General features: G+C 69.5%; 62 protein-coding genes (2 of these 62 only partly in view). 51 read left to right on the forward strand and 11 right to left on the reverse strand.

Annotated elements, in window-relative coordinates:
- From rplR to B840_RS02025, 19 genes are all read left to right on the forward strand, one after another.
- Positions 1-269, forward strand: the 3' portion of a protein-coding gene (rplR, locus tag B840_RS01935) for a 50S ribosomal protein L18 (protein WP_042620727.1). 136 nt of this gene lie to the left of the window's left edge; the window shows 269 of its 405 coding nt (coding positions 137-405); its start codon lies off the left edge, out of view; the stop codon is at positions 267-269.
- 40 nt (positions 270-309) lie between these two features.
- The gene (rpsE, locus tag B840_RS01940) at positions 310-957 is read left to right on the forward strand and encodes a 30S ribosomal protein S5 (protein WP_042620728.1); all 648 of its coding nucleotides are present in this window, start codon (positions 310-312) and stop codon (positions 955-957) included.
- A gap of 3 nt (positions 958-960) precedes the next feature.
- On the forward strand, positions 961-1,146 hold the full coding sequence (gene rpmD / locus B840_RS01945) for a 50S ribosomal protein L30 (protein WP_042620729.1): 186 nt from the start codon (positions 961-963) through the stop codon (positions 1,144-1,146).
- Positions 1,147-1,152: 6 nt separating this feature from the next.
- Positions 1,153-1,602: a 50S ribosomal protein L15 gene (rplO, locus tag B840_RS01950; RefSeq protein ID WP_042620730.1), complete on the forward strand. Its 450-nt coding sequence runs from the start codon at positions 1,153-1,155 to the stop codon at positions 1,600-1,602.
- A gap of 231 nt (positions 1,603-1,833) precedes the next feature.
- Entirely contained in the window at positions 1,834-3,156 is a 1,323-nt protein-coding gene (gene secY, locus B840_RS01955) for a preprotein translocase subunit SecY (RefSeq protein ID WP_042620731.1), read from the forward strand.
- Complete coding sequence (locus B840_RS01960; RefSeq protein WP_042620732.1) at positions 3,153-3,698, forward strand: adenylate kinase; 546 nt, start codon at positions 3,153-3,155, stop codon at positions 3,696-3,698. Before secY ends, B840_RS01960 begins: the two co-directional genes overlap by 4 nt.
- Positions 3,699-3,782: 84 nt before the next feature.
- Positions 3,783-4,577, forward strand: a complete 795-nt coding sequence (gene map / locus B840_RS01965) for a type I methionyl aminopeptidase (protein WP_042620733.1) — start codon at positions 3,783-3,785, stop codon at positions 4,575-4,577.
- A 62-nt stretch (positions 4,578-4,639) separates the two neighbouring features.
- Entirely contained in the window at positions 4,640-5,353 is a 714-nt protein-coding gene (locus B840_RS01970) for a L,D-transpeptidase (RefSeq protein WP_042620734.1), read from the forward strand.
- A 188-nt stretch (positions 5,354-5,541) separates the two neighbouring features.
- Positions 5,542-5,760 (forward strand): translation initiation factor IF-1, encoded by a 219-nt coding sequence (infA, locus tag B840_RS01975; RefSeq protein WP_003854422.1) that lies wholly within the window; start codon positions 5,542-5,544, stop codon positions 5,758-5,760.
- Between the two features lie 201 nt (positions 5,761-5,961).
- Positions 5,962-6,330 (forward strand): 30S ribosomal protein S13, encoded by a 369-nt coding sequence (gene rpsM / locus B840_RS01980; RefSeq protein ID WP_042620735.1) that lies wholly within the window; start codon positions 5,962-5,964, stop codon positions 6,328-6,330.
- Between the two features lie 3 nt (positions 6,331-6,333).
- On the forward strand, positions 6,334-6,738 hold the full coding sequence (rpsK, locus tag B840_RS01985; RefSeq protein WP_042620736.1) for a 30S ribosomal protein S11: 405 nt from the start codon (positions 6,334-6,336) through the stop codon (positions 6,736-6,738).
- A 21-nt stretch (positions 6,739-6,759) separates the two neighbouring features.
- On the forward strand, positions 6,760-7,365 hold the full coding sequence (gene rpsD, locus B840_RS01990) for a 30S ribosomal protein S4 (protein ID WP_042620737.1): 606 nt from the start codon (positions 6,760-6,762) through the stop codon (positions 7,363-7,365).
- Between the two features lie 106 nt (positions 7,366-7,471).
- A complete protein-coding gene (locus B840_RS01995) occupies positions 7,472-8,497 on the forward strand; it encodes a DNA-directed RNA polymerase subunit alpha (protein ID WP_042620738.1) in 1,026 nt (341 codons plus the stop codon).
- Between the two features lie 75 nt (positions 8,498-8,572).
- A complete protein-coding gene (gene rplQ, locus B840_RS02000; protein WP_042620739.1) occupies positions 8,573-9,166 on the forward strand; it encodes a 50S ribosomal protein L17 in 594 nt (197 codons plus the stop codon).
- Between the two features lie 153 nt (positions 9,167-9,319).
- The gene (locus B840_RS02005; protein ID WP_042620740.1) at positions 9,320-9,529 is read left to right on the forward strand and encodes a YgaP family membrane protein; all 210 of its coding nucleotides are present in this window, start codon (positions 9,320-9,322) and stop codon (positions 9,527-9,529) included.
- Between the two features lie 26 nt (positions 9,530-9,555).
- Positions 9,556-10,416: a tRNA pseudouridine(38-40) synthase TruA gene (gene truA / locus B840_RS02010; protein WP_042620741.1), complete on the forward strand. Its 861-nt coding sequence runs from the start codon at positions 9,556-9,558 to the stop codon at positions 10,414-10,416.
- Positions 10,417-10,504: 88 nt separating this feature from the next.
- Positions 10,505-12,805, forward strand: a complete 2,301-nt coding sequence (locus tag B840_RS02015) for a DUF6541 family protein (RefSeq protein WP_042620742.1) — start codon at positions 10,505-10,507, stop codon at positions 12,803-12,805.
- Positions 12,806-12,861: 56 nt separating this feature from the next.
- Complete coding sequence (gene eccB, locus B840_RS02020; protein ID WP_042620743.1) at positions 12,862-14,094, forward strand: type VII secretion protein EccB; 1,233 nt, start codon at positions 12,862-12,864, stop codon at positions 14,092-14,094.
- A 61-nt stretch (positions 14,095-14,155) separates the two neighbouring features.
- Positions 14,156-14,584, forward strand: coding sequence for a TIGR02611 family protein (locus B840_RS02025; RefSeq protein ID WP_042620744.1), 429 nt, complete (start codon positions 14,156-14,158; stop codon positions 14,582-14,584).
- On the opposite strand, the gene B840_RS02030 is transcribed toward B840_RS02025, so the two are convergent.
- Both B840_RS02030 and eccD read right to left on the reverse strand, forming a co-directional pair.
- Positions 14,547-15,674 (reverse strand): S8 family serine peptidase, encoded by a 1,128-nt coding sequence (locus B840_RS02030; RefSeq protein WP_052491051.1) that lies wholly within the window; start codon positions 15,672-15,674, stop codon positions 14,547-14,549. The two genes, B840_RS02025 and B840_RS02030, sit on opposite strands and share 38 nt — an antisense overlap.
- On the reverse strand, positions 15,671-16,999 hold the full coding sequence (gene eccD / locus B840_RS02035) for a type VII secretion integral membrane protein EccD (RefSeq protein ID WP_052491052.1): 1,329 nt from the start codon (positions 16,997-16,999) through the stop codon (positions 15,671-15,673). Before eccD ends, B840_RS02030 begins: the two co-directional genes overlap by 4 nt.
- Before the next feature lie 222 nt (positions 17,000-17,221).
- Here eccD and B840_RS02040 point away from each other — a divergent pair, with 222 nt between their 5' ends.
- The 10 genes from B840_RS02040 to B840_RS02085 all read left to right on the forward strand — a co-directional run bounded on the left by B840_RS02040 (position 17,222) and on the right by B840_RS02085 (position 27,366).
- On the forward strand, positions 17,222-20,839 hold the full coding sequence (locus B840_RS02040) for a type VII secretion protein EccC (protein ID WP_042620746.1): 3,618 nt from the start codon (positions 17,222-17,224) through the stop codon (positions 20,837-20,839).
- Positions 20,836-21,825 (forward strand): type VII secretion-associated protein, encoded by a 990-nt coding sequence (locus tag B840_RS02045; protein ID WP_042620747.1) that lies wholly within the window; start codon positions 20,836-20,838, stop codon positions 21,823-21,825. The genes B840_RS02040 and B840_RS02045 overlap by 4 nt, the downstream gene beginning before the upstream one ends.
- Before the next feature lie 172 nt (positions 21,826-21,997).
- A complete protein-coding gene (locus B840_RS02050) occupies positions 21,998-22,315 on the forward strand; it encodes a WXG100 family type VII secretion target (protein ID WP_042620748.1) in 318 nt (105 codons plus the stop codon).
- A gap of 35 nt (positions 22,316-22,350) precedes the next feature.
- A complete protein-coding gene (locus tag B840_RS02055) occupies positions 22,351-22,638 on the forward strand; it encodes a WXG100 family type VII secretion target (protein ID WP_042620749.1) in 288 nt (95 codons plus the stop codon).
- Between the two features lie 341 nt (positions 22,639-22,979).
- Positions 22,980-23,423 carry a 50S ribosomal protein L13 gene (rplM, locus tag B840_RS02060; RefSeq protein ID WP_042620750.1) on the forward strand — a complete coding sequence of 148 codons (444 nt, stop codon included), beginning with the start codon at positions 22,980-22,982 and terminating at the stop codon, positions 23,421-23,423.
- Positions 23,420-23,965 carry a 30S ribosomal protein S9 gene (gene rpsI / locus B840_RS02065; RefSeq protein WP_042620751.1) on the forward strand — a complete coding sequence of 182 codons (546 nt, stop codon included), beginning with the start codon at positions 23,420-23,422 and terminating at the stop codon, positions 23,963-23,965. The genes rplM and rpsI overlap by 4 nt, the downstream gene beginning before the upstream one ends.
- Positions 23,966-24,121: 156 nt before the next feature.
- Positions 24,122-25,465 (forward strand): phosphoglucosamine mutase, encoded by a 1,344-nt coding sequence (glmM, locus tag B840_RS02070; protein ID WP_042620752.1) that lies wholly within the window; start codon positions 24,122-24,124, stop codon positions 25,463-25,465.
- 82 nt (positions 25,466-25,547) lie between these two features.
- Positions 25,548-25,817 carry a hypothetical protein gene (locus B840_RS02075; protein WP_042620753.1) on the forward strand — a complete coding sequence of 90 codons (270 nt, stop codon included), beginning with the start codon at positions 25,548-25,550 and terminating at the stop codon, positions 25,815-25,817.
- Positions 25,817-27,130, forward strand: a complete 1,314-nt coding sequence (locus B840_RS02080) for a hypothetical protein (RefSeq protein ID WP_042620754.1) — start codon at positions 25,817-25,819, stop codon at positions 27,128-27,130. The genes B840_RS02075 and B840_RS02080 overlap by 1 nt, the downstream gene beginning before the upstream one ends.
- Before the next feature lie 50 nt (positions 27,131-27,180).
- The gene (locus tag B840_RS02085) at positions 27,181-27,366 is read left to right on the forward strand and encodes a hypothetical protein (protein WP_229676549.1); all 186 of its coding nucleotides are present in this window, start codon (positions 27,181-27,183) and stop codon (positions 27,364-27,366) included.
- Here the strand turns inward: B840_RS02085 and B840_RS02090 are convergent.
- Positions 27,363-28,208, reverse strand: a complete 846-nt coding sequence (locus B840_RS02090) for a poly(ethylene terephthalate) hydrolase family protein (protein ID WP_042620755.1) — start codon at positions 28,206-28,208, stop codon at positions 27,363-27,365. The genes B840_RS02085 and B840_RS02090 overlap by 4 nt on opposite strands.
- Positions 28,209-28,363: 155 nt before the next feature.
- Here B840_RS02090 and glmS point away from each other — a divergent pair, with 155 nt between their 5' ends.
- Complete coding sequence (gene glmS / locus B840_RS02095) at positions 28,364-30,226, forward strand: glutamine--fructose-6-phosphate transaminase (isomerizing) (RefSeq protein ID WP_084602713.1); 1,863 nt, start codon at positions 28,364-28,366, stop codon at positions 30,224-30,226.
- A 2-nt stretch (positions 30,227-30,228) separates the two neighbouring features.
- Entirely contained in the window at positions 30,229-30,852 is a 624-nt protein-coding gene (locus tag B840_RS02100; protein WP_042620757.1) for a pyridoxamine 5'-phosphate oxidase family protein, read from the forward strand.
- On the opposite strand, the gene B840_RS02105 is transcribed toward B840_RS02100, so the two are convergent.
- Positions 30,849-31,724, reverse strand: coding sequence for an NAD(P)/FAD-dependent oxidoreductase (locus tag B840_RS02105; RefSeq protein WP_052491054.1), 876 nt, complete (start codon positions 31,722-31,724; stop codon positions 30,849-30,851). The two genes, B840_RS02100 and B840_RS02105, sit on opposite strands and share 4 nt — an antisense overlap.
- A gap of 229 nt (positions 31,725-31,953) precedes the next feature.
- On the opposite strand from B840_RS02105, the gene B840_RS13665 reads away from it, so the two are divergent.
- The 3 genes from B840_RS13665 to tsaE all read left to right on the forward strand — a co-directional run bounded on the left by B840_RS13665 (position 31,954) and on the right by tsaE (position 33,880).
- Positions 31,954-32,202, forward strand: coding sequence for a cytochrome P450 (locus tag B840_RS13665; RefSeq protein ID WP_052491055.1), 249 nt, complete (start codon positions 31,954-31,956; stop codon positions 32,200-32,202).
- A gap of 92 nt (positions 32,203-32,294) precedes the next feature.
- Positions 32,295-33,392: an alanine racemase gene (gene alr, locus B840_RS02115; RefSeq protein ID WP_042620758.1), complete on the forward strand. Its 1,098-nt coding sequence runs from the start codon at positions 32,295-32,297 to the stop codon at positions 33,390-33,392.
- A complete protein-coding gene (gene tsaE, locus B840_RS02120) occupies positions 33,389-33,880 on the forward strand; it encodes a tRNA (adenosine(37)-N6)-threonylcarbamoyltransferase complex ATPase subunit type 1 TsaE (protein ID WP_042620759.1) in 492 nt (163 codons plus the stop codon). Before alr ends, tsaE begins: the two co-directional genes overlap by 4 nt.
- A 106-nt stretch (positions 33,881-33,986) precedes the next feature.
- Here tsaE and B840_RS02125 read toward each other — a convergent pair whose 3' ends face one another.
- Positions 33,987-34,763 carry a hypothetical protein gene (locus B840_RS02125; protein WP_042620760.1) on the reverse strand — a complete coding sequence of 259 codons (777 nt, stop codon included), beginning with the start codon at positions 34,761-34,763 and terminating at the stop codon, positions 33,987-33,989.
- Positions 34,764-35,162: 399 nt separating this feature from the next.
- Complete coding sequence (locus B840_RS13940; protein ID WP_042620761.1) at positions 35,163-35,888, reverse strand: NUDIX hydrolase; 726 nt, start codon at positions 35,886-35,888, stop codon at positions 35,163-35,165.
- 62 nt (positions 35,889-35,950) lie between these two features.
- Here B840_RS13940 and nadB point away from each other — a divergent pair, with 62 nt between their 5' ends.
- On the forward strand, positions 35,951-37,618 hold the full coding sequence (nadB, locus tag B840_RS02135) for an L-aspartate oxidase (RefSeq protein WP_084602717.1): 1,668 nt from the start codon (positions 35,951-35,953) through the stop codon (positions 37,616-37,618).
- A 32-nt stretch (positions 37,619-37,650) separates the two neighbouring features.
- On the opposite strand, the gene B840_RS12815 is transcribed toward nadB, so the two are convergent.
- Together B840_RS12815 and B840_RS02145 are read right to left on the reverse strand one after the other, a co-directional pair.
- On the reverse strand, positions 37,651-38,157 hold the full coding sequence (locus B840_RS12815) for a hypothetical protein (protein WP_052491056.1): 507 nt from the start codon (positions 38,155-38,157) through the stop codon (positions 37,651-37,653).
- Between the two features lie 67 nt (positions 38,158-38,224).
- On the reverse strand, positions 38,225-38,875 hold the full coding sequence (locus B840_RS02145; RefSeq protein WP_052491057.1) for a beta-eliminating lyase-related protein: 651 nt from the start codon (positions 38,873-38,875) through the stop codon (positions 38,225-38,227).
- 138 nt (positions 38,876-39,013) lie between these two features.
- Here B840_RS02145 and B840_RS02150 point away from each other — a divergent pair, with 138 nt between their 5' ends.
- From B840_RS02150 to groL, 8 genes are all read left to right on the forward strand, one after another.
- Positions 39,014-40,627, forward strand: a complete 1,614-nt coding sequence (locus B840_RS02150) for an aspartate:alanine exchanger family transporter (protein WP_042622447.1) — start codon at positions 39,014-39,016, stop codon at positions 40,625-40,627.
- 72 nt (positions 40,628-40,699) lie between these two features.
- Positions 40,700-41,182: a hypothetical protein gene (locus tag B840_RS02155; protein WP_042620762.1), complete on the forward strand. Its 483-nt coding sequence runs from the start codon at positions 40,700-40,702 to the stop codon at positions 41,180-41,182.
- A gap of 21 nt (positions 41,183-41,203) precedes the next feature.
- A complete protein-coding gene (tsaB, locus tag B840_RS02160) occupies positions 41,204-41,866 on the forward strand; it encodes a tRNA (adenosine(37)-N6)-threonylcarbamoyltransferase complex dimerization subunit type 1 TsaB (protein WP_042620763.1) in 663 nt (220 codons plus the stop codon).
- Complete coding sequence (gene rimI, locus B840_RS02165) at positions 41,867-42,328, forward strand: ribosomal protein S18-alanine N-acetyltransferase (protein ID WP_042620764.1); 462 nt, start codon at positions 41,867-41,869, stop codon at positions 42,326-42,328. It abuts the gene before it with no gap.
- On the forward strand, positions 42,325-43,374 hold the full coding sequence (gene tsaD, locus B840_RS02170; RefSeq protein WP_042620765.1) for a tRNA (adenosine(37)-N6)-threonylcarbamoyltransferase complex transferase subunit TsaD: 1,050 nt from the start codon (positions 42,325-42,327) through the stop codon (positions 43,372-43,374). Before rimI ends, tsaD begins: the two co-directional genes overlap by 4 nt.
- 94 nt (positions 43,375-43,468) lie before the next feature.
- Complete coding sequence (locus B840_RS02175; protein ID WP_042620766.1) at positions 43,469-43,900, forward strand: hypothetical protein; 432 nt, start codon at positions 43,469-43,471, stop codon at positions 43,898-43,900.
- A gap of 152 nt (positions 43,901-44,052) precedes the next feature.
- Entirely contained in the window at positions 44,053-44,352 is a 300-nt protein-coding gene (gene groES, locus B840_RS02180) for a co-chaperone GroES (RefSeq protein ID WP_042620767.1), read from the forward strand.
- A 19-nt stretch (positions 44,353-44,371) separates the two neighbouring features.
- Positions 44,372-45,985 carry a chaperonin GroEL gene (gene groL / locus B840_RS02185; protein ID WP_042620768.1) on the forward strand — a complete coding sequence of 538 codons (1,614 nt, stop codon included), beginning with the start codon at positions 44,372-44,374 and terminating at the stop codon, positions 45,983-45,985.
- A 74-nt stretch (positions 45,986-46,059) separates the two neighbouring features.
- Here the strand turns inward: groL and B840_RS02190 are convergent, their stop codons facing one another.
- Positions 46,060-46,401: a WhiB family transcriptional regulator gene (locus B840_RS02190; RefSeq protein WP_042620769.1), complete on the reverse strand. Its 342-nt coding sequence runs from the start codon at positions 46,399-46,401 to the stop codon at positions 46,060-46,062.
- 323 nt (positions 46,402-46,724) lie between these two features.
- Between B840_RS02190 and B840_RS02195 the strand changes: the two genes are divergently transcribed.
- Both B840_RS02195 and B840_RS02200 read left to right on the forward strand, forming a co-directional pair.
- Positions 46,725-47,318 (forward strand): sigma-70 family RNA polymerase sigma factor, encoded by a 594-nt coding sequence (locus B840_RS02195; RefSeq protein WP_042620770.1) that lies wholly within the window; start codon positions 46,725-46,727, stop codon positions 47,316-47,318.
- Positions 47,318-48,181, forward strand: coding sequence for a hypothetical protein (locus B840_RS02200; RefSeq protein WP_052491058.1), 864 nt, complete (start codon positions 47,318-47,320; stop codon positions 48,179-48,181). The genes B840_RS02195 and B840_RS02200 overlap by 1 nt, the downstream gene beginning before the upstream one ends.
- A gap of 80 nt (positions 48,182-48,261) precedes the next feature.
- On the opposite strand, the gene B840_RS02205 is transcribed toward B840_RS02200, so the two are convergent.
- Positions 48,262-48,633 carry a DUF5319 domain-containing protein gene (locus B840_RS02205; protein WP_042620771.1) on the reverse strand — a complete coding sequence of 124 codons (372 nt, stop codon included), beginning with the start codon at positions 48,631-48,633 and terminating at the stop codon, positions 48,262-48,264.
- A 123-nt stretch (positions 48,634-48,756) separates the two neighbouring features.
- On the opposite strand from B840_RS02205, the gene guaB reads away from it, so the two are divergent.
- From guaB to B840_RS02235, 5 genes are all read left to right on the forward strand, one after another.
- Positions 48,757-50,277, forward strand: coding sequence for an IMP dehydrogenase (gene guaB / locus B840_RS02210; RefSeq protein ID WP_042620772.1), 1,521 nt, complete (start codon positions 48,757-48,759; stop codon positions 50,275-50,277).
- A 165-nt stretch (positions 50,278-50,442) separates the two neighbouring features.
- On the forward strand, positions 50,443-50,856 hold the full coding sequence (locus tag B840_RS02220; RefSeq protein ID WP_156971811.1) for a hypothetical protein: 414 nt from the start codon (positions 50,443-50,445) through the stop codon (positions 50,854-50,856).
- A gap of 35 nt (positions 50,857-50,891) precedes the next feature.
- Entirely contained in the window at positions 50,892-52,034 is a 1,143-nt protein-coding gene (locus tag B840_RS02225; protein WP_042620775.1) for a GuaB3 family IMP dehydrogenase-related protein, read from the forward strand.
- Between the two features lie 78 nt (positions 52,035-52,112).
- On the forward strand, positions 52,113-53,675 hold the full coding sequence (gene guaA / locus B840_RS02230; RefSeq protein ID WP_042620776.1) for a glutamine-hydrolyzing GMP synthase: 1,563 nt from the start codon (positions 52,113-52,115) through the stop codon (positions 53,673-53,675).
- Positions 53,676-53,828: 153 nt separating this feature from the next.
- Positions 53,829-54,275 (forward strand): imm68 putative immunity domain-containing protein, encoded by a 447-nt coding sequence (locus tag B840_RS02235; protein WP_042620777.1) that lies wholly within the window; start codon positions 53,829-53,831, stop codon positions 54,273-54,275.
- Here the strand turns inward: B840_RS02235 and B840_RS02240 are convergent.
- A complete protein-coding gene (locus B840_RS02240; protein ID WP_042620778.1) occupies positions 54,272-55,345 on the reverse strand; it encodes a PspC domain-containing protein in 1,074 nt (357 codons plus the stop codon). The genes B840_RS02235 and B840_RS02240 overlap by 4 nt on opposite strands.
- 112 nt (positions 55,346-55,457) lie before the next feature.
- Between B840_RS02240 and B840_RS02245 the strand changes: the two genes are divergently transcribed.
- A protein-coding gene (locus tag B840_RS02245; RefSeq protein WP_042620779.1) for an ATP-binding protein crosses the window boundary here: on the forward strand, positions 55,458-55,478 show its 5' portion. It continues 1,176 nt past the right edge of the window; 21 of the gene's 1,197 nt are visible here — the first part of the coding sequence; it begins with the start codon at positions 55,458-55,460; the stop codon falls past the right edge of the window.

Raw genomic sequence — 55,478 nt, forward strand, 5'->3', positions numbered from 1 at the left:
TCGTGCACCGCACCTCCCGCCACCTGCACGTTCAGGTCATCGACGACCTGGCCGGCCACACCCTGGCTGCCGCCTCCAGCATGGAGCCGGAGATCCGCTCCATCGAGGGCGACAAGAAGGCCAAGGGCGCCAAGGTCGGCGAGCTCATTGCTGAGCGCGCCAAGGCCGCAGGCATCGAGCAGGTCGTCTTCGACCGTGGAGGTTACAAGTACCACGGCCGCGTCGCCGCTCTGGCCGACGCCGCTCGTGAAGGTGGTCTGAAGTTCTAATGACCATCGCAATCAAGAACATCAACGGAAGGATCGCGTAATGCCGGGACGTGAACGGCGTGACGGCGGACGCACCGCCGACAGCAGCACCACCACCACCAACGACCGCAACGAGCGCAAGGGCGGCAACCGCCGCGAGCGCGACGATCGTCGCAACCAGCAGCAGGACGACCGCAACCAGTACATCGAGCGTGTCGTCACCATCAACCGAGTCTCCAAGGTCGTCAAGGGTGGTCGTCGCTTCAGCTTCACCGCCCTCGTGATCGTGGGCGACGGCCAGGGCATGGTCGGCGTCGGCTACGGCAAGGCCAAGGAAGTTCCGGCCGCTATCCAGAAGGGTTCGGAGGAAGCTCGCAAGAACTTCTTCCGCGTCCCGATGGTCGGTGGCACCATCACCCACCCGGTCCAGGGTGAGGCCGCAGCGGGCATCGTCATGCTCCGCCCGGCCGCTCCCGGTACCGGTGTCATCGCCGGTGGCGCAGCCCGCCCGGTGCTCGAGTGCGCCGGTGTCCAGGACATCCTGTCGAAGTCTCTCGGCTCCGACAACGCCATCAACGTCGTCCACGCCACCGTGGCCGGCCTGAAGCAGCTGGTCCGCCCCGAGGAGGTCGCCGCACGTCGCGGTAAGACCCTCGAGGAGGTCGCCCCGGCCCGTATGCTGCGCGCCCGCGCAGGTCAGGAGGCGTAACACATGGCACTCAAGGTTACCCAGGTCAAGGGACTGGCCGGCACCAAGCCGAAGCACCGCGAGAACATGAAGACCCTCGGTCTTCGCCGTATCCGCCACTCCGTGGTTCTCCAGGACACCCCCGCCGTGCGTGGCATGATCCACGCCGTGCGTCACCTGGTCACCGTCGAAGAAGTGGCAGGGGAGTAGGTAAACATGAGCGAAATCATCAAGCTCCACGATCTGCGTCCGGCTAAGGGCGCGAACAAGCCGAAGCGCCGCGTTGGTCGCGGCGAAGGCGGCAAGGGCGGCAAGACCGCCGGCCGCGGCACCAAGGGCACCCACGCCCGCAACAAGGTGTCGGCATCATTCGAGGGCGGCCAGATGCCGCTGCAGATGCGCCTCCCGAAGCTCAAGGGCTTCAAGAACCCGAACAAGGTCGTCTTCCAGGTCGTCAACGTCTCCGACCTCGAGATCGCCTTCCCGAACGGTGGCGACGTCACCGTGGCCGACATCGTCGCAGCGGGCCTCGTGCGCCCGAAGCAGCCGGTGAAGGTCCTGGGCAACGGAGACCTCGGCGTCAAGCTGAACGTCACCGCCGACAAGTTCTCCCGTTCTGCCGTCGAGAAGATCGAGGCAGCCGGCGGAACCGTCACCGAGGCCTAAACCAGGCTTCTGACCTCCGCGTCACACCTCAACCCCCGTCCACCGGTTCGCCGGCGGCCGGGGGTTGAGGTGATTCAGGGGTCCGCCGGCAACCGCGCGGCCCGCCGGAAACCTGCGGGGCGAGCCTTGAAGCGGTCGGTAACGCAGTGCACTGCTAGTATGGTCAAGTCAATCGTGTCAATTCCCGCGCCCCCGCATTTCCATGCCGGGGGAGTGAGGCCAGGAGGCTTCGTGTCCGCCATTATCCAGGCATTCAAGGACGTCGACCTGCGTAAGAAGATCATCTTCACAGTGCTGATGGTGATCCTCTATCGCGTGGGTGCGCAGATCCCGTCGCCGGGCGTCGACTATGCGTCGATCAGTGGTCGACTTCGTGAACTCACCCAGGAGCAGGGCAGCGTCTACTCGCTGATCAACCTGTTCTCGGGAGGTGCGCTGCTGCAGCTGTCGATCTTCGCCATCGGCATCATGCCGTACATCACGGCGTCGATCATCGTGCAGCTGCTCACCGTCGTCATTCCGCACTTCGAGGAGCTGAAGAAGGAGGGGCAGTCGGGGCAGGCGAAGATGACGCAGTACACCCGCTACCTCACCCTCGCCCTCGCTCTGCTGCAGGCCTCGGGCATCGTCGCCCTGGCGGACCGCCAGCAGCTGCTGGGCCAGGGCATCGAGGTCCTCAACGCGGACCGCACGCTGTGGGACCTGGTCATGCTCGTGGTGGTGATGTCCGCCGGCGCCATGCTCGTGATGTGGATCGGTGAGCTCATCACGGAGAAGGGCATCGGCAACGGCATGTCCCTGCTCATCTTCGCCGGCATCGCCACCCGCCTGCCCACCGACGGCACCAGCATCCTCCAGTCCTCCGGCGGAGTCGTCTTCGCCGTGGTGGTGGCCGCCGTCATCATCCTGGTGGTCGGCGTGGTGTTCGTGGAGCAGGGGCAGCGCCGCATCCCGGTGCAGTACGCCAAGCGGATGGTCGGGCGTCGCCAGTACGGCGGTACCTCCACCTACCTGCCGCTCAAGGTCAACCAGGCCGGCGTCATCCCGGTCATCTTCGCGTCCTCGTTGATCTACATGCCGGTTCTCATCACGGAGATCTTCAACTCCGGTTCCGTCGAGGTCGCGGACAACTGGTGGCAGCGCAACGTCATCCAGTATCTGATGACGCCGGCGTCCTGGCAGTACATCGTCCTGTACTTCATCCTCATCATCTTCTTCTCCTACTTCTACGTGTCGGTTCAGTACGATCCGCAGGAGCAGGCGGATAACATGAAGAAGTACGGCGGCTTCATCCCGGGCATCCGCCCGGGCAGGCCGACCGCGGAGTACCTCGGTTTCGTCATGAACCGTCTGCTCTTCGTCGGCGCCGCCTACCTCGGCATCATCGCCGTGCTGCCGAACATCGCGCTCGACCTGGGCGTGGGTAACACCAGCGCAGGCATGACCGCCTTCGGCGGCACGGCCATCCTGATTATGGTGTCGGTCGCCCTGACAACCGTGAAGCAGATTGAATCCCAGCTTCTCCAAAGCAACTACGAAGGACTCCTCAAATGAGACTTGTACTCCTCGGACCCCCCGGTGCAGGCAAGGGCACCCAGGCCGTCATCCTCTCCGAGAAGCTGGGCGTGCCCCACATCTCCACCGGCGACCTCTTCCGCGCGAACATCGGCGAGGGTACCCCGCTGGGTGTGGAAGCCAAGCAGTACATCGACGCCGGCAAGCTCGTGCCCACCGACGTCACCGCACGCATGGTGGAGTCCCGTCTCGGAGAGGCCGACGCAGCCGACGGTTTCCTGCTCGACGGTTTCCCCCGCACGGTGGAGCAGGCCGAGATTCTCAAGGACCTGCTCGCCGCTGAGGGACATGAGCTCGACGGCGTGCTGAACTTCCAGATCGCCGAGGACGTCGTGGTCGAGCGCATGCTCTCCCGCGGCCGCGCCGACGACAACGAGGAGACCATCCGCACCCGTCTCGGCGTCTACCGCGACGAGACCGCCCCGCTCATCGAGCACTACGGCGACAAGATCATCACCATCGAGGCTGAGGGCGAGGTCGAGGAGATCAACGACCGCGCCATGCAGGCCCTGGGCAAGTAGTCGCCCCGCCCGACCATGAGGGCCGCGCTCCGGAGGACAACCGGACCGCGGCCCTTCCCCCTTTCCCCCTCAGGAGCAGACAACATGGGATTCCGATCCAAGAAGCGCGACATCCCGGCGAAGACACCGGGTGAACTCGACGCCATGCAGGCCGCCGGCGAGATCGTCGGCCGAGCGCTGCAGGCCGTGCGGGCGGCCGCCGCCCCCGGGGTGAGCACTCTCGAGCTCGACGCCGTCGCAGAAACCGTGATCCGCGAGGCGGGGGCGGTGCCCAGCTTCCTCGGGTACCAGGGGTTCCCGGGCTCCATCTGCGCCTCGGTCAACGACGTCATCGTGCACGGCATCCCCTCGGCCGAGCAGGTGCTCGAGGACGGCGATTTCATCTCGATCGACTGCGGGGCGACCCTCGACGGATGGGTGGGGGACTCGGCGTGGTCCTTCGGGGTCGGCGAGATCGACGAGGACGTCGACAAGCTCAACCGTGCCACGGAGTGGGTGCTGGCCGAAGGGCTGAAGGCGATGGTGCCGGGCAACCGGCTCACCGATGTCTCCCACGCTTTGGAGACGGCCACCCGCCGGGCCGAGGAGAAGTTCGGGGTGAAACTGGGCATCGTCGACGGCTACGGCGGGCACGGCATCGGCCGGGCCATGCATGAGGATCCCTATCTGGCCAACGAGGGCCGCCCCGGGCGCGGGCCGCGCATCCAGGCTGGTTCAGTGCTCGCCATCGAGCCGATGCTCACGCTGGGCACCACGGATTCCGCGCTGCTCGACGACGACTGGACGGTGGTCACCCTCGACGGTTCCTATGCGGCGCACTGGGAGCACACCGTCGCGGCCACCGAGGACGGGCCCCGCATCCTCACCCCCCGGAAATGAGATCAGCCCCACATTCGTGTCTGGTTCGGTGCAGCGACAAGTCAGGGCTTATACTCCAGGGCATGCGTGCACTCTCCCGCCCTATCACCGGCCTCCTCGCGTCCCTCGCCACCGCCGCAACCCTGCTGGTTGCCCCGGCCGCGGCCCAGGCGCAGCCCGTCATCCCGCAGTCATCCTCCGACCTGCCGGCTGCCGTCGGATCCTCGGACGCCGACCTGCGCGACTCCGCGTGGAACACCCGCGGCCAGCTGCACCAGCAGACCTCGGTGCTGCACCCGCAGGCCGCCAACGCCGTGCTCGGCGCCTACGACACCGCCGTCGAGACCGTCTTCCCGGGCCTGATCGGCGAGCGCACCGAGGCTGCCCGCCCGAAGCCCGCCCCGGTGCAGGCCCCCGCGGCCGCTCCCGCCCAGGTCCCGGCCGCGAGCACTCCCTGCCCGGCGGACGCCCGGGTCTGCGTCGACATCGACGGCCGGAAGACCTGGCTGCAGCGTAACGGCCAGATCACCTACGGCCCCGTCAACCACGCACCGGGCAAGCCGGGCCAGGAGACCCCGCGCGGCACCTTCTACGTCAACCGCAAGGTCAAGGACGAGATCTCCTACGAGTTCAACAACGCGCCGATGCCCTACGCCGTGTACTTCACCTACAACGGCCACGCCTTCCACCAGGGCAACCTCGGCTACGAGTCCGCCGGCTGCGTCCGCCTCGAGCACGCCGCCGCCGTGACCTACTTCAATGAGCTGCAGATCAACGACAAGGTCTTCATCTACTAGGCCTTCATCCGGCCGCCTCCCGGGGGCGTCGGAAGCCGGGGGAGCTTTCCGACGAACCGGGAATTTTGGTTTTCCGCGCCTCCGCAGGTATCGTGGTCTTTTGGTGTATGCGCTCTAGCACATACACCTGCAGTAGACCTGTTTACCAGCAGGTGCCGTAACCAGCCGGCACCAGGAATGTGGAGGATATGGCAAAGGAAGGCGCCATCGAGGTAGAAGGCCGGATTGTCGAGCCCCTGCCGAATGCAATGTTCCGTGTCGAGCTCGACAACGGACACAAGGTTCTCGCTCACATCAGTGGCAAGATGCGCCAGCACTACATCCGTATCCTCCCCGAGGATCGCGTCGTTGTGGAGCTGTCTCCGTACGACCTGACCCGCGGACGCATCGTCTACCGCTACAAGTAAAGCAAACCGCCTCCTTACTCACCGGCCCTCGCCGCGGGGTTGCTCAACGCCGCCCCTGCGAGTGCCACACTCACCTTCGGCCACGGTGGCTGAAGCCCCACGAATCATGGTCCATCGCCCGGTCATCGGTCCGGACAAAGCACCGTCTGGTGGGGATGAGTATGGAGAAAACCACCGTAACAACCCGAAAGGTACTGCCACATGGCACGTCTTGCTGGTGTTGACCTCCCGCGCAACAAGCGCATGGAGATCGCACTCACCTACATCTACGGCATCGGCCCCGCCCGTGCCGCCAAGCTTCTCGAAGAGACCGGCATCTCTCCCGATCTTCGTACCGACAACCTGTCCGATGACCAGGTTGCCGCTCTCCGCGACGTCATCGAAAACACCTGGAAGGTCGAGGGAGACCTCCGCCGCGAGGTGCAGGCTGATATCCGTCGCAAGATTGAAATCGGCTCCTACCAGGGTCTGCGCCACCGTCGTGGCATGCCCGTCCGTGGCCAGCGTACCAAGACCAACGCGCGTACGCGTAAGGGTCCGAAGAAGACGATCGCCGGAAAGAAGAAGTAGAACATGCCCCCGAAGACTCGCTCTGGCGCACGCCGTACCGGCCGTCGCGTCGTAAAGAAGAATGTGGCTCAGGGCCACGCCTACATCAAGTCCACCTTCAACAACACCATCGTGTCCATCACCGACACCCATGGTGCCGTCATCTCCTGGGCTTCCTCCGGGCACGTCGGGTTCAAGGGCTCCCGTAAGTCCACCCCGTTCGCCGCGCAGATGGCCGCCGAGAGCGCCGCCCGCAAGGCGATGGATCACGGTATGAAGAAGGTCGACGTTTTCGTCAAGGGCCCGGGTTCGGGCCGCGAAACCGCCATCCGTTCCCTCCAGGCCGCCGGCCTCGAGGTGTCCTCCATCTCGGACGTGACTCCCCAGCCGCACAACGGCTGCCGTCCGCCGAAGCGTCGCCGCGTTTAAGAAAGGAAGAGGTAAGCAAACATGGCTCGTTATACCGGTCCTGTAACCCGTAAGTCCCGCCGCCTCCGCGTCGACCTCGTCGGCGGAGATATGGCGTTCGAGCGTCGCCCCTACCCCCCGGGGCAGGCTGGCCGCGCCCGCATCAAGGAGTCCGAGTACCTCCTGCAGCTGCAGGAGAAGCAGAAGGCTCGTTTCACCTACGGCGTGATGGAGAAGCAGTTCCGTCGCTACTACGCCGAGGCCAACCGTCGTCCGGGTAAGACCGGCGACAACCTGGTCATCATGCTGGAGTCCCGCCTGGACAACGTCATCTACCGCGCAGGCCTCGCCCGCACGCGTCGTCAGTCCCGCCAGCTGGTCTCCCACGGCCACTTCCTGGTCAACGGCAAGAGGGTCAACGTCCCCTCCTACCAGGTCTCCCAGTACGACATCATCGACGTCCGGGACAACTCCCGCTCGATGATCTGGTTCGAAGAGGCTCAGGACAGCCTCGTCGACGCGGTCGTTCCGGCCTGGCTGCAGGTCGTTCCGTCCACTCTGCGCATCCTCGTGCACCAGCTGCCCGAGCGCGCTCAGATCGACGTTCCGCTGCAGGAGCAGCTCATCGTCGAGTACTACTCGAAGTAATTCTTTCCGGGGGGTCGGCCATCCGGCCCACCGGGGAATCCTTCACCACTGCAATCCTCATTTTCTGAACGACGTCAAATAGCGGGCGTCGACAAAGGAGATCTTCATGCTCATTTCCCAGCGCCCTGTGCTCACCGAGGAGTACATCGATTCCGCTCGTTCGCGGTTCGTCATCGAGCCGCTCGAGCCGGGCTTCGGCTACACCCTCGGCAACTCGCTGCGCCGGACCCTGCTGTCGTCCATCCCGGGCGCAGCCGTCACCTCCGTCAAGATCGACGGTGTGCTCCACGAGTTCACCACGATCAACGGTGTGAAGGAGGATGTCTCTGAGATCATCCTCAACATCAAGGGTCTGGTCCTGTCCTCCGACTCCGACGAGCCGGTGGTCATGTACCTGAGCAAGGAAGGCGCGGGAGAGGTCACCGCCGGCGACATTCAGCCGCCGGCCGGCGTCGAGATCCACAACCCGGATCTCGTCATCGCCAACCTCAACGAGCATGCACGTCTGGACATCGAGTTCATCGTCGAGCGTGGCCGCGGCTACGTTCCGGCGGCCACCTCCGGCGCCGGCGGTGACATCGGCCGTATCCCGGTCGATCAGATCTACTCCCCGGTGCTCAAGGTCAGCTACAAGGTCGAGGCCACCCGTGTCGAGCAGCGCACGGACTTCGACAAGCTGATCCTCGACGTCGAGACGAAGAACTCCATCACCGCCCGCGACGCAGTCGCGTCCGCCGGTAAGACCCTCGTCGAGCTCTTCGGCCTCGCCCGTGAGCTCAACACCGCCGCAGAAGGCATTGAGATCGGACCCTCCCCGCAGGAGACCGAGTACATCGCCGCCTACGGCATGCCGATCGAGGACCTGAACTTCTCCGTCCGTTCCTACAACTGCCTGAAGCGTCAGGAGATCCACACCGTCGGTGAGCTCGCAGAGTGCACCGAATCGGATCTGCTGGACATCCGTAACTTCGGGCAGAAGTCGATCAACGAGGTGAAGATCAAGCTCGCCGGCCTGGGTCTGACCCTGAAGGACGCACCCGAGGATTTCGACCCCTCCACTCTGGAGGGCTACGACGCCGAGACCGGCGACTTCATCGACAACGACGAAGACGCAGCCGAGGATTCCGAGTAGCACGCCCAGCCGGGCGCCCGACGCAGATGTCGGGAGCCCACGCGCTCACCACATACGTACCCGAGGAGTACCAACATGCCTACCCCTAAGAAGGGCACCCGTCTCGGCGGCTCCGCGAGCAACCAGAAGAAGATCCTCTCTAACCTGGCTGCCGCGCTGTTCGAGCACGGTGCGATCAAGACCACTGACGCCAAGGCCAAGACCCTGCGTCCCTACGTGGAGAAGCTGATCACCAAGGCCAAGGACGGCTCTGTCGCCGCCCGCCGCCAGGTGCTCGCCGATGTTCCGCAGAAGGACGTCGTGGCCTACCTCTTCAATGAGCTGGCCCCGAAGTTCGAGAACCGTGCAGGTGGCTACACCCGCATCATCAAGCTCGAGAACCGCGCCGGCGACAACGCCCCGATGTCCCAGATCTCCCTCGTTCTCGAGGAGACCGTGAGCACCGAGGCCACCCGCGCCGCCCGCGCCGCCGCTTCCAAGCAGGCTGCCGAGGAGACCCCGGCCGAGGACACCCAGTCCGAGACCGAGACCGAGAACGTCGAGGTCAACGCCGAGGACACCGCCGCTGACCCGGTGGAGCCCGCCGAGGGCGACGTCGCCGCTGAGGCGCCGGCCCAGGATGGCTCTGTCGCCGAGGCAGAGGCCGAGGCCAAGGCCGAGGAGAAGTAATTCCCCTCGCGGCCTTCCGCCGCACAACGATCACCGCATCCGCCGCCCGCTCATCCAGGGGAGGAGGGTGCGGTTTTCGCATGTCCAGAAACGGCGCCCCGGCTGGTCGTAGGATGGAGAGGGCAGCATCCGACCAGTCAGAAGGAAGCACTCATGCTCCGTAACGTAGCCCCCCTCGACCGCGCCCTGCGCGGCGGCGCCGCTTTCGTCGCCGCCAACGTCGCCGCCAACCTGCCCGACTCGAAGAAACCCGTGAAGTTCGGCCTCCTGGCGCTGGCCGTCGTCCTCGGCGTGACCGCCGCCATCGGTTTCTGCCCCCTCTACCGGCTGCTCGGCATTAGCACCCGCACCGCGGGGAACTGACCTGGGGCCGGTATCCTGAACGGACCATGGATACCGACCTGCTGCGCCTGCGCCTCGACCTCGCCTATGACGGCACGGACTTCCACGGCTGGGCGCGACAGAAGCCGCAGGAGGGCGCCGCGCCGCTGCGCACCGTGCAGGAGGTCCTGGAGGATGCCCTGTCAATGGTCCTGCGTATCGATGCCGCCCTGGTCGTCGCCGGCCGCACCGACGCCGGCGTCCACGCGGCGGGGCAGGTGGCGCACCTCGACGTCCCGGCCGACCGGCTGCGGCAGCGGACCATCGACGGCGACCCCATGCGCCTGGTCCGCCGTCTCGCGCGGTTGCTCCCCGACGACGTCCGCGTCCACTCGGTCACGCTCGCTCCGGCCGGATTCGACGCGCGCTTCGCCGCGTTGCGGCGCCACTACGTCTACCGGCTGACCACCCATCCGCGCGGACCGCTGCCCACCCGGGCCCGGGACACGGCGCACTGGCCCAAGCCGGTGGATCTCCCCGCCATGCAGGCGGCCGCCGACGTGCTGGTCGGACTGCACGATTTCGCGGCCTTCTGTAAGGCTCGTCCCCACGCCACGACGATCCGTGAGCTCCAGTCCTTCACCTTCCACGACGTGTCCACGCCCACGGAGCCGCAGCTGTACGAGGCGCGCGTGACAGCCGACGCCTTCTGCTGGAACATGGTGCGCTCCCTGGTGGGGACGTGCCTGGCGGTGGGGGAGGGGCGTCGGGAAGCGGGGCTGCCCGCGCAGCTGCTCGGCGAGCACCAGCGCTCCCCGTTGATCCCCTTGGCGCCGGCGAAGGGGCTGAGCCTGGTCGGTGTGGACTACCCGGCTGACGGGGAACTCGCCGCGCGCACGGGCGTGACCCGGGGTCGGCGGGTGCTCTAGCTGCCCGGGAGTTGTAGACTCAGGCTTTGTTTGCACGGCCGCGTGCCGTGGGTTGTCGGAAAGTTCGCCGGAAGGGCTGGTGTCTGGGGTGGAGTTGTTCCCGCTGGTGCTCGTCGCGGCGCTGGTGTTCACCGTGCCGGGAGCGCTCCTGGGATGGGTGTCGGGGCTGCGGCTGCCGTGGGCGGCCGCCGGATCGGTGCCCGTGAGCTTCGGTGTCTTCGGCCTGGGGGCGTGGGTCCTCGGGCAGCTGGATATCCGCTACACGTGGGCCACGTTCATCGTCTTCTGGCTGCTGACGGTCCTGCTGGCCGCCCTGTGGCGGGGTGGTTTCCTGCTGGCCGGGCGGCGTCGGGCCCGGGCGGCGGAGGTTGCGCCGCCCGGGGATGAGCGCGGGCCGGATGAGCTGGACAACCCGCCGCCCAGGAATCGGCAGGGCGGCCTGCTCGACCCGGCGTGGCTGCTGCCGGCAGCCGGCGCCCTCACCGGCATGTGGCTGATCATCGACCGCGGCCTGAAGAGCTTCCGCGACGTCCCCAACGGGCTGGAGACGATCGTCCAGGGCTGGGACGTCCACTGGCATGCGTCGATGGTGCGCTGGTTCATGGACGAGGGCATCGCCGACCCCACCCGGCAGGGCGAGCTCCGCAACATCGAGACCGGCGCCGAGATGTATTACCCCTCGGCGTGGCACGTGGGTGCGGGCCTGGTCGGGGAGGCCGCGAACCTCAGCCCCGTCGCCGCCCTGAACCTCACCGGCATCGTGCTGCCGGGCATGCTGCTGCCGCTGTCCGTGGCGATGATCGCCTGGAAGATGGTCGGCCGGGGCGGCCTCACCGCCCAGCTGGCGGCCGGCTTCGGCGGCATCGCGGTGTTCGCCTCCCCGGTGCTCATGTGGATCGGCCACTACGTGGGGGCGTGGCCCTACCTGGCCGCGGTCTCCGCCGCCGGTGTCGTCGTCGCGCTGTTCATGCACGTGCCCTACCGGCCGGTCGCGGCCTTCGCCGCGATGACGGCTTTCCTCGGCCTGGTGCAGCTGCACCCCTCCGCGGTGACCATCGTCGTGCTGGTGCTGGCCCTGTGGTGGCTGCTGTACCTGGTGTGGGCCCCCTCGCGCCGCGCGGAGACGATCCCCGGCAAGGTGCTCGTGCGGCTGCGGGATCTCGGCTGGCTGGCGCTGGCCGGCGGCGTGGGCGGGGTCATTCTGCTGCCCCAGCTGCTCAGCGGCACCAGCGCGGGCGAGGAGGTCTCCTCCTGGACGGCGTTCGAGGACGTCACCCGCGCGCAGTCGTGGGAGAAGGCCATCGAAATGCAGACCCGACACACCGACATGTTCGCCGACGTCAACCAGACGCCGCTGCTCTGGCTCGCCGGACTCGGCGCGGTGGCGCTCATCGTCTGGCGCCGTAACCTGTGGGCCCCCATGTTCTGGTTCCTCAGCGTGGCGATGACTGCCAACGCCCTCATGCTCTTCGACCAGCCCTGGGGCGACTGGCTCAACATCGTCGGCAATCTGCACTACGCCACGCCGCACCGCCTGGTCATGCCGGTGGCGCTGTTCACCTTCGCCGCCGCGGGCGTCGGCCTGGCGGTGCTCATCCGCCTCATAAGCCTGGCCCCGGTCCGCATGAACACCACCTGGACCCGGGTGTCGGTGGCGGTGTCCGTCATCCTCGGCATCGGCGCCGGCTGGGGCACCGCCGTGTGGGCGACCCGCGACTCCGTCCTGGAGGGGGCAGAGTGGTCGATCAGCGCCCCCCTCAGCGACGACCGGATGGTCTCGCAGATCGACATCCGCGCCTTCGACTGGCTGGCGGAGCAGCCGGGCGCCTACGAGGGGAAGATCTTCGGGGAACCCGCCGACGGCCACGGCTGGATGTACGCCTACAACGGGCTGCCCTCGGTCGCGCGCCACTACCTGTGGCCCGACGTCGGACGCGGCTCCGCCACCGACCTGCTCTACTGGCACCCCAATCTCCTGGGTGTGGGCAACCACGGGGATCCGGAACAGATCAACAGCGTGGACAAGGCCGCCGAGGCGCTGGACGTGCGGTATTTCTTCGTCTCCCCGTGGAGCTTCTGGGGTTTCCAGGAACCGCGCTTCGAGATGATCGACGGGCTGTGGACCACCCCGGGCGTGACCCCCGTCTACCGCGAGGGCAACGTCGCCGTCTTCGCCGTGAACCAGGCGTTCACCGACGAGGAGCTGGCGCAGATGCGTGCGCCCGGAAATTCCCCGGAGGAGCTGCCGCCCCTGCCTCTCGACGCCGCCGGCGACCCCGTATTCCCCCGCCCCACCAAACCGGAGCAGGGCGGGGAGGGCGCGCTGGAGACCCCCGGCAACCCCGCGCTCGATCCCGCTCCGGTTGAGATCCCCGCCACCCGGCCTTAATCTGACAGCGGAATAACCGGCCCATCCAGGGCGACAGTCATCAAGGGGGAGATGGCGTGGGTTCTGCACTGCTGCCCACCACGCGGGCGCAGGTGACCGGGCACCGGTTCCTGCGCCGCCGGGTGGAGCACGGACTGGTCTTCGGCGACATCCGGATGATCCACGATCCGTTGGCCGCGCGCCGCCGGGCCATGATGTTCGGTCTGGTGGCCACGGTCCTCGTCGCGGCCGGTGCGGGTCTGCTCGCCTGGTTGCGTCCGGCGGCCGACCCCGGGGAGGCTCCCATCCTCCAGACGGGCGGCGGGGCGTTGTTCGTGCGTGTCGACGACCGCGTCCACCCCGTGGCCAACCTCGCCTCCGCCCGCCTCATCGTCGGCGAACCCCTCGACCCGGCCCGCATCGGGGACGACCTGCTGGCCGCCACCGACCGTGGTGCGCCCCTGGGCATCCACCCCGCGCCGGCCGCGCTCGGGGGCGGGGACCGGGCGGAACTGAGCTGGTCCGCCTGCCACGGGGAGGGAACGGTCACCGTGGCCGTCGGCGACCTCGTCGCACCGCTCGGCGGCCACCGCGGGGTGCTGGCCACCGCAGGGGGAGCGGACTGGCTGCTGACCACCGAGGGGCGCCGGCAGCTCCCGCACCCGGAATCGCCCGAGGGGCGCATCGTGCGCCGGGCGCTCGGCGTCACCGAGAGCACACCCCGGTGGTCCCCGCCCGCGGAGGTGCTCAACGCCGCCGCGGAACGCGATCCTCTCACTCTTCCCGGGGTGCTGCCCGAGGAGATCCTCGACACCGGCACCAGCACGTGGGCGCGCCTGCCCGCGGGGGTCGCTCCCCTCACCGCGGTGCAGGCGCAGGCGCTCGCGGACGCGGGTGTGGCGGTGCGCGCCGCACCCCGCGCGGAACTGGCCGGGCACCCCGACGCCCCCTACCACCTGCCCCTGCCGGCCCTGGCGCCGATGTGGATCGACCCGGCTGAGCAGACGGTGTGCGCCACCGGCGACGGGCAGGTGACCACACTTCGGCCCGCGGAGCACCGCCCGATCGCGCTGTCGGGTGGGGGAGTGGCCGACCAGTTCCTCGGCGGGCTGCCCGCCGCGGTCGCGGTGGACACCGGGCACGGCCGCCACGTCATCGACGCCACCGGGCTGCGCCACCCCGTCCCGCACGCGGCGGGACTGGCCGCGCTGGGCCTGACGGACCCCGCCCCCGCCCCCTGGCCGGTCATCCGCCTGCTGCCGGAGGGAGCCGAACTCACGCCGGAGGCGGCGCTGCGGGCCGCCTACTGATCAGCCCACAAGTGTGATCTTCGCTCCGGAACCAGAGAGGGGACTGGTTCGTTGTACATATATGGCTTCGATGCGACAGATGGTCTACCGCCGGGTGGACAGACTCGCGCAGACCCACGTGAAGGCCAAGGGCGGCCGCTACGGCTACCTGGTGCGCCCGCTCACCCTCGTGCTCGGCTGGTCGGTGCTCATCCTCGGACTGATCACCATCCCCCTGCCCGGCCAGGGGTGGTTGACCACCTTCCTCGGCGTGGGCATCCTTTCCTTCGAGCAGAGGTGGGCCCGCCGGTTGCTCCGCGCCGGCGTCCACCAGTACGACCGCTTCTACTTCTGGTTCAACCGGCAGTCCCAGCTCTTCCGCATCACGGTGGTAGCCATCCTCATCGCCGTCATCTGGGCGGTGTTCCTCTTCATTATCTGGGGAACGTGGAAGATGGGCAGCCTGGACTTCCTCACGCCTTACGCCCAGGGCGTCGGACTGAGCCGCTGAGTACCCCCAGCAGCAGCGCCGCCCCCAGCCCCGCCAGGATGACGGCGGCCCGGGCGGGCGCCCGATCCTCCGCCGACTCTTTCTGAGCTGCCACGATGGTCCGCTCCGCCACGGCGTAGTCGCCGGGCAGGTGGGTGAGCGCGCCGTACGGGTCCACCACCCAGTGCCCGGGCTGCGCGGCCTGACGGATGCGGTCCCGGATCTGCGCCGCCGAGTCCTGCGGGTGGCGTTCCCGCAACAGGGCGGCCACCCCGGAGACCACCGGGGCGGCGAAACTCGTCCCCTCGAAACCCGTCTCCTGCCCCCGGGCGTCGACCATGCCCGACGCCCATCCGTGCCCCGTAGGCGACAACCCCACCTCCACCCGCCCGGGCGCGGCTACCTGCCCGGCACCGGGCATGACGTAGTCGGCGACCGAGTGCGGATCGTCCGGGTGCACCGCCGCCACCGGGATCACCGTCTCCTCATGCGCGGGGTAGACCACCATCCCCGGTCGGCAGGAGGAGCCCCGGTTCCCCGCCGCCGCCACGACCACCACCCCCTCCGCCTCGGCGCGGTGGAGGGCCTCGTGGAGCGGGCGGGCGTCGAGAAGTACCGCCGGGTCGACGCAGGAGACGACGGAGGTGTTGATCACGTGCGCACCCGCGTCGAGCGCCCGGTGGATCGCGCTCGCGAGGCTCGCGAGGGTGCCCGCCGGGCCGCCGTCGACCTGCCGGTGGTGGGCGCTGGACTGGCGGACGCTCAGGATCAGGGCGCCCGGAGCGACCCCGTTGACGACGCCGGCGACAACCGTCCCGTGGCCGTCGCAGTCCAGGTGCGGGTCGGGAGAGGCGGGGCTGACCAGGTCGGCGACGGGTTCCACCGGCAGATGGGGATGGGCCGCCACCCCGGTGTCGACCACCGCGACGCGCACGCCCTCCCCCCGCGCGATCCGGTGCATACTGGGCGGAACTTCGGCCGGCGCGGGGGCCTCGACCGGCCGGGCGCAGGCCACATCCGGGGCCTGCGCCGCCGCCGGGGGCAGGATCGGGAACGCCGCTGGGAAAGCGGCGGGCAGGAGCAGGGAGGCGCAGAGCGCGGCACGCCTCACCCCAGGCCCCTGATCAGCAGGAACAAACCGGCCAGATGGGCGGCGAGGGGAAGGGAGGCGGCCAGGGCGAGGGACTCCGCGCGCTCCCACCACACCACGGCTGTCGGCTCCAGGTCCGGCACCTTCGGCGCCCACACCGGGGCTGTCAACCCCGCCGCGGCCACGGCGAGAGCCACCGCCCACTGGGCCGGATGCCCTGGTTCGGCCGCCGCCACCGCGGAGCACACGCACGCCGTCAGGCCCACCACCATCCACGACCAGGCCGTCGCAGCCTGCCGGTGGCGGGCGGCGTGGAGGAGGACCGCTCCGGCCACCGCCACGCACAGGCCCTGCGCGAAACCCCCGCCGTGGCCGCCCACGACGACGAGCGCCGGGAGCATGGCGGCGACCGATCCGATCGCCGCTCCCTCGTGCAGCTCCCGGGCACGCCGGGCGCGGGTGCCCACGTCCGGCTGAGCCTCGTCCGCCACAGACAGGTCCTGGCCCGCCGTGGGCAGCCGGGGCACCCGCAGGCCCGCGCCCCGCACCGCCAGACCCGGCAACTGCCCCATCAGCACCACACCCGCGGCCAGCACCAGCGCGGCGGAGGCGGTGCCCGGTTCCGCCGCCTGCGAGGGCAGGAAAGCCCCGGCCGCTGCCACGGCACCCGTGCCGAGCAGAGCCGCCGACGCGGCGGCCGTCCGCGTGCCGATGCCGTCGATGGCCACCGTGAACAGCAGGACCACCACGGCGGCGCCGAGCGCGGTGAAGGCGGCCAGCCCCACGGTCGCCGGCCGGGCGACCTCCTCCGGGCGGGCTGCCTCGAGGACGGCGGCCGCCGCCGACAGCCCGGCCAGCACGACCGCGACCGGGGCCAGAACCCGGATGCCGCGCCGCAGCACGAGGACAGACAGCGCGGTGGCCGCGGCGAGCGCCAGCGCCTGGGACGCCGGCCCGAGCGCCGCGCCGATGGCCAGCACCGCGGCTGCGCCCGACACCGCCCCGGCCGCGGCAAGCCCCGCCGGGTCCGCCAGATCCGCGGTTTCCGCCAGGGCCTCCGCCGCATCCCGCACCACCGGCGCACCCGCCTCGTGCCGGGGTGTGAGCACCACCACCGAACCGTGGTCCAGCTGGGTCTGGTGCAGGGGAACCGCGGCATCCAGGGTGGTTCCGGCGGCGGTCATCGCCTGCCACGGCCGGGAAATCCGTGGCGCGCCCACCAGGGCGACGATCTCCGGGATGACGTCCGCCAGCGCCGACCCCGCGGGCAAGGCGACATCCGCCTCCCGGTGGTAGCCGCCGACCTGGAAACGCACGGTCAGACGAAGGACATGGTCAACGGACACTGCCAACCCCCAGAGTTGTTCCGGTGCGTGCGGGCACACCCCCTGTGCGACCGCTTCACGGGGCATTGTCACCCGGGCGGGCGGGTCTGTCCACCCGGCGCGTGCCGGATCCCTGCCTTAACATGTCGGGCAAGCGCCCGTGCGCCCGCGATGTCCACTGTTCTGGTTGGGGTGACCAGCAGGCGGGATGCACACCGGGGCCACTATGAGGGGGGATCATCGATGTCGTTGCTCGGAGTCAGTGACACGGTCGGCGCGGTCGTGGAGCCGATCACGCCCGCGGAGCGGGAACCGGCCCCGCCGTTGCCGCAGGGCACGTTGAACGCGGAGCCGGTCCCGGCGGCGAACCGGCCGGCGCCGGTGCCGATGCTGCGGATACTCATGCCCGTGGTCATGGTCGCGGGCATGGCGGCGATGGTCGGCCTGATGATGCTCGGCGGGGCGGGCGCCAACCCGATGATGCTCATCCTGCCCCTGATGCTGGGGATGTCCATGCTCATGATGTTCTCCCCGCCCCAGGGCGAGGACGTGGATGAGACCAGGCGGACCTACCTGCGCCATCTCGGGGCACTGCGGGAGAAGGCGCTGGCCAATGCCGGTCGGCAGCGGGCGCACGAGTTCCACCGGCACCCGGAACCGGGCGATCTGCGGGCCCAGGTGGACGGGCGCCGGCTGTGGGAGCGCGGACCCGGGGACGCGGACACGCTCGAGGTGCGCATCGGACTGGGCGACACCGCGTTGTGCACCCCGGTGCAGGTGCCGGACGCGGGTGCGGCCGAAGACCTGGACCCGGTGTGCGCCGTCAGCCTGCGGCGCACGGTCAAGGCCGTGGGAACGTGCCCGGGGATGCCGGTGGCGGTGCAGCTGCAGGCGTTCCGGTTCGTCGGCATCGCCGGCCCGGGGGCGGGCGACCTGGCCCGGGCGATGGTGGCGCAGCTGGTGGTGGCGCACGGCCCGGAGAGCGTGTCGGTGGAGGTGATGGGGTCAGGGTGGGACTGGTTGAAGTGGCTGCCGCACACCCGCCGTCCGGAGCAGGCGCGGCACCGGATCCTCGTGGTGGACCACACCACGACCACCGGGACCGAGCCGTACATCGACGACCCGGTATGGACCACCATCATCGACGTCGGCTCCCGCGCCACCACGGCGCTGGGTGTCCGCGCCGAGCAGGAGGGGCTCGCGCTCACCGCGGACGGGGAGCTGTCGGCGCACACCGCCGCGGGCGTCGAGAAGCTCGGGGTGGCCGACCGCCTGCGGCCGGAGGAGGCGGTGATCCTCGGGCGGGCGCTGACCAGGTTCCGCCGCCCGGACGACGCCGCCGCGGGTGCGGGCGGGCGGGACCTCACCTCCCTCATCGGCCTGGCGGACATCGACCAGCTCACACCGGAGACGATGTGGCCGGGCCGGGAACTCACCCGTCAGCGGCTGGTGGTGCCGATCGGGACGACGCCGCAGGGAGTGCCCGTCCGGCTGGACCTGAAGGAATCCGCGCACGGCGGGATGGGGCCGCACGGGTTGTGCATCGGCGCCACCGGCTCGGGAAAATCGGAACTGCTGCGCACCCTGGTGGTCTCCCTGGCGGCGACCCACAGCCCGGACGAGCTGAACCTGGTGCTGGTGGATTTCAAGGGCGGCGCGACATTCCTGGGCTGCGAGGGGCTGCCGCACACGTCGGCGGTGATCACCAACCTGTCGGAGGAGGTGGTGCTGGTGGAGCGCATGTTCGACGCGATCTCCGGCGAGCTCAACCGCCGGCAGGAGCTGCTCCGCGAGGCGGGCAACTTCGCCAACGTCACCGACTACACCACCGCCCGCCTGGGCGGACGCGAGGACCTCGACCCGCTCCCGGCACTGGTGATCGTGGTGGACGAGTTCTCCGAGCTGCTGGCCGCCCACCCGGACTTCGCGGAACTGTTCGTCGCGGTCGGGCGTCTGGGCAGGTCCCTGCACGTGCATCTGCTGCTGGCCAGCCAACGCCTGGAGGAGGGGAGGCTGCGTGGCCTGGATTCCCACCTGTCCTACCGCATCGGCCTGAAAACGTTCTCCGCCGCCGAATCGCGCCAGGTCCTGGGGGTCACCGACGCGCACCACCTGCCGGCGCAACCCGGCGCGGGTTTCCTCAGACACGACGCCGACGACCTCACCCGTTTCCAGGCCGCGTACGTCTCCGGCCCGCTGGAGCGCCGTGACGTGGCCGCGCTGCCGGGCGCGCCGGGCCGGGTTGCGTTGTTCACCGGCTGGGAGCAGTTCGAGCAGGCCCCGGCAGCGCCGACGGTCATCGACGATTCGACGACGCTTCTCGACGCCGTCGTCGACCGCGCCCGCACCACCGCCCGCCTCCGCGGGCAGTCGGCGCACCGGGTGTGGCTGCCGCCGCTGCCGGCGACGGTGGAACTGGCGGGGGTGGCGGAGCACGTCGGAGAGCTGGCGGCCGTGGTGGGCATCATCGACCTGCCCTACCACCAGCGGCAGGACCCGCTTGTGCTTGATCTCTCCGCCGGCGGCGGGCACGTCGCGGTGTGCGGCGGCCCGCAGACGGGGAAGTCGACCGCCCTGCGCACCATCGTGGCGTCGCTGGCGGCCACGCACGCGACGGCATCGGTCCGCTTCTACGTCATCGACCTCGGCGGTGACCAGCTGGCCACCCTCAACCGGCTGCCGCACGTCGCGGGAGTGGCCGGGCGCGGCGACCCGGAACGCGTCCGGCGCATCGTCGACGAGGTGGCCGGTCTGGTGGAGGAACCGGAGGAGCGGCACACGTTCCTCGTGGTGGACGGCTGGCACGCCGTGGCGAACGATTTCGAGGACCTGCTCGACCCGTTGACGTCGCTGGCGGCGGACGGGCCGTCGAAACGCGTGCACCTGGTGGTGTCCACACCCCGGTGGACGGTGTTGCGCCCGGCGATCCGGGACCTGATCACCCGCCGCATCGAGCTCAAGCTCGGCGAGGCGATGGATTCCCTCATCGACCGGAAGGCGCAGCAGAAACTCCCGGCGCTCCCGGGCCGGGGCCTGGACGAGCACGGCCGGCAGATGCTGATCGCCCTGAGTTCCAACCAGGACCTCGCGCACATCACCGCCGCCGCGGCCGGGCAGGAACCGGTGCCCGCGCTGCGGGTGCTGCCGACGCACGTCCGGGTGCCGGATCTGGAGCCGGCGGCGGGGATCGCCCTGGCGGTCGGCGGTCCGCGCCTGACCACCATCGCCTGGGATCCGGCGGGCAGCCCGCATTTTTTGTGCGTCGGCGGCCAGGGGGCGGGAAAGTCCACGCTGCTGGCCACGGTCATGGCGGGCGTGGCGCAGCTGGGGCGGGAAGCGGCCCGCATGGTCATCGTCGACCACCGGCGCGCACATCTGGGGTCCGTGGACGAGGACATGCTCGCCGCGTACTCCGCCACCACCACCGCCACCGCGGCGGTGCTCAAGGACACGGTGGCGACCCTGAGCGCCCGGCTGCCCGGCCCCGACATCACGCCGGCGCAGCTCGCGGCCCGCGACTGGTGGGCGGGCCCGGAGATCTACCTGGTCATCGACGACCTCGACCTCGTGGCCGAGCACGAACTCACCCGGCTCACCGAACTCCTGCCGCATTCCCGGGACATCGGGCTGCACCTGGTGCTGGCCCGCAAATCCGGCGGGATCGGCCGCGCGCTGTTCGGCCCCTTCCTGTCGGGCGTCCGCGACCAGACCCCGGCGGTGCTGCTTCTCGACGCCGACCGGGAGGAAGGCACCATCTTCGGCATCCGCCCCGTCGCGCAACCACCGGGCCGGGGCACCTGGCAGATCCGCGGAGAGACGGTGGGCGTGTGCCAGGTGGCCACCACGGGGGAGCAGCCGTGAGCGCCCCGGCGGTCCCCGGGACCCTGACCATCACGGTCCTCGACAGCGCGACGATCTTCGAAGGCCCCGACACGGTCTACCGCTACGACCTACCCGGCACCGGCATCATCGACGGCTGGGCCCTGGCCGCGGTGATCGACCAGGCGAAAGAGCTGTGCAGCCTCGACTGGCCGGACGTGGAGATCATCGTCGACGCCGACGATCCCACCACCGAGGTGCTCACCCGGACCCTGCTGAACAAGGGCGTGGCGGCCTACCCCAGCGAGGTGCTGCACGAGACGGCGCTGCCGCAACCGGACGGTGAGGTGACGATCACCCGCCCCACCGGGCGGTCCGGACGCTCCGGCCGCCACCGGCTGCGCGCCGGGGTCGAGCCCTTCCACCTGGTCGTCGCGGCGGTGGTGGCGGCGATCCTGGGGCTGAGCTGGTGGGTCGTCGGCGGCCAGCCCGGCCCCTCGCAGGAGGCGGCGACGCAACCGTCGGCGACCCCGGAGACTACCGCGACGTCCGGGGCGGCCGCGGCCAGGACCACGGCGAGCACGCCGCCGTCGACCAGCAGCGAACCAGCACCGCCGCAGGCGGTGCTGGAACACGAACTGCTGCGGGTCGCCGTGCCGGCCGGATTCCGGTTGGAGGACCGCGGCGACGGGCTGATGGCGACCGGGGAGGATCCGGGGTTGCGCATCCACCTGGCCGCGGATCCGGTGTACTCGGTGCCGGCGGAAGCCGTGGAAGCGCAGATCCACGCCATGATCGACGCGGACGCCACCCTGCACCCGCTGGACCCCGAACGCGCGGCGCGGGGGCTGCGGATCATCCGCTACCGCGAGCTGCCCGGCGACGGTTCAGAAGTCACCTGGAGCACCTGGATCGAGCACGGCCACCAGATGTCGGTCGGTTGCCACACCCGCCAGTCCCCGACGATCCCGCAGGAGGCCGCCTGCCGCATGGCGGTTGATTCCGTCGAACTCACCGGAGGGGCCTGAACTGCGGAAACCTTGCCGGCGGAAGAATTCTCGCCCGGCCGGGAACCGGGGCGCCATTTCCGGAGTCCAACAGTAGTGAGAAGGCGCATCCCGCGGCCTTCTCGGGGGAACGACCGGGGAGGGGCCCCGGCGCCTGAATCACTTTCACACCATCTCGGGAGGGGCGAACACCATGACCCAACTGTTCAGGACCGAAGCCGATGTGATGCTGGCAACCGCCGGCCATGTCGACACCACCAACAATGAAGTGCAGGGCGAGCTGACCCGCCTGCAGGGCGTCGTCGACGGCGTCCGCGCCAGCTGGGCGGGTAACGCCCAGATTTCTTTCGACCAGCTCATGCAGCGGTGGAACGCCTCCGGGCGTGAGCTGCGCGAGGCGCTGACCAGTATCTCGGACAACATCCGCCACAACGCCCGCGGCTTCGAATCCATGGAGGCCCAGAACGCCCAGGCCTTCACCAGCGTCGGCGGCCAGGGCCTCGCGCTCTAGGGCGCGCCGGCCAACACGAAAGGGTTAAGGAACACATGGACGCAATCAAGTACCAGTTCGGCGCCATCGAGGCCGCCGCCGCAGACATCAACGCCACCTCGGGCAGGATCAACGCGCTGCTCGACGACCTCAAGTCTCAGCTGCAGCCCATGGTCGCGACCTGGGAGGGCGATTCCGCCCTCGCGTATCAGGAAGCCCAGGCGAAATGGGACCGCTCCGCCGCGGAACTCAATACCATCCTGGCCACCATCTCCCGCACAGTCAGCCAGGGCAACGACCGCATGAGCGACGTTAACCGGCAGGCCGCCGCCAGCTGGGGCTGATCCCGCTGGCCGGGCGCAGCTGAACGGACCCCGGCCCGACCGACCCGTACCCACGGGGCAGACGCGGACCTGTTCACCGGGAGGGGGCCCGGTGTGCTGTGGCCCGGGCAGGCCGCCGCACGCACCAGCACGCCCGCAGACACTCCATCCACCGCGTCCGATCTGCTTCTTCCCCGGGAGGAGCGTGGTCGGGCGCGGTTTGGGTTTTGCCGGGTGAATCCCATAAGCTGACGTGGTTGTGTGCGCTGTGCGCGGGTCTCCACCGGCCGCCGCGTCCCAGACACGTACACTCGAAGCCTTTTCAGGCCGGCAGCCCCAGACAGACTTTTAAGGAGTCATTAGTGTCTACTTACCACCCGAAGAGCGGTGACATCACCCGTAAGTGGTACGTCATCGACGCCACCGACGTGGTGCTGGGCCGACTCGCCACCCACGCAGCTGACCTGCTGCGCGGCAAGGGCAAGCCCCAGTACGCACCGAACGTTGACTGCGGCGACCACGTTGTCGTCATCAACGCCGACAAGGTTCACGTGTCCTCCAACAAGCGTGACCGCGAGATGCGCTACCGCCACACCGGTTACCCGGGTGGTCTGCGCTCCATGACCCTGGGCAAGGCTCTGGACACCCGTCCGGAGCGCGTGATCGAGGAAGCTATCACCGGCATGATGCCGCACAACAAGCTCTCCGCCGCTTCTGTGAAGAAGCTCCACGTTTTCGCTGGCTCTGAGCACCCGTACGCCGGCCAGCAGCCCGAGACCTACGAGATCAAGCAGGTGGCACAGTGACCGAGCAGAACCAGAACGAGGACCTGAACGTGGCTGAGGCCGGCGACATCGAGGCCGCCGCCGCCGCTACCGAGGAGTTCGCCTACACCATCGGCGACGCCGTGGCTCCGGAGGTCACCGAGGACGAGGTCGAGGCTGCAGCCCCGATCGAGCTCGACGGCCCGATTCAGACCGTCGGCCGCCGTAAGCGCGCCATCGCCCGCATCCACGTGGTCGCCGGCTCCGGCGAGATCACCTGCAACGGCCGCTCGCTCGAGGATTACTTCCCGAACAAGCTGCACCAGCAGGACATCCTCCAGCCGCTCGAGCTGCTCGAGCGCAACGGCCAGTTCGACATCAAGGCCAACATCTCCGGTGGCGGCCCGACCGGCCAGTCCGGCGCTCTGCGCCTGGCCATCGCCCGTGCACTGAACCTGTACAACCCGGCTGACCGGGGCGCCCTGAAGAAGGCCGGCCTGCTCACCCGTGACGCCCGCGCAGTCGAGCGTAAGAAGGCTGGTCTGCACAAGGCACGTCGTGCCCCGCAGTACTCCAAGCGCTAAGCTCCGCCTTCGCTTGTCGACGCCGTCCCACCTCCCGGTGGGGCGGCGTTCGCCGTTTCCGGGAGCAGACCCGGGCTGGAGAGGCTGCGGGGGTGGACGCGACGCGGCGGCGCCCCGCATAGGTGCCGCGGGCAGGGCACGTGCATAATGTTGGGCATGACTCGACTCTTCGGTACTGACGGCGTTCGCGGGCTCGCGAACAAGGATCTCACTGTATCCATGGCACTTCAGCTGGGTGCGGCGGCCGCGCACGTGCTTACCCGGGACCGGGCCGCGAGCGACCGACGTCCCACCGCGATCGTCGGCCGGGATCCGCGCGTGTCCGGTGAAATGCTGGCCGCAGCGCTGTCCGCCGGCATGGCGTCCCGGGGCGTGGACGTGCTGCGGGTCGGTGTCCTCCCCACTCCGGCTGTCGCCTTCCTCACCGACGACTACGGCGCCGACATGGGAGTGATGATCTCCGCGTCGCACAACCCGATGCCCGACAACGGCATCAAGTTCTTCTCCGCCGGCGGCCGGAAGCTGCCCGATTCGGTGGAGGACGAGATCGAGGCGGCGATGGCGGAACTGCCCGACGACGGCCCGACCGGTACCGGCGTGGGACGTGTCATCGAGGAGGCCCCGGACGCGAAGGACCGCTACCTCAAGCACCTCGCGGAGGCCACCCCGGTGGATCTGTCCGGCATCAAGGTCGTCGTCGACGCGGCCAACGGCGCGGCCTCTTCTGTCGCCCCCAAGGCGTATGCGGCGGCGGGCGCCGAGGTTGTCGCCATCCACAACCGCCCCAACGCCTACAACATCAACGACAATTGCGGCTCCACCCACATGGACCAGCTGCAGAAGGCCGTTCTCGAGCACGGCGCGGACCTCGGTCTGGCGCACGACGGCGACGCCGACCGCTGCCTCGCGGTCGACGCGGAGGGCAACATCATCGACGGCGACCAGATCATGGCCGTCCTCGCGGTGGCGATGAAGGAGAAGTCCGAGCTGCGGAAGAACACCCTGGTGGCCACCGTGATGAGCAACCTGGGTCTGCGCCTGGCCATGGAGGAGCAGGGCATCACCATGCTGGAGACCAAGGTGGGCGACCGCTACGTCCTCGAGGAGCTCAACGCAGGTGACTACCGCCTGGGTGGCGAGCAGTCCGGCCACATCGTCCTGCCCGTGCACTGCACGACCGGTGACGGCACCATGACCGGCCTCAAGCTCATGGCGCGCATGGCCGAGACCGGGCAGTCCCTCAAGGACCTGGCCGGCGTGATGACGGTCCTGCCGCAGGTGCTCATCAACGTGCCGGTGGCCAACAAGACCGCAATCCTCGAGTCCGCGGTGGTCCAGGAATCGATGGCTGAGGCGGAATCCGAGCTGGGCAGTACCGGCCGGGTGCTGCTGCGGCCCTCCGGCACCGAGCAGCTGTTCCGCGTCATGGTGGAGGCCACAGAGAGCGAGCAGGCCCGCCGTGTCGCCGGCCGTCTCGCCGCGGTGGTCGCGGCGGTTTAACCCCGCCGGGAACCTTTCGCCCCCTTCAGCAGTCCAATGATGGTGACACACCAGCCATGGACTTCTGCAAGGGGGACTTTTCATGTCCGAGCTCTTCCTCGACCACGCGGGGGCGCTGCACTCGCTCAACCGCCTGGTCGCCGACGGTGAGGAACAACTCGCCCGACACACCAGCACCAGCCCCGCGCTGCCCGCCGCCGCCGCGATCGCGGCCATGCTGCAGCGCCTGCACGCCACCGGCACCGAGCGTATCGACGCCGTCCGGGCCACCGCCCGCGCTGCAGCCGCCCAGGTGCGGGTGCTGCGCGACGTCGATGAGCATCTGGCCGACGAGCTGGGCGGGGCGCGCTGATGCCCGCCCCACTGGCGGCCGCCGGATACCGCGGGATCGTGCAGATGCTCGCGCACGCCTCCCGCGGCAGCTACCGGGGGCCCGCGGTCCCCGCGGACGTGCTCGCCCGGGTTCTCAGCTCCACCGAGGGGCTCGACTCTGCGCAACTCGTGGCGCACACCCGGGCCGCCGTCGGCGTGTCCAGCACCTCGGGGGTGCGCGGCGAACTCATGGACACGGTGTTCACCTTCCTCTCGCAGGCGGCCTTCGGTGAGATCCTGGGCCGGGTGGCCGACAACGTCAGCGACTGGTTCAACAACCGCGACGACAGCGAAGGCATCGCACAGGGCGCGGAGGACGCCGGGGAGGCCCTGCGCGACATCGAGGACGTGGCGGACTCCGGGATCGAAGAGATTGTCTTCGCCCTCCGCGCCGTGATCACCCAATTGTGCGCGTTTTTGAATCAGGTCGACCCGGTCGCCCATCCCCGCGAGTTCACCGAGTGCGTCGCCGCCGGGGCAGAGCTGATCGACTCGGCAGGCAACACCATCCTCGACTGCTGCCGCGACCGCGACACCGCCGTCGCCTCCTGCCTCGACGAGTTCCTCGCCCGCGGCACCACTGTTTGCGAGCAACCCGCCTCCTGTGCCCGCACCGACGTCGTCTGCGCCGGAGGCGCCCCGGTACCGGCCCCAGCACCGCTCTCGGCCGTGCCCCCGCCACAGGTCCCCGCGCAGGAGGCACCCACCGTGCCACAGGCTGTGGAACCCGCCCCAGAGGTACCCGACAGTCCCGAGCCTCCCGCACCGTCGAAGAAACCACTGGAACAGACCACCGTGCCACAGGCTGTGGAACCCGCCCCAGAGGCGCCCGACAGCCCCGAGTCTCCCGCACCGTCGAAGAAACCACTGGAACCGCCGCCGTCTGAAACCGGGGACGCACCAACCGCCGACTGCTGCGGAATCCTTGGACTCGTCGGCGCGGGTGTCGCCCTCCTCGGCATCGGCTTGGTGGTCAGTGCGTTGGAGGAATGCGCTCCTGCGCCGGAACCTGCCCCCGCTCCTATGCCGGAACCTGCGCCTGAACCGCCACCCCCACCGAAGCAGAACCTGGCCGACGTGCCTGAACCGCCACCCCCACCGAAGCAGAACCTGGCCGACGTGCCTGAACCGCCACCCCCACCGAAGCAGAACCTGGCCGACGTGCCTGAACCGCCACCCCCACCGAAGCAGAACCTGGCGCCGGTGCAGACACCGGCACCGGTACCGGCTCCTGTACCCGAGCCTCAGCCGGTTTCAGCGCAGGGCGGCGCCCGGAAGGCAGGTGAGTGGTGATGGAGTTCGAGGAGTTCTCGCGGCAGTTCCGTCAGAGGACCACGCAGCGCATGGTCGAGTTCGAAAAGGCACTAGCCCAGGCGCAGCAGCGCGTGGAGAAGGCCGTCACGCCGCCCACAGCGCCTTTGGCGCAGCGGGAGACCCGGGCATCCCCGGCCACGCCGGACGGCGTACAGCAACGCCCCCGGCCGGGAACGGCCAGGGGCAGGGTGCAGGGGCTGCTGCGGAAGGGTTAGAACTTGGTGCTGGTGGTGAGCTTGATGCCGGCCTTGTCGGCCAGCTCGGCGCCGGCGAAGGACTCGACGTCCTTGGCGGTCGCGAGTGCCTCGGAGAAGTCGGAGTACTTGCGCTCGCCGCCCAGTCTGTGCAGGAGGAATCCGGTGAGCAGGCCGCGGGCGGTCTCCTGCCCGGAGATCTGGGGGATGCCGAGCCCGATGGCCATCTTGAGGAGGTTGTCCTCGGTGAAACCGGCCTGGTTTCCGCCCTTGATCTCGCGGTAGGCGACCTCCCCGCCCCAGTTGAAGGCGACCTTGGCGGGGTCGCCGGCGCCGAATATGTCGGCGCGTCCCGGGGCGATCACCAGGCCCGGCGCCTTCACCGAGCGGGCGGCTATGGAGGCCGGCGGGGCGGTGTCGGCCGGGTAGAGGGCTCCGACGGCCCTGATGCGGGGGTTGTTCGCCGCGGCGAGGATCGCGGCCCCGGCGCCCATGCCGTGGCCGACGACGCCGAGCTTGCCCGGAGCGACGGTCACCTTGCCGTTGCCCAGCTTCACGCCTGCCGCGATCTGCAGGGCGGTCTCCAGGTCCGCGGAGAAACCGCGGTGGTCGGGGAGGAAGCCCTTCTCGGTGTCCGGGGCGGTGACGACGATGCCCCAGCTCGCCAGGTGGCGCAGGGTGGCGTGGTACGTCTTCACCGGCTTCAGCCAGTCATGTCCGAAGGCGACGGCGGGCACACTGTTGCCCTCTGCGGGTGCGTAAACTTTGCCCTCGATTCCGGCGTAGCTGAGATCGCCGACGAGGACGCGGTGCGGGCCGCGCTTGGATAGTTGGGCCAGGTGCTTCTTCAGATTCGCAGACACGAAACCCAGGATAGTGGAAGAGCCCGGCCGTGAGGTCGCGAACGTCACACTGCCGGAAAACGGCGAGCGTGCCGGGCAGGGACGGGGGAGGGGCGGGCGTCGATAAGCGGGGTATACCTGTCGCGGGACCGGCCGATTCGTCTACGATTTCCCCCATGTGTGGAATCGTGGGATATGTCGGTAAACAGCAGGGGTTGAGCATCGCCCTGGAGGCGCTGCGACGCATGGAGTACCGCGGGTACGACTCGTCGGGCATCGCGGTCGCGGACGGCTCGGGGATCTCCCTGGTGAAGCGGGCGGGCAAGCTCGCCAATCTGGAGGAGAGGATCGCCGAGGTCGGCGAGGACGGCCTGCAGGGCACCACCGCCATCGGGCACACCCGGTGGGCCACCCACGGCCGGCCCACCGACGAGAACGCCCACCCGCACCTGTCCTACGACGGGCGCGCGGCCATCGTCCACAACGGCATCATCGAGAACTTCGCCCAGCTGCGCGCGGAGCTGGAGGCGGCGGGCATCGAGCTGGCCTCCGAGACCGACTCCGAGGTGGCGGCTCATCTGCTGGCCCGTGCCTACAACGAGGGGGAGACCGCCGGTGATTTCCGCGCGTCCGCCCTCGCCGTGCTGGGCCGCCTCGAGGGTGCCTTCACCCTCCTGTTCACCCACGCCGACCACCCGGGCCAGATCATCGCGGCGCGCCGCTCGACGCCCCTGATCGTCGGCGTCGGCGAGGGCGAGATGTTCCTCGGCTCCGACGTCGCGGCGTTCATCGAGTTCACGAAGGAAGCCGTCGAGCTCAACCAGGACAACGTCGTGGTCATCACCGCCGACGGCTACGAGGTCCTCAACTTCGACGGATCCGCCGCGGAGGGCCGCCCCTTCACCATCGACTGGGACCTGGCCGCCGCGGAGAAGGCCGGCTACGACTCCTTCATGATGAAAGAGATCCACGAGCAGCCTGCCGCCGTCCGCGACACCCTCGCCGGCCACTTCCACGACGGGCGCGTGATCCTCGACGAGTCCAACATCTCCGAGACGGACCTGAAGAGCATCAACCAGGTTTTCGTCGTCGCCTGCGGTTCCGCCTACCACTCCGGCCTGCTGGCCAAGTACGCCATCGAACACTGGGTGCGCATCCCGGTCCAGATCGAGGTGGCCTCCGAGTTCCGTTACCGGGACCCGGTGCTCGACGAGCGCACGCTGGTGCTCGCGATCTCCCAGTCCGGCGAGACCGCTGACACGCTGGAGGCCGTGCGCCACGCCAAGACCCAGGGCGCGAAGGTGATGTCCGTGTGCAACACCAACGGCTCGCAGATTCCGCGGGAATCCGACGCGGTGCTCTACACCCACGCCGGCCCCGAGATCGGTGTGGCGTCCACCAAGGCATTCCTCGCGCAGGTGGCCGCGAACTACATCGTCGGTCTTGCCCTGGCGCAGGCCAAAGGCACCAAGTACCCGGACGAGATCCGGGAGATCTGGGACGCGCTGGAGGAGATCCCCGCCAAGATCGAGCAGCTCCTGGCAGTGAAGGGACAGGTCAAAGATATCGCGGATGATCTCGGCGCGGTGCGTACCATGCTCTTCCTGGGCCGCGGCGTCGGCTTCCCCGTCGCTCTTGAGGGTGCGCTGAAGCTCAAGGAGCTGGCCTACATCCACGCGGAGGGTTTCCCCGCCGGCGAACTCAAGCACGGCCCCATCGCGCTGATCGAGGACGACCTGCCGGTGGTCGTCGTGGTGCCCTCGCCGCGCGGCGTGAAGCTGCTGCACTCCAAGATCGTGTCCAACATCCAGGAGATCCGGGCCCGCGGCGCGAAGACCATCGTCATCGCGGAGGAGGGCGACGAGTCGGTGGAGCCCTACGCCAACTGGCTCATCCGCATCCCGGCGACCTCCTCCATCATGCAGCCGCTGCTGGCCACCGTGCCGCTGCAGTTTCTGGCCGCGGACATCGCCCGGGCGTGCGGCAACGACGACATCGACAAGCCGCGCAACCTGGCCAAGTCGGTGACGGTGGAGTAGCCGTGCCGGAGCAGAGGAGGACCACCTACGCCGACCTCGCCTTCGGGCCGCGGGTGCGGGCGCGGCAGCGGGAGGTCGGAGCCGACAACCGGATCGACCCGCCGGGGGACGCGCCTTTTCTTCTCGACGGCCGCGACCGCCGGCTTATCCGGGAGGCGGACTTCTTCCTGCTGTCCACCGTCACGGAGGCCGGCTGGCCCTACACCCAGCACAAGGGCGGGCCGCGCGGCTTCGTGCAGGTGCCTGACGGCCGCACGCTCGTCTTCCCGGATTTTCCGGGAAACAGGCAGTTCGTCACCCTGGGCAACCTCGACGCCGGCAGCCGAGTGTGCCTGTTCTTCGTGGACTTTCCCACCCGGCGCCGGCTCAAGGTCTTCGGCCGCGCCCGCACGGTGGAGGCCGCCGACGACCCGCAGCTGATCGCGCGCCTGGGGGAGGTACCTGGCATGCCGCGCCGGATCGACCGGGCCGTGATCGTGCAGGTCACCGACGTCGACGCCAACTGCTCCCGCAACATCACCCCGCGCTGGGACGGCGCGGCGGTCGACGAGCGGATCGACCTCTACCGCCGCGACATCGCGGAGCTGAAAGCCGAGGTGGCCCGGTTGCGCAGTCAGCTGGGTTAAGCCGTCGCCGCCTCGGTCGCGGCCAGCCTGTGCAGGCGGGGGATCTGCATGCGCATGTTCAGGGCGGCGGCGGTGCCGGACTCGGGCCAGTGCAGCACCGCCGAGCGCTCATCCAGGGAACCCTTGATCACCGCCGGGTTGGTGCCCTGCGGGATGGGGCCGGACATCTTGAGGTTGAGGCCCCACTGGTCGGTCCAGAAGTAGGACTGGAAGTCGAGAGGTTCGGCGTCATCGCCCTGGATCAGCGACGCGGCGGCGACCTTGGCCTGCTCGATGGCGGCGGTCCAGATCGGGGTGCGGCGCGGACCCTGACCGTGGTCGATCCACACGACGTCGCCCGCGGCGACGATGGAGTCGGTGACCCGGCATCGCCCGTCGGCGATGAGGCGGCCGTCGACAAGCAGCCCGGAACCCTCGATCCAGGCGGTGTTGGGCAGGTCGCCGGCGGCGGTGATTACGATGCCGGAGTTGAGCTCGGTGCCGTCGGCGAGCGCGACAACCATGCCCCCGTCGTCCTCGCGGACAGAGGCGACCAGGGAGTCGATGACGTTCAGCCCGTGTTCGAGGGCGGCCTGGGTGAGTATCCCGCCGAGCAGGGGGCCGAGGTGCAGTTCCATCGGGGTGCCCGGGTGGACGAGGGTGACGTCGCAGCCCAGGCCCACCGCGCCGGAGGCGACCTCCATGCCCAGCGGGCCGCCGCCGATGACGGTGACCTTGGGGCGGCCGGTGAGGCTGGCCTTGAGGCGGGCGGCGTCGTCGAGCGAACGGATGGTGTACTCGTGGGTGGAGTCGGTGAAGCGGCGTGCGAAGGAACCGGTGGCGATGATGAGGCCGTCGTAGGTCAGCTCGCCGCCGTCATCGAGCGTGACCACGCGGCCGACCGGGTCGAGGCCGGGATGGACACCACCATCACCACCATCGGCAACGCGCTGGTCCTGCTCGGCCAGAACCAGGAGCAGTTCCAGCAGCTGCGCGAGGATCTCTCGCTGGTCCCCTCCGCCCTGGCCGAAGTCATCCGCCTGCGCACCCCCGCCCCGGTCTTCGGTCGCCGCGCCAATCCCCGCCGGCTCCCAGGTTGCCCTGCTCTACGGTTCCGCCAACATGGACCCGCGCAAGTTCTACAACCCCGAGGTCTTCGACATCACCCGCAACGCCGTCGACCACATCGGCTTCGGCTACGGCATCCACGCCTGCGCCGGCCAGGACCTGGCCAAGCTGGAGATCCACGGACTGCTCACCGCCTGGGCCACGCAGGTCGAGAGCTACCGGATCGGTGCGGTCGTGCCGCGCCTGAACAACTTCACCCGCCCCTACGAGTCCATCGAGATCGCCGACATTAAGCGGGTGTAGCCGCCGCTTGTCGACGCCGCCCCGTCCCGCCCCCGCGCGGGACGGGGCGGCGTCGTCGTGACTGGCGCGCGCCGGGTGGCACAATGTCACCCATGGATCTTCTCGCCACCCGCATCGATCTCGACGCCATCGCCCACAACACCCGCCTGCTCAAGGAGCTGGTGGGTGACACCCAGCTCATGGCGGTAGTTAAGGCCGACGGATACGGCCACGGCGCCGGCCGGGTGGCGGAGGTGATGGCCGCCAACGGTGCCGACAGTTTCGGCGTGGCCACCCTGCGCGAGGCGGTCGAGCTGCGGGAGTCGGGAGTCGGCAAGCCCATCCTCGCCTGGATCTGGTCCCCGGAGCAGGATCTCGTGGAGGCGCTCGCACTCCGCGTCCAGCTCGGCGTCCCCTCGCTGCGCCATGCACAGGCGCTTGTCGACGCCGCCGTCCCCGCCCGCGTCACCGTCAAGGTCGACACCGGGCTGCACCGCTCCGGGGTCGACGAAACAGACTGGGCGGAGGTGTTCACCCTGCTGCGCGACGCCGAACACCTCACCGTCACCGGCCTGTTCTCCCACCTGGCCTGCGCCGACGAGCCGGAGCACCCGGCGAACGACGAGCAGGCCGCCGCTTTCCGGCGGGCCATCGACCTGGCCCGGGGGATGGGCCTGGATGTGCCGGTCAACCACCTGTGCAACTCGCCCGGAACCCTGACCCGCCCCGACCTGCACCACCAGCTCGTCCGGGTCGGCCTGGCCATGTACGGGCTCGAGCCGGTCGCTGGCCTGGACCACGGACTCAAACCCGCGATGAGCTGGGTCGGGCGGATCACGGTGGTCAAACCCATCCAGCCGGGCGAATCCACCAGCTACGGGCACACCTGGACCGCGACGGAACCGGGCTGGCTCGCGGTCGTCCCGGCCGGCTACGCCGACGGAGTACCCCGCTCCTGGCAGGGAAAATTGAGTGTGGGCATCGGCGGCAAACTCTATCCGCAGGTCGGGCGGGTGTGCATGGACCAGATCGTGGTGGACCTGGGCGCCAACGAATTCGGCGTCTCCCCGGGGGATGAGGCCGTCCTCTTCGGGGAGGGCGGCATGAGCGCCGACGAGCTCGCCGCCGCCACGGGCACCATCAACTACGAGATCATCTGCACCCCGGCCGGGCGCACCGCCCGCGTCTACGAGGGCGGGGTGCAGCTGTGAAGTCGTCGTTCCCGCGGTCGGGATCGCGCGAGCTGGGCACCGCCGACGGGACCCAGGCTTTCGGGGAGGAGCTGGGCCGCGCGCTGGAAGCCGGCGACGTGGTCATCCTGGACGGCCCGCTCGGCGCCGGCAAGACCACCTTCACCCAGGGCATCGCCCGCGGCCTGGGGGTCAAGGGGAGGGTGACCTCCCCGACGTTCGTCATCGCCCGCGAGCACCGTTCCACCGTCGGCGGTCCCGCGCTCGTGCACGTCGACGCCTACCGGCTGCTCGGGGAGGGCTCCTCAGGGGACCCGCTCGGCGAGCTCGACGCGCTGGACCTGGACACCGAGCTTTCCGACGCCGTCGTGGTCGCCGAATGGGGCGGCGGCCTGGTCGAGCAGATCGCGGAGGTGTACCTGCTCGTCCGGATCGACCGGGAGACCGCGGTCCTGCGCGACCCTTCGTCCGAGGCCCGGATCTTGACCTGGGAACTCGTCACGGACTGACAGCCGGTCCCCTCCAAGCCGGAAGCAGGCCGGAGAGGGCGGAAACGGGAAAGCGCGGCACGGACCTCTCGGTCCCGTGCCGCGCTGACGCGGTTTTACGTGGTTGTTAGTTGGCGCGGCGCTTGAGCAGCAGGCCGGCGCCGGCGGCTGCGGCCAGCAGGCCCACGGCCAGCGCGGTCAGGGTGCCGCCGATGCCGTTGTTGGCCAGCTGCATCTGCTGGGCGGCCGGGGCGGGAGTGACCTGCTCTGCGGAGGGGGTGACCGCGGCCGGAGCGGCCCCGGCGGCCGGTGCCGGGGCATTCATTGCCTGCTGCTGAGCCAGGACCTTGTGGTCCACGAAGCCCGCCTGCTGGTTGGAGGTGCCGGAGCCGCTCTCGTCGCCGGATGCGCCGGAGCCGCTCTCGTCACCGGACGCGCTGTCATCGCCGCCCGCGCACGGAACCTCTTCGCGCTCGGTCCAGGTGCGGCTCTCGGTGACCTCTTCCTCGACCACGGTGAACGTGATGATCTCGGACACCTGGTTCTTGGAGTAGCTGAAGTCGTAGGCGGTCGCGGTGTACTCGCCCGCCGGTGTGCCCGCAGGGATGTCGGCGGTGATGATCCCGCCGCCCTGTGCCTGGTCGTCGGAGGTGCCGGAGGCACCGGTGTGGTCGAAGGTCCAGCCCTCCGGGCCCTCGACCTCGCCGACCTGCCAGTCCCCCTGGTGTGCGGCGGGCTCGGCGACGGTGCGGGTGCCCACGACCTCCTCCTGGGTGACGACCTCTTCGATGTAGCACTTGTCCCCGATCTCGAGGATCTCGGCGGCGAAGGCGGAGGGGGCGAGGAGGGCGGAGGCAGCGATGGATGCGCCGGCGGCAGCTGCTGCGATACGGGGGGTGAACATATTTTTCCTTTGTGAGGGATGGGTGTCGGTTGGGTTTTCGCCGGGGTCGGACCCTTTGGTGGCGGCCGCAGACTGATGCTGCTGTGACTGGTGGGACTTGCTGCGCTTCAAACGGTAGGTCACTTCAGCCGGGAAAGGCGGCGGAGGGGGGAGGGTGCTGAAGAAACGTTAAAAGATAATATCTTTTTCAACCCTTTCTGGGGGTAAATTGGGTGATTCTTCCGGATTTGATGTGCATTTTTTCCGAGCGTCACGATCAAAATGTGACTGCAGGGAACTGTGCGACTCATGTGGCGTCAGGTGGTCATACTTTAAGTGATTGTAGGGGCTTGGGTAGTCAGGGGAGCTCGGATCCTCCGCCGTGCGGAGGTGGGCCCCGTCTGGCCGAGGCGGGACCCCTCAGGGCCGCAGCACGGCGAAGGGGTCAGTGACGGTGAGTTCGCGGCGGGTGAAACGGTGCAGCTGAGCCGGACGGCCGCCGCCCGCGCCGGGGACGGCGCGCTCCCCGGTCGCCGCGAGCTGCCCGCGCCGGGTGAGGATGCGTTGGAGGTTGGTGGCCGAGACCTCGTGTCCGAGCACCGCCGAGTAGGCGTCGCGCAGCTGGGCGAGTGTGAAGGTTTCCGGCGCCAGGGCGAAGGCGATATTGGTGTACGAGAGCTTGGCCCGCAGCCGTTCCGCCGCTGCCCGGGTCAGCTCGCCGTGGTCGAAGGCCATCCCCGGCAGCTCCGCCACCGGCAGCCAGGCCAGGTCGTCCCCGGGGCCGGGTGTCCCGGACCAGGGGAGGAGAGCGAGGAAGGCGGTCGCGATGGTCCGGTCCCACGGGTCGCGCCCGGGTGTGCCGCGGGTCTCCAGCTGCTCCAGGTGGGCGGGGGCGGCCACTCCCGTCCGCTGCGCGAGGTGGCGCAGCACCGATTCGTCGAGCGTCTCGTCGACCTCGACGGGGCCGCTGGGCAGCGCCCACCCTCCCTCGAAGGGAGGGCGTCGCCGCCGGTGGGCCAGCACCTCGAGCCGGGGTGGGGCGAGGTCGGGGAGTCCGACCCGCAGGACCACCGCGACGGCCTCGTGGCGGAACTTGGCCACGCCCCGCGGGTCGCGGAGGGGGCCGGGGTTCCTGGGGCTGTGCACGAGCCGGATGCTAGCATGTGACCCAGTTTTCGACTGTCGGTCGAAAACCCTGAGGAGGAGCAATGACACCCATCCGCACCACCGGCCTGCTTCCGGTGCCCGAGCCCACCTGGCGGCGGTCCACCGGAGTGGTCATCGTCGGCTCCGGTGCCGCCGGCCTGACCGTCGCTGTCCACCTCGCCGAGGCAGGCATTCCCGCCGTACTGCTTACCCGCGCCACCGACCCGGCCGAATCCGCCACCGACTGGGCACAGGGCGGGCTGGCGGCGGTGTGGGACGCCGCCGACACCGCCGAAGCGCACATCGCGGACACCCTCACCGCCGGGGCGGGGCTGTGCGATCCGTCGGCGGTGCGCACTCTCGTCGAATCGGCACCCGGGGTCGTGCGCCGCCTCATCGAGCTGGGCGCCCGCTTCGACCGGGCGGGTGGCAGCTACGACCTGCACCTCGAGGGCGGACACAGCGCCCGCCGCATCCTCCACGCTCGCGGTGACGGCTCGGGCAGGGAGGTCGAGCGCACGCTCCTGCACGCCCTGCGCCGACGTCTCGACCAGCCGGGCTGCAGCGTCCGGTTGCGCACCGGCCTGCGGGCCGTCGACGTGCTCACCGACGCCCGCGGCGCCGCGTCCGGGGTGCGCGTCCGGGACGGGGCCGGCGCTATCGGCGAGCTGCTGGCGTCCACCGTCGTACTCGCCACCGGCGGGGCGGGGCAGGCCTGGACGTTGACCTCCAACCCCGCGGTGGCCACCGGCGACGGGCTGGCCATGGCGTGGCGGGCAGGCGCGGCGGTGCGCGACCTCGAGTTCACCCAGTTCCACCCCACCGTTCTCCACCGCCGCGCGGGCCAGCCCCGCACCGGCGGGCGCGACGTCCTCATCTCTGAGGCGGTGCGAGGGGAGGGCGCCGTCCTCGTCGACCATGCCGGCCGCCGCGTCATGGCGGGCGTGCACCCGCTGGGCGACCTCGCCCCGCGCGACGTCGTTTCCGCCGCGATGCACGCGCACCTGTCGGCCACGGGGGAGGAGTGCCTGCTTCTCGACGCCCGCCACTTCGGCCCGGCGGCCTGGGAGGAGAAGTTCCCCGGCATCCTGGCGATGCTGCGCGAACGCGGCGTTGACCCGGTGGTCGAACCCGTCCCGGTGCGCCCCGGCGCCCACTACCTCTGCGGCGGGGTCGCCGCCGACATGGAGGGGCGCACGACGGTGCCCGGCCTGTTCGCGATCGGGGAGGTTGCCGCCACCGGCGTGCACGGGGCGAACCGGTTGGCCTCCAACTCGGTGCCCGAGGCGCTCGTCATGGGCGACCGGCTGGGGCGGTGGTTGCGCGACCTTCCCCCGTTAGAACCAGGCCTGCCCGTGCCGCGCCGCGTCGTGGAGCTCACCGACCCGGCCGCCTTACCCCGGATCAACGAGATCATGGACACCCTCGTCGGGGTGCTGCGGGAGGCGGATGGTCTGGACGCCGCGGTCGGGGCCCTCGCCGACCTGCCCGGCACCACGGCGCTCGACGACGCAGCCCTCGACGCCACCGCCGTGCACACCACCGCGCTGCTGGTCGCGCACGCCGCCCGGGAACGGACGGAATCCCGCGGTGCGCACCGGCGGGCGGATCATCCGCAGGCCTCCCCGGTCTGGGAGGCCCACCTGAGCCTGCGGGCCGGGCCCGGTGGGCTCCGGGTCAGCCGGGAGCCGCTCGGCGGGTTCAGTGCCGCCGCGGTGTCGGCGGTGTGATCCGCCGGTAACCCTCCGGCGGGGTATTCCGCTCAGAGGAGGCAGCGCGCCGCCTGCAGGTAGTAGGGCTCGGACTCGCGCCCGGCGTTGAGCGTGCGGAACGTGGTGGGCTCGATGCCGCATTCGCCGCCGTCGAAGATATAGAGGATCGGGTCGGCGCCCAGGCGGCGGAGGGTGAGGCGGACCACGCGGGACCCGAGGGCGTCGGAAAGCGCGGCGAGGGAGGCGTGGTGCCACTCCTCGCTGGTGCCGGGCCAGCTGTCGCGGAGGTCGCGGGTCCGGCCGCAGACGTCGTTGAGCCGGGGGGTGCCCAGGCCGGTGGAGAAATCGTCCGGCGCCCACCTTCGGCGGCTTTCCATGCCGGCGGTGTCGGAATCCTCCAGCACCGCGAAACGGGGCATCAGGTTGTCGGTGGCGGGCACGAGCGTCGCGCCGTAGAGTTTCTCGCCGCGAAGGTGGTCGGATTGCAGTTCAAGCGTCTCTGCCAGCGCGGACGCCAGGTGGCATCCGAACGTGTCAAAGGTGTGGGGCATGATCATCGGGGATCTCCTGCCGACATATGTTTGTCAGGTCACTCTAAACCCCCTGCGCCCGAGACGCCACAGGTCAGAGGCTGTCCCCGAAGTCCCCGCGGAACGTGGCCACCAGCGTGTCGCTCCAGCCGGATTTCGGCTTGAGCCGGCCGTAGAAGAAGCGCAGGATGTCCGCCTCCTCCCACTCCAACCCGCCGAGGCGGTGGATGACGTAGTTGACCTGGGAGAGTGTGAACACCCGGCGGGGCATCGCCAGGCGGACGAGTTCCATGTCGGCGAGCGGTTCGGCACCCTCGGCGTCGCGTGCCTCGGACATGGTGCCGCGTTCCATGCCGTGGACACCGGAGTAGACGCACAGGGCGGCGGCGAGGACGGTGACCATGTACCCGATGAACTGGGGGCCCTGATTGATCATGTCCTCGTCCATGGTTTCTTCCAGGCCGACGGTGGTCGCCTTCATGTCCCGGACGGACATGCCGCCGTAGGTGTTGAAGTACAGGTTGTCCGCCAGCAGGGATGCGTCGAGCACCAGCGGGATGCCATGGACGCACCACACTTGCGAGACCTCGCGCAGGTTCTGCACGGAGAAAGGCTGCCCGCCGATGAGGCTGGTGCCGGCCTCCATACGGACGGAGGAGATGGCCTCGACGCCGCGGATGTCGATCAGCGAACGCAGCGCGTCGACGTCGAGGTTGCCCTTGAAGGAGTGGTCGGGGATGGCCAACTCGACGACCTCGCCACTGTGGGCTCCTTAAATGAATGACATCGGACAAAGACCGTCGATCGTTGTCCCACGGCCCCGGCCGGCCGGGGACTCGCCCTTCGGTTGCCTGGCCTTCCGCCCCGGAGTTCAATGGGGGGCGTGCTTGATTTCCTCGCTGCCAACCCGCTCATCGCGCTCGTGGCGATCCTCGCCGCGGGCCTGGCCCTGGGCAAGATCCGCATTCTCGGAATCTCCCTCGGCGCGGCGGCGGTGCTCTTCGTCGCGCTGGGCCTGTCGACGGCGAACCCCGACATCCAGATCCCCGCGCTGGTGTACCAGCTGGGGCTGGCCATGTTCGTCTACGCCATCGGCCTGACGGCGGGGGAGCAGTTCTTCGCCGAGTTCCGGTCCCGGGGCTGGCGCCTCACGCTGTTCATGGTCCTGCTGCTCGTCGGCCTCGTCGGTGCGGCCTACGGCATCATCCGGGTGTTGGGGCTGGGGGACCTCGCCGGCGCGGGCATGTTCGCGGGGGCCCTGAGCTCCACGCCGGGCATGGCGGCGATCGTCGACATGGTGGAGGGCGGTTCGCTGGTGGACCCGGCCCGCGCCGGGGAGCCGGTCGTCGGTTATTCACTGGCCTACCCGGGGGCCGTCATCGGTTCCATCCTGGTGGCCGCGGTCGGAGCGAAACTGCTCAAGGTCGACCATCTGGCGGACGCGGAGAAGGAGGGGCTGATCATCGCCCCGCTGGAGTGGGACGGGGTGCGCATCGGGCCGGGGGTCGAGGGGACGGTGGCGCAGTTGCCGAGGTTGGCGGGCGCCGAGATCATCGCCACCCGCATCGTCCACAGCGACGTCGACCATTCCCTGGCCGCGCCCACGGACCGGCTGCACGAGGATATGGTGCTGGTGATCAACGGAACCGAGGAGGCCATCCGGACGGCGCAACGCAACCTCGGCGGCCGGGTCACCGTGAAGATCGAGGACACCGACCTCATCTACAGCCGTATGACCGTGTCGAATCCGCGCGTGGTGGGGCGGCGCCTGCAGGACCTGGACACCGTGTCCGCCGGGTTCCGGATCGCGCGCATCCGGCGCGGCGACGCAGAGGAGGTGCCCCACCCCGGGGACGTGCTCAACTACTCCGACCGGGTCCGTGTCGTCGCTCCGCCGAACCGGATGGACGAGGTCCGGGCCTACCTGGGGGACTCCGAGAAATCCCTCGCCGCGCCGGACCTCCTGCCCTTCGCCGTCGGCCTGCTCGCGGGTCTGTTGCTCGGTGCGGTCCCGCTTCCGCTGCCCGGCGGGTCGGTGCTCTCGCTCGGCTTCGGCGGCGGGCCGATCATCGTGGGCCTCATCCTCGGCGCGCTGCACCGCACGGGGCCGCTGACCTGGACGATGCCGTACCACGCGGTGCACACGCTGAACACCCTCGGGCTGTCGCTGTTTCTGGCGGGCGTGGGCACTACCGCGGGGGCAGGTTTCCGCCTGGCGCTGACCGACCCATCCTCCCTGACCGTCATGGCGGCGGGGCTGCTCATCACCGTCACCTCGGCGGTGGTGTGTGCTGTTGCCGGCATGCTGGTGCTGCGCCTGACCTGGGACGAGTCGATGGGCGTGGCGGCGGGCGCCACCACGAACCCGGCGATCATCTCCTACCTCAACGGCCAGACGGGGACGGAGCTCGCCTCCCGCGGTTACGCCACGGTGTACCCGACGGCGATGATCGGCAAGATCGTCGCCAGCCAGGTGCTTCTACTGCTGCTGCTGTAGATCCAGCGGGCTGCCAGGAATGGGGAGTATCGTGTGCAGGTCTGTTCTCCACACCCCCTGAAGGAGCCCCCTGTGCGCCTGTCCACCACCGGCCGCTACATCGTCGCCATCGCCATCGTCGCCTGGATCGCCGTCCTGGCGCTGCTCATCTCCATGCGCCCGACGGGCAGCGAGACGCGTTTTGACACCGCCGGCTCCCTCGAGCAGGCCATCGCCGCCGCCGACACGCAGGGACTCAACATCGTCGGCCTGTCCCCGCAGGACCTGTACGGCGACGAGTGGATCGCCGCGGCCGTCGTCTGCCCCTACTCCACGACGCAGGGCATCGCCACCAACTTCGAGGCCGACGCCGCCGAGCTGGAGCTCGACGCCGCCGGCGTCCCCGAGGACACCAACTACCTGCTGCTGCGTTCCGCAGACGGCGGCCAGGCCTTCGACCGCATCGCGCGCGAGGACGTCGACCTGTGCACCGTCCCGCTCGGTGGCTACTTCGACTCCCGCGTCATGCTGCCGCTGGGCAAGACCGCCGAGGGCGGCTGGACGCTGCTGAACTAGCGTTGCTCTATCCTGGGGGGCGTGCTTGTACTGGCGATCGACACCTCCACCCCCGACCTGGTCACGGGCCTGGTGGACACGTCCACGGGGCAGACCCACGACCGGGTGATCCCGGATACGCGTGCCCACAATGAGCAGCTCACCCCCACGGTGCGGGCCCTGCTTTCCGATGCCGCCGTGGCCTTCACCGACCTCGACGCCGTCGTCGTCGGATGCGGCCCGGGCCCCTTCACGGGCCTGCGGGTCGGCATGGCGACGGCCGCGGCCCTCGGCGACGCGCTGGGCATCCCGGTGCACGGGGTGTGTTCCCTCGACGCGGTTGCCCGGCGCCTGCCCGCCGGCCCCGCACTGGTGGCCTCAGACGCCCGCCGCCGGGAGATCTACTGGGCCACCTACGACGGTGGGGCCCGCACCGCCGGCCCGGACGTGGTGAAACCCGCCGAGCTGGTTCTCCCGCACGACGTGGCGGTCGTCTCCGTCCCGGAGCACCTGGCGGAACAACTGCCTGACGCGCTGCGCGGCGTCGAGAAGCGGGACCTGGCCCCCGACGCGGCGTCCCTGGCCGCGGTTGCCGACCTGACGTCGACCCCCGCGCCGCTCGTCCCGCTCTACCTGCGTCGACCCGACGCCAAGGAACCGAAGCCGGTGCCCCGGTCGCCCGCCATCCCGGAAGTGGAGTTGTAGATGGAGATCCGTCACCTGGACTTCGAGCACGCCGCGCGCTGCGCCGAACTGGAGCAGCTGCTGTTCCCGGAGGACAACCCGTGGCCGCGGGACATCTTCGTCGTCGAGTTCGCTCAGCCCAACAACCTTTACCTGGGGGTGTTCGACGGGGACGACCTGCTGGCCTACGGCGGCATCTCGCAGCTGGGGCCGCGGCACGACCCCGAGTTCGAGATCCACACCATCGGCGTCGATCCGGAGCACCGCCGGAAGGGGCTGGGGCGGCTGCTCATGCAGCAGCTCATGGCGATCGCCGACAACCTGGACGGCGAGGTGTTCCTCGAGGTGGGGACCGACAACGAGGCCGCGATCGCGATGTACGAGGCCTTCGACTTCCACCGGATCGGGGAACGGAAGAACTACTACCAGCCCTCGGGGGCTGACGCATACACGATGAAGCGTGCCGCGAGGAGCGAAAGATGATTGTCCTGGGTGTGGAGAGCAGCTGCGACGAAACCGGCGTCGGCGTCGTCGACCTGGCTGCGGACGGCACGGTGACCATCCTGGCGGACAAGGTCGCCTCCTCGATGCAGGAGCACGCCCGGTTCGGCGGGGTGGTGCCCGAGATCGCCTCCCGTGCGCACCTGGAGCAGATGGGCCCCGTGATGCGGGCCGCGCTGGCGGAGGCGGGCGTGGCGCGGCCCGACGCGGTGGCGGCTACGGTCGGCCCGGGCCTGGCCGGCGCACTGCTGGTCGGGGCGTCGGCGGCGAAGGCCTACGCGGCCGCGTGGGACGTGCCGTTCTACGGGGTCAACCACCTGGGCGGCCACGTGGCGGTGGCCAACCTGGAGGGCGACCCGCTGCCGCACTCGGTGGCGCTGCTCGTTTCCGGCGGGCACACGCAGCTGCTGGAGGTGGAGGCGGTGGGGCGGCCGATGCGGGAGCTCGGCTCCACGCTCGACGACGCCGCCGGCGAGGCCTACGACAAGGTCGCACGGCTGCTGGGCCTGGGTTACCCGGGCGGACCGGTCATCGACCGGCTGGCGCGGCTCGGCGACCCCGCCGCGGTCGCCTTTCCGCGCGGGTTGACCAAGCGGGTGGATGAGGAGCGCGGCCACCGGCACGATTTCTCCTTCTCCGGGCTCAAGACCGCCGTCGCGCGCTACGTGGAGGCGGCGGAACGCGAGGGGCGGGTCATCTCCGTGGAGGACGTGTGCGCGTCCTTCCAGGAGGCCGTATGCGACGTCCTCACCCTCAAGGCGGTGCGGGCCTGCCAGGACACCGGCGCCGGGGTCCTTCTGCTGGGCGGGGGAGTGGCGGCCAACTCGCGGCTGCGGGAGCTGGCGCAGGAGCGGTGCGCGGCGGCGGGCATCGAGCTGCGCGTGCCGCGTTTCTCCCTGTGCACCGACAACGGCGTCATGATCGCCGCGCTGGCCGCCCAGCTCATCCACGAGGGGGCCGGGCCCAGCGAACTGACCGTGGGCACCGATCCGTCGCTCGAGGTGGAGATCCCGCTGGTCGGGGCCTGAGGGGTCCCCCGGGGTCCGGTGTTCGCCGGGCGGGGCGGCCGTTCCGGAGTTACGGTGGCCGGGACCTGTCGTTTCTCCTGGAAAAGGACGCTCCATGATCACCGGATTCCTCGTCAGCCCCGACCTCTCCCACCGCTCCATCTCCTTCGAGCTCGACCACGCCGCGCAGTTCCTGGGCGGGGTCACCGACGACCGTGTCTCGGTCGCCTTCCAGGACGACGGCAACAGTTTCGCCGCCCTGTACAACCCCGATGCCAGGGAGAGCGGCGCCGAGCCGAACCCGGTCGCCTCCCTCGGCCGCGGACACGCCGCCACGGGCGACTCGGCGTTCATCTCCGATCCCACCGCGGCCATCTCCGGCCCGGTCATTTTCGTGGGCGCGGAGGGGCAGGACATCGCCCTCGACGAGATCGAGCGGATCAAGGACGGCATCCGCGCCGTGCGCACCTACCGGGAGGACAACGAGGAGGATTACCGCCTGTGGCGGGCGGCCGTCCTCAACCTGGGGCAGTTCCGGATCGCCTGACAGAAACTGGCAGACGTGAAGGTTGAGCGCTGGCACTCAGGAAGGTAGAGTGCCAATAGGTTGTTTCACCCACAGTTGTTCACCCGCGACGACGACTGTGCTGGCACCACAACCGGCACACTCAACTCACTCAAATTTCACGGAGGAATATCGTGGCAAACGTCAACATCAAGCCGCTCGAGGACAAGGTTCTGGTTCAGATCGTCGAGGCCGAGACCACCACCGCTTCCGGCCTGGTCATCCCGGACTCCGCCAAGGAGAAGCCGCAGGAGGCCACCGTCATCGCTGTGGGCCCGGGCCGCACCGACGAGAAGGGCGAGCGCGTCGCTGTCGACGTCAAGGAGGGCGACACCGTCATCTTCTCCAAGTACGGCGGCACCGAGCTGAAGTACAACGGCGAAGAGTACCTTCTCCTGTCCGCTCGTGACCTGCTCGCGATCGTCGAAAAGTAACCGGGGGTAGTCACACCTAATGGCTAAACTCATCGCATTCGACCAGGAGGCCCGCGAGGGCATCCAGCGCGGCGTGGACACGCTCGCCGACGCAGTCAAGGTCACCCTCGGCCCCAAGGGCCGCAACGTCGTCCTCGACAAAGCCTTCGGCGGTCCGCTGGTCACCAACGACGGCGTCACCATCGCCCGCGACATCGACGTCGAGGACCCCTTCGAGAACCTGGGTGCCCAGCTGGTCAAGTCCGTGGCCATCCAGACCAACGACGTCGCCGGCGACGGCACCACCACCGCGACCCTGCTGGCCCAGGCGCTCATCGCCGAGGGCCTGCGCAACGTCGCGGCCGGCGCCAACCCGGTCGAGCTCAACCGCGGCATCGCCGCGGCCGCCGAGAAGACCGTCGAGCTGCTCAAGGCCCGCGCGACCCAGGTGTCCTCCTCCACGGAGATCGCCAACGTCGCCACCGTCTCCTCCCGCGACGAGGTCGTGGGCGAGATGGTCGCCGGCGCCATGGACAAGGTCGGCAAGGACGGCGTCCTCACCGTCGAGGAGTCCCAGTCGATCGAGTCCTCCCTGGACGTCACCGAGGGCATCTCCTTCGACAAGGGCTTCCTCTCGCCGTACTTCATCACCGACGTCGACACCCAGCAGGCAGTGCTGGACGACGCCCAGGTGCTGCTGGTCCGCAACAAGATCTCCTCCCTGCCGGATTTCCTGCCGGTCCTGGAGAAGGTCGTCGAGTCCGGCAAGCCGGTGCTCATCATCGCGGAGGACATCGAGGGCGAGCCGCTGCAGACCCTCGTGGTCAACTCGATCCGCAAGACGCTGCGCGCCGTCGCAGTGAAAGCCCCGTACTTCGGTGAGCGCCGCAAGGCGTTCATGGACGACCTCGCCGTGGTCACTTCCGCGACCGTCGTCGACCCCGAGGTCGGAGTCAACCTCAACGAGGTCGGCCCCGAGGTCTTCGGCTCCGCCCGCCGCATCACCGTCACCAAGGACGACACCGTAATCGTCGACGGTGCCGGAACGCACGACGAGGTCGAGGCACGTCGCGAGCAGATCCGCCGCGAAATCGCCAACACCGACTCCTCCTGGGACCGGGAGAAAGCGGAGGAGCGCCTGGCCAAGCTGTCCGGCGGCGTCGCCGTCATCCGGGTAGGTGCCCCCACCGAGACCGAGGTCAACGAGCGCAAGCTGCGCGTCGAGGACGCCATCAACGCGGCCCGCGCGGCCGTGCAGGAAGGCGTCATCGCCGGCGGCGGCTCCGCCCTGGTCCAGATCGCCGAGGAACTCAAGGCCTACGCCGAAGAGTTCACCGGCGAGCAGCGCACCGGTGTGCTGGCCGTCGCCCGTTCGCTGGTGAAGCCGGCCTACTGGATCGCCCAGAACGCCGGCCTGGACGGCGCCGTCGTGGTGTCCAAGATCGCTGAGCGCGCCAACGGTGAGGGCTTCAACGCCGCCACCATGGAGTACGGCAACCTCATCGAGCAGGGCATCATCGACCCGGTCAAGGTCACCCACAACGCAGTGGTCAACGCTGCGTCCGTGGCCCGCATGATCCTCACCACCGAGGCATCCGTGGTCACCAAGCCGGAGGCGCCGGAGGCTTCGGCCCACGGCCACCACCACCACTAGGTGGACGGCGGGAAGCCCGGTCCGGAACCTGACGGGTTCCGGACCGGGCTTCTTTTTGCGTTCCCCGCCGTTGGTCAGGCGTTGACCGTGGGGCGGGAGGGGGCGGCGGCCACCCGGACCTTCTGGCGACCGGGGCGGGTGCCGCGGTTGCGCAGCACGCTCAGACGCTCCGACTCGGACAGGCCGCCCCAGATGCCGTAGGGCTCCGCAACCTTGAGCGCGTGCTCGCGGCAGGCCGCGATGACGGGGCAGGTGTGGCAGATGGCCTTGGCGCGGTTTTCACGCTGGGCGCGGGCGCGGCCCCGTTCACCGTCGGGGTGGTAGAACATATCCGACTCCTCGCCACGGCAGGCTCCGTGGAGCTGCCAATCCCAGAAATCGGCGTTGGGCCCCGGAAGCAGGTGCGGCTGTGACATGTTCTCTTCTCCTCAGGTAAAGAAGTTCTAGACTATGGTGACGGAGAAACTCCCGCATCGTGTGGAGCTCTCCGGCGCATGAGGGAGTCTGTCCCCTGCGTGTGAACAGCTGGTTTCCGATTTGTGACCTTCCGGTGACCTTCGGGTGGCCGTCAAGGAAAGTAGCCGTTTGACCTGCACAAAGGTCGCAGGTTAATGAAGTGTGAATTCTTGGTGCTTCCGGAACATGCCCTGAGCGGGGGAAATAGGCCCCCTTCCGGAATCCACAGGGTATTCTGGGGCCGCCCGGCTTCCGACTACCGGGCAATCCGGAGGAGTGGGACGTGAGTGATACCGACGTAGAGCTGGCCGAACTTGTGCCACTGGCCGTCGACGGTGACCGCCGCGCCCTCCAGCGCATCATGGCAATCATCCACCCCATGGTGCTGCGCTACGCCCGCGCCAGGATCGGCGGGGGACGCACCCCCACCCCCGAAGACATCGCCCAGGAGATCTGCCTCGCGGTGGCGACGTCGATAAGCAGGTACGTGGACAAGGGGCGGCCGTTCATGGCGTTCGTGTACGGCATCGCCTTCAACAAGGTCGCCGACGCGCACCGTTCCATGTCCAGGGACCATGCGCACCCCACGGACGAGGTCCCCGACACCGTCACGGAGAAGGGCACCCCCGAGGAGCACATCCTCGAGGCGGACGGAAGTAACAGAGTGAGGGCACTTCTCGATTCACTAAGTGAGAAAGCCCGCGACATTGTCATCCTGCGCGTCTTTGTCGGCCTGTCGGCCGAGGAGACGGCGGAGATCGTGGGCAGCACACCCGGAGCCGTGCGCGTGGCACAGCACCGGGCCCTGAGCACTCTGCGCAAGAACCTGGGGGCCCAGCAGGAAACCCTGGAGCCGGAAAATAGAGGAGTCAAGTGATGAAGCGTCATCAGAAGGATGCCGACGTAGGCGACATCACCACCCAGCTGGAGCCGCTGGTGGACGATGACGCGTTCCTCACCGCGCTCTCCCGGGGCACAGACCCGTCGGACGGCGACGACGAGCTCGCCGCGCTCCTTCTCGAACTGCGCGAGGACGTGGAACGGCAGATGCCCCCCGCCCCGCTGATCGAAGGCGCGGACGAGGCACCTGTGGTCATCTCGCTCGCGGCCCGGCGCCGCGCCCGTAACGGCCGACCTTTCCTCGCCGGCCTCCTCGGCGCCGCCGCGGCGACCCTGGTCATCGCCGGTTCCGGTTCGCTGCTCTACAGCGCCACCCCGGACTCCCCGCTGTGGGGGCTCTCCAGCACACTGTTCAGCGACCGGGCCGCCGTCGTCGAGCTGGCAGGCACCCTGGAGGAGATCGACTCCCGCGCGGCCGAAGGGGACATGGACGGCACCCGCCAGCTGCTGGACGAGGCCCGCCGTGTCCTGCAGGACCTGCAGAACACCCCCGCGGACCGTCCGGCGCAGCAGCCGGCGCCGCGCGCGCCGGGTGTCACCGCCACGACGACCGTGATCCTGCCCGGCGAGCCGGGCAGCGCCGCCCCTGAGGCGCCTGTCACGGAGACCGTCACCGAGACGACCGTCCGCACAGAGACCGCCACCGCCACCGCCACCGTCACCGAGACGGTGAGCCCGAGCCCGGCGCCGCTGCGCCCCAATCCGCTGCCGGTGCCGGTGGAACCGGCCCCGACGCCCCGGCCGGTCGATCCTCTTCCCGCGGACCCCGCGCCCGTCGACCCCTCCCCGGTCGACCCGGCGCCGACGCTGGCCCCGCCACAGATCCAGGTCCCGGAGTAACGGCACCGTCGAACGGGAAACGTCCCCGCACCGGAGAAAAACAGGTGCGGGGACGTCGAGCTTTTCAGACCCGGCGCGCGTCAGCCGGCGTTGAGTCCATCGAGGTAGCCTGCGGCGTAGTCCCACGGCACATACGCCTCGACATCGGGCTCCATGGACGGCTCGTGCACGGGCGCGAGCTCGCCGGAGAGGGTGGCAGCCATGTTGGCGGCCATGATGTCCCAGTCGTAGTAGTGGAAGTCGTCGCATTCCTCGCAGAGGAAGAAGATTCCGAGGATGCCCCGCGGGGTGAGCTCCTCCTTGAAACGGGCCACGAGGGCCAGGTCCTGGGTGATGCCGGCGCGCTCCTCGTCGGACAGCGGCGGAGCGGGCTCGTCGGGGTCCAGGAAGGACGCCGGATCGTTCGGATCGTCGGCGAACGGGTCGAGCGGCATCTGCGAGTTGTAGTTCACACTGGCCACACTATTGTGGAGCAGCTCAATGGGCAATTCCCTGCCGCTAACAGCCGCGGGGGAAAGGGTACTACAGTGTAGACATTGCGGAAGCCAGCCTGTGCGTAGAAGGAGCAACATTTCATGACCCATCAGCGTGTGTCCACCGGGGGAGACGATCCGGACAAGGTGGCCCTGCTGGGCCTCACCTTCGATGATGTCCTCCTCCTGCCGGCCGAGTCCAACATCGTTCCCAGCGAGGTGGACACCTCCACCATGTTCACCCGCAACCTGCGTCTGGGAGTCCCCATCATTTCCGCGGCGATGGACACCGTGACGGAGGCGCGCATGGCCGTGGCCATGGCCCGCCAGGGTGGCCTGGGCGTGCTCCACCGCAACCTCTCCGCGGAGGAGCAGGCTGAGCAGGTCGAGATCGTCAAGCGTTCGGAGTCCGGCATGGTCACCGACCCGGTGACCTGCACCCCGGACATGACCATCGGTGAGGTGGACGCGCTGTGCGCCCGCTTCCGTATCTCGGGCCTGCCGGTCGTCGACGAAAACGGCATCCTCGTCGGTATCTGCACCAACCGCGACATGCGTTTCGAGCCGAACCCCGACCGCCGTGTCGCTGAGGTCATGACCCCGATGCCGCTGGTCGTCGCGCCGGAGGGCGTGACCAAGGAGCAGGCTCTGGAGCTCCTCTCCACCAAGAAGGTGGAGAAGCTGCCGATCGTCGACGGCGCGGGCAAGCTGGTCGGCCTGATCACCGTGAAGGATTTCGTCAAGACCGAGCAGCACCCGAACGCCTCCAAGGACGAGCAGGGACGCCTGCTGGTCGCCGCCGGCATCGGCACCGGCGACGAGTCCTGGGGCCGCGCTGGCCAGCTGGTGGAGGCGGGCGTCGACGTCCTCGTCGTCGACTCCGCCCACGCCCACAACAACCGCGTCCTCGAGATGGTGTCGCGCGTGAAGAAGGACTTCGGCGACCGCGTCGACGTCGTCGGCGGCAACCTGGCGACCCGATCGGCCGCGCAGGCGATGATCGACGCCGGCGCCGACGCCATCAAGGTCGGCATCGGCCCGGGCTCCATCTGCACCACCCGCGTGGTCGCCGGCGTCGGCGCCCCGCAGATCACCGCCATCATGGAGGCCTCCGTCCCGGCCCGTAAGGCGGGTGTCCCGATCATCGCCGACGGCGGCATGCAGTTCTCCGGCGACGTCGCCAAGGCACTGGCCGCCGGCGCCTCCTCCGTCATGCTCGGCTCCATGCTCGCGGGCACCACCGAGGCCCCGGGCGACGTGGTGGTGGTCAACGGCAAGCAGTACAAGCGTTACCGCGGCATGGGCTCCATGGGCGCCATGCAGGGCCGCGGACTGTCCGGCGAGAAGCGCTCCTACTCCAAGGACCGCTACTTCCAGGCTGATGTGCGCAGCGAGGACAAGCTCGTGCCGGAGGGCATCGAGGGCCGCGTGCCGTTCCGGGGTTCCATCGAGCAGATCACCCACCAGCTGGTCGGCGGCCTGCGCGCCGCGATGGGCTACACCGGCTCCACCACCGTCAAGGACCTGCAGACCAAGCAGTTCGTGCAGATCACCTCCGCCGGACTGAAGGAATCCCACCCGCACCACATCCAGCAGACCGTGGAGGCTCCGAACTACCACTAGCCGCCCCCGGTTTCCCGCGACAGACCGCCCTGCCATCCGATGGCCGGGCGGTCTTTCGGCGTCTGCGGTTCCGCCGGACCGCATCCACGGGCCCGAGCATGGACAACGGGCAGACGGGGGGGAGTTGGATGAGAGCCAGGATCAGGAAGACTGGAGGTGGCCCCAGTGACCGGACGCACCGCATGGACGAGGCCGTTGCTCATCATCGGAACACTCGGGCTGGTGGTCGGCACGATCGACCCGCTCGAGGGGTCGGTGCTCATCGTCGCGGGTGTCGCCCTGATCACCCTGGCGGCCTTCCTCGGCGGCAGCCGCCACCGGAGGCTGCTGGCGTCGTCGCTGGTGATCCTCGGCGCCGGTGTGGCCGGGATGTGGATCATCAGCGGCTACGGCGGGTTGGGGGTAGACACCGGGCGGTCGATGTGGTGGCTGGTTCCAATCCTGGTGCCTTACCTCCTCGGCTGGCTGCTGGCCGTCGTGGGAATTGTGCGACTGTTCCGGGAAACCTTCCGCCGCAGGCTGCAACCGGGCCGCCAGCCTGATGCGAACGGAGGCCCGAGTAGTGGTGCGGTAAAGTAGGCCTCCGATATCACCTGCGAGGATCGGAGCAGTACATGCGCGACTACGTCGAAATCGGTGTTGGCCGGGAGGCCCGCCGTACCTACAGCCTGGAGGACATCTCCATCGTCCCGTCCCGGCGCACCCGTTCCTCGAAGGACGTCGACACCACCTGGAACATCGACGCCTACACCTTTGATATTCCGGTCATGTCGCACCCGACCGACGCGCTGGCCAGCCCCGAGTTCGTCATCGAGATGCACCGTCAGGGCGGCCTGGGCGTCATCAACGCCGAGGGACTGTGGGGCCGGCACGCTGATCTCGACGCCGCCGTGGCACGTGTCGTCAGCGCCATCACCGACACCGACGAGTTCCGGGGCGGTGCCGCGGCCATCGCCGCCCTCCAGGAGCTCCACGCGGCGCCGGTGGACGATGACCTCCTCGCCGACCGCATCGGCGAGGTCCGGGCCTCCGGCGCGACCGTCGCCGTGCGCGTCAGCCCGCAGCGGGCCCGCGAGGTCGCCCCGAAGGTGATCAAGGCGGGCGCTGAGCTGCTGGTCATCCAGGGCACCATGATCTCCGCGGAACACGTGGCGGAGGGCGGCGAGCCGCTCAACCTCAAGGAGTTCATCGGTTCCCTTGAAGTGCCGGTCGTCGCAGGCGGCGTGGCCGACTACACCTCCGCCATGCACCTCATGCGCACCGGCGCGGCCGGCATCATCGTCGGCGGCGGCTCCAACACCAACCACCTCGCCCTGGGCATCGAGGCCCCGATGGCCACCGCCATCGCCGACGTCGCCGCCGCCCGCCGCGAGTACCTCGACGAGACCGGCGGCCGCTACGTCCACATCATCGCCGACGGGGAGATCGAGAACTCCGGCGACATGGCCAAGGCTATCGCCTGCGGCGCCGACGCCGTGATGCTGGGCACCCCGCTGGCCCCGGCCGCGGAGGCCGCCGGCCGCGGCACCTTCTGGCCGGCCGTCGCCGCGCACCCGCGTTTCCCGCGCGGCATCGTGGAGGACGTGCGGTCCCTGCTTCTCGACGAAGCCGCCACCCTCGAGACCATCCTCAACGGGCCCTCGACCGACCCGTTCGGCTACCAGAACCTCGTCGGCGGCCTGCGTCGCGCGATGGCCAAGTGCGGGTACACCGACCTGAAGAGCTTCCAGAAGGTGGGGCTGGCGCTCAGCCGTTAGACCTGCCGCGCGGTGGGGGAGTCCGGCCGCCGTCGGCGTCAGTTAGGACTGCGACGGCGGCGTAGTAGGATCTAATCCGTGACTTCCGCAACCCCCCGCCCCGTCCTTGTCGTGGACTTCGGCGCCCAGTACGCCCAGCTCATCGCCCGGCGCGTACGTGAGGCCCGCATCTACTCCGAGGTTGTCCCCCACACCGCCACGATCGAGGAGATCCGCGCCAAGAACCCGGCCGCGCTCATCCTCTCCGGCGGCCCCTCCTCCGTCTACGCCGATGAGGCGCCCCGGCTGGATCCCGCGGTCTTCGACCTGGGTGTCCCGGTATTCGGCATCTGCTACGGCTTCCAGGCCATGACCGCCGCCCTCGGCGGCGTCGTCGCCGAGACCGGTGCCCGCGAATACGGCCGCACCGACCTCGAGCTCGTGGACGGCGGCGGAGTGCTCCACGATGAGCTGTCCGCCACCCACAAGGTGTGGATGAGCCACGGCGACGCCGTGACCGAGGCCCCCGAGGGCTTCACCGTCACCGCGAGCTCCGCCGGCGCACCCGTCGCCGCCTTCGAGAACGCGGAGAAGAAGTTCGCCGGCGTGCAGTACCACCCGGAGGTCCTGCACTCCCCGCACGGCCAGCAGGTGCTCACCCGCTTCCTCACCCAGATCGCCGGCCTCGAGCCGACCTGGACTGCCGCGAACATCGCCCAGCAGCTTGTCGACGCCGTCCGCGAGCAGGTCGGCCCCGAGGGCCACGCCATCTGCGGCCTGTCCGGCGGCGTGGACTCCGCCGTGGCGGCGGCCCTGGTGCAGCGCGCCATCGGCGACCGCCTGACCTGTGTTTTCGTCGACCACGGACTGCTGCGTTCCGGGGAGCGCGAGCAGGTGGAGAACGACTTCGTCGCCGCCACCGGCGCCCGCCTGGTCACCGTGGACGAGCGCCAGGCGTTCCTGGACAAGCTGGCGGGCGTCAGCGAGCCGGAAGCCAAGCGCAAGGCCATCGGCGCTGAGTTCATCCGCTCCTTCGAGCGCGCCGTCGCCGGTGTCCTCTCTGGCGAGCAGGTCGACTTCCTGGTGCAGGGCACCCTCTACCCGGACGTCGTAGAGTCGGGCGGCGGCACCGGCACCGCGAACATCAAGAGCCACCACAACGTCGGCGGCCTGCCGGATGACGTGGAGTTCGAACTCGTCGAGCCGCTGCGCCTGCTGTTCAAGGACGAGGTCCGCGCCGTCGGCCGTGAGCTGGGCCTGCCGGAGGTCATCGTCAACCGCCAGCCCTTCCCGGGCCCGGGCCTGGGTATCCGCATCATCGGCGAGGTCACCGAGGAGCGCCTGGAGATCCTGCGGGCCGCGGACCTCATCGCCCGCACCGAGCTGACCGCCGCCGGCCTGGACAACCAGATCTGGCAGTGCCCGGTCGTCCTGCTGGCCGACGTCCGCTCCGTCGGCGTCCAGGGTGACGGCCGCACCTACGGCCACCCGATCGTCCTGCGCCCGGTCACCTCCGAGGACGCGATGACCGCCGACTGGTCGCGCATCCCCTACGACGTGCTGGAGCGCATCTCCACCCGCATCACCAACGAGGTCAAGGACGTCAACCGTGTCGTCCTCGACGTGACCTCCAAGCCGCCGGGGACCATTGAGTGGGAGTAAATCCCCACCGGCAAAAGCGGCGACCAGCCGATCGAGGCTGGTCGCCGCTTTTGCGTCTCGGGAGGAGATGCTCCACGCGAGCCTCTGCCCGGCCGGCTTCGGGATACAGTCGATCCGGAAACCTGACATACAGCTACCGCAGGGAGAATAGTCATGAGTGATGCCGTCCGCACCTACTGGAACACCTACTTCGGCAGGACTCCAGAAGCGCATGCCCTGGTGGAACACATCGCGGGGATGAACTCCGGAACCGTCGAGGTGCACGCTGTTTTCGCGGACCTGGGGCTGGACGGTCTGTCGGGAAATTACACGGACACCGAAATCGACGGATTCGGCGACGCTTTCCTGGTGGTGGCGGCTTTGGCCGTTCTCGTCGCGGAGACCAGGGCAGCAGGCTCCACGGATCTGGGGGATGTTGGCGGGCCGGCCGGTCAGCGTGTGGCCGTGCATGTCGAATCCAAGGAAAACACCCAGATCAGCACCGCGCTGAAATATTTCGCGCTGTCCCCGGACGACCACGCCGCCGAAGCTCGTTTCGATGAAGACGAGTTGACCGAATTCGCAGACCTGTGTGAGCAGCTGCGCGGCCGGCTCGACTAGCGGGCCGGCGCCGTCACCCGGACCGGACCGATGCCGCCCTCGATCCGCAGTTCCAGGGTCTCGCCGGAGGCGTCGTCGTTGTAGCTGCCCGGGGTGCAGTCGGTTTCGCCGATGCCCTCCTCGCACGCCAGGGCGACGGGGACATCCCCGGGCAGGAACACGGTGACCGGGCCGATGCCGCCCTCGACGGTGACGTCCCGGGGGCCGTCGAGTTCGGAGAGTTGGCGCAGGTCCACGACAAGGTCACCGATCTCCCCCTTGTAGTGGCGCTGGAGTTCGGCCTCCGCAGCAGGGGCGTAGCTGCGGTCCTCGGCGATATCCCCGTAGTTGCCGCCGACCCAGAGCCCGAACACGCCGCCGAGCACGGTCAGGGCGCCGAGCGTGCCCAGCAGGCCGAGGGCGACCCACGGCCAGATACGGGGCTTGCGTGGCTGCGGCCGGGGCGCCGGGCCGGGGTCGGGGAGATCCCAGGCGAAGGGGGCGGTGCCCAGGGGATCCCAGGCGGGTGGGGACGTGCGCCCCGGGGGGAAGTCGGTGCCCTCGGCGGGGCGGTAGCCGGAGAGGTCGACGGGATCGGGCATGACGCGTGCGGGGGCGTCGGCGAGCAGGCCGGCCGGAGGCTGCGGGGTGCGCAGGTGGAGGGCCCACCAGGCGGCCAGAAGCGCCATGATCGCCAGGATTCCGGTGGAGGCGAGGGTGCCCCCGGAGGTGAAGAGGCCGGAGGTGAGGACGAAGAAGATGATCAGCCACCAGCCGGTGGAGCGTTCCTTCCGCTCCGGCGGGGTGAGCTCTTCCTTACGACGGGCGACGGCCTGCGCCGGGGCGGTGGACATCCCGTAGCGGGGCATCGCCAGCCAGGCGAGCAGGTAGGCAGGCAGACCTCCGCCGAGGGTGAACAGAGAGACGACGAACAGGACGCGGACGAGGGTCGGGTCGATCTGGTAGCGCACGCCGATGCCCTCGCAGACGCCGGCGATCTTCGCGTTGCCTCCCTGTTCGGAGGGGATGCGGGGAGGGCGGGTGTCCCACATCTGCCGGACGGTGCCGGTGAAGGAGGTCTGAGTGGTCATGGCTTCATTGTCGGACGCGACGTGCGGGAACGGTATCGGGATACACCCTGAAATCCGGGAATCAGGGTCTGCCCCGATGTGCTCGGGGCGGCGTCTCTGACAGGATCGGGGCATGAACACCACCCCCTCCCCG

Source organism: Corynebacterium marinum DSM 44953 (assembly GCF_000835165.1).
In the GTDB taxonomy this organism is placed as follows: domain Bacteria; phylum Actinomycetota; class Actinomycetes; order Mycobacteriales; family Mycobacteriaceae; genus Corynebacterium; species Corynebacterium marinum.

What these genes read in the sequence shown, in the direction of transcription:
- B840_RS02085 (WP_229676549.1), top strand. Translation starts at nt 27,181, where the DNA reads ATGGTCGAGTTCGAAAAGGCACTAGCCCAGGCGCAGCAGCGCGTGGAG.
- B840_RS02050 (WP_042620748.1), top strand. Translation starts at nt 21,998, where the DNA reads ATGACCCAACTGTTCAGGACCGAAGCCGATGTGATGCTGGCAACCGCC.
- rplO (WP_042620730.1), top strand. Translation starts at nt 1,153, where the DNA reads ATGAGCGAAATCATCAAGCTCCACGATCTGCGTCCGGCTAAGGGCGCG.
- B840_RS02075 (WP_042620753.1), top strand. Translation starts at nt 25,548, where the DNA reads ATGTCCGAGCTCTTCCTCGACCACGCGGGGGCGCTGCACTCGCTCAAC.
- B840_RS02040 (WP_042620746.1), top strand. Translation starts at nt 17,222, where the DNA reads ATGTCGTTGCTCGGAGTCAGTGACACGGTCGGCGCGGTCGTGGAGCCG.
- infA (WP_003854422.1), top strand. Translation starts at nt 5,542, where the DNA reads ATGGCAAAGGAAGGCGCCATCGAGGTAGAAGGCCGGATTGTCGAGCCC.
- guaB (WP_042620772.1), top strand. Translation starts at nt 48,757, where the DNA reads ATGACCCATCAGCGTGTGTCCACCGGGGGAGACGATCCGGACAAGGTG.
- tsaD (WP_042620765.1), top strand. Translation starts at nt 42,325, where the DNA reads ATGATTGTCCTGGGTGTGGAGAGCAGCTGCGACGAAACCGGCGTCGGC.
- B840_RS01960 (WP_042620732.1), top strand. Translation starts at nt 3,153, where the DNA reads ATGAGACTTGTACTCCTCGGACCCCCCGGTGCAGGCAAGGGCACCCAG.
- glmM (WP_042620752.1), top strand. Translation starts at nt 24,122, where the DNA reads ATGACTCGACTCTTCGGTACTGACGGCGTTCGCGGGCTCGCGAACAAG.
- B840_RS02190 (WP_042620769.1), bottom strand. Translation starts at nt 46,401, where the DNA reads ATGTCACAGCCGCACCTGCTTCCGGGGCCCAACGCCGATTTCTGGGAT.
- rimI (WP_042620764.1), top strand. Translation starts at nt 41,867, where the DNA reads ATGGAGATCCGTCACCTGGACTTCGAGCACGCCGCGCGCTGCGCCGAA.
- rpmD (WP_042620729.1), top strand. Translation starts at nt 961, where the DNA reads ATGGCACTCAAGGTTACCCAGGTCAAGGGACTGGCCGGCACCAAGCCG.
- B840_RS02080 (WP_042620754.1), top strand. Translation starts at nt 25,817, where the DNA reads ATGCCCGCCCCACTGGCGGCCGCCGGATACCGCGGGATCGTGCAGATG.
- truA (WP_042620741.1), top strand. Translation starts at nt 9,556, where the DNA reads ATGGATACCGACCTGCTGCGCCTGCGCCTCGACCTCGCCTATGACGGC.
- B840_RS12815 (WP_052491056.1), bottom strand. Translation starts at nt 38,157, where the DNA reads ATGATCATGCCCCACACCTTTGACACGTTCGGATGCCACCTGGCGTCC.
- B840_RS02125 (WP_042620760.1), bottom strand. Translation starts at nt 34,763, where the DNA reads ATGTTCACCCCCCGTATCGCAGCAGCTGCCGCCGGCGCATCCATCGCT.
- rpsE (WP_042620728.1), top strand. Translation starts at nt 310, where the DNA reads ATGCCGGGACGTGAACGGCGTGACGGCGGACGCACCGCCGACAGCAGC.
- B840_RS02200 (WP_052491058.1), top strand. Translation starts at nt 47,318, where the DNA reads ATGAAGCGTCATCAGAAGGATGCCGACGTAGGCGACATCACCACCCAG.
- rpsM (WP_042620735.1), top strand. Translation starts at nt 5,962, where the DNA reads ATGGCACGTCTTGCTGGTGTTGACCTCCCGCGCAACAAGCGCATGGAG.
- map (WP_042620733.1), top strand. Translation starts at nt 3,783, where the DNA reads ATGGGATTCCGATCCAAGAAGCGCGACATCCCGGCGAAGACACCGGGT.
- B840_RS02235 (WP_042620777.1), top strand. Translation starts at nt 53,829, where the DNA reads ATGAGTGATGCCGTCCGCACCTACTGGAACACCTACTTCGGCAGGACT.
- B840_RS02225 (WP_042620775.1), top strand. Translation starts at nt 50,892, where the DNA reads ATGCGCGACTACGTCGAAATCGGTGTTGGCCGGGAGGCCCGCCGTACC.
- glmS (WP_084602713.1), top strand. Translation starts at nt 28,364, where the DNA reads ATGTGTGGAATCGTGGGATATGTCGGTAAACAGCAGGGGTTGAGCATC.
- groL (WP_042620768.1), top strand. Translation starts at nt 44,372, where the DNA reads ATGGCTAAACTCATCGCATTCGACCAGGAGGCCCGCGAGGGCATCCAG.
- B840_RS01995 (WP_042620738.1), top strand. Translation starts at nt 7,472, where the DNA reads ATGCTCATTTCCCAGCGCCCTGTGCTCACCGAGGAGTACATCGATTCC.
- B840_RS02005 (WP_042620740.1), top strand. Translation starts at nt 9,320, where the DNA reads ATGCTCCGTAACGTAGCCCCCCTCGACCGCGCCCTGCGCGGCGGCGCC.
- nadB (WP_084602717.1), top strand. Translation starts at nt 35,951, where the DNA reads ATGACACCCATCCGCACCACCGGCCTGCTTCCGGTGCCCGAGCCCACC.
- rpsD (WP_042620737.1), top strand. Translation starts at nt 6,760, where the DNA reads ATGGCTCGTTATACCGGTCCTGTAACCCGTAAGTCCCGCCGCCTCCGC.
- B840_RS02025 (WP_042620744.1), top strand. Translation starts at nt 14,156, where the DNA reads ATGGCTTCGATGCGACAGATGGTCTACCGCCGGGTGGACAGACTCGCG.
- rpsK (WP_042620736.1), top strand. Translation starts at nt 6,334, where the DNA reads ATGCCCCCGAAGACTCGCTCTGGCGCACGCCGTACCGGCCGTCGCGTC.
- B840_RS02055 (WP_042620749.1), top strand. Translation starts at nt 22,351, where the DNA reads ATGGACGCAATCAAGTACCAGTTCGGCGCCATCGAGGCCGCCGCCGCA.
- alr (WP_042620758.1), top strand. Translation starts at nt 32,295, where the DNA reads ATGGATCTTCTCGCCACCCGCATCGATCTCGACGCCATCGCCCACAAC.
- B840_RS13665 (WP_052491055.1), top strand. Translation starts at nt 31,954, where the DNA reads ATGGACCCGCGCAAGTTCTACAACCCCGAGGTCTTCGACATCACCCGC.
- B840_RS02175 (WP_042620766.1), top strand. Translation starts at nt 43,469, where the DNA reads ATGATCACCGGATTCCTCGTCAGCCCCGACCTCTCCCACCGCTCCATC.
- B840_RS02240 (WP_042620778.1), bottom strand. Translation starts at nt 55,345, where the DNA reads ATGACCACTCAGACCTCCTTCACCGGCACCGTCCGGCAGATGTGGGAC.
- B840_RS01970 (WP_042620734.1), top strand. Translation starts at nt 4,640, where the DNA reads ATGCGTGCACTCTCCCGCCCTATCACCGGCCTCCTCGCGTCCCTCGCC.
- rplQ (WP_042620739.1), top strand. Translation starts at nt 8,573, where the DNA reads ATGCCTACCCCTAAGAAGGGCACCCGTCTCGGCGGCTCCGCGAGCAAC.